This is a genomic window from Actinomadura kijaniata NBRC 14229 (assembly GCF_001552175.1).
GTDB lineage: Bacteria > Actinomycetota > Actinomycetes > Streptosporangiales > Streptosporangiaceae > Spirillospora > Spirillospora kijaniata.
This window is the reverse complement of record NZ_BCQR01000105.1, coordinates 1-42,967: the sequence shown is the minus strand read 5'-3', so window position 1 is coordinate 42,967 and position 42,967 is coordinate 1. Positions and strand designations below refer to the sequence as shown.

The 42,967-nt window shown below is 72.4% G+C and carries 48 protein-coding genes, 1 pseudogene and 1 CRISPR repeat array; of the genes and pseudogenes, 27 read left to right on the top strand and 22 right to left on the bottom strand.

From position 1 onward, the window contains the following. Nucleotides 1-16: 16 nt before the first annotated feature. Nucleotides 17-577, bottom strand: coding sequence for a GtrA family protein (locus tag AKI01S_RS29790; protein WP_067825193.1), 561 nt, complete (start codon nucleotides 575-577; stop codon nucleotides 17-19). A 274-nt stretch (nucleotides 578-851) separates the two neighbouring features. On the opposite strand from AKI01S_RS29790, the gene AKI01S_RS29785 reads away from it, so the two are divergent. Together AKI01S_RS29785 and purE are read left to right on the top strand one after the other, a co-directional pair. Continuing rightward, nucleotides 852-2,000 carry a 5-(carboxyamino)imidazole ribonucleotide synthase gene (locus AKI01S_RS29785; protein ID WP_067825191.1) on the top strand — a complete coding sequence of 383 codons (1,149 nt, stop codon included), beginning with the start codon at nucleotides 852-854 and terminating at the stop codon, nucleotides 1,998-2,000. Further along, nucleotides 1,997-2,488 (top strand): 5-(carboxyamino)imidazole ribonucleotide mutase, encoded by a 492-nt coding sequence (purE, locus tag AKI01S_RS29780; protein ID WP_281186157.1) that lies wholly within the window; start codon nucleotides 1,997-1,999, stop codon nucleotides 2,486-2,488. The genes AKI01S_RS29785 and purE overlap by 4 nt, the downstream gene beginning before the upstream one ends. A 75-nt stretch (nucleotides 2,489-2,563) precedes the next feature. Here purE and AKI01S_RS29775 read toward each other — a convergent pair whose 3' ends face one another. Then, nucleotides 2,564-2,977, bottom strand: a complete 414-nt coding sequence (locus AKI01S_RS29775) for a CoA-binding protein (protein ID WP_067825189.1) — start codon at nucleotides 2,975-2,977, stop codon at nucleotides 2,564-2,566. Nucleotides 2,978-3,038: 61 nt separating this feature from the next. Between AKI01S_RS29775 and AKI01S_RS29770 the strand changes: the two genes are divergently transcribed. Then, the gene (locus AKI01S_RS29770) at nucleotides 3,039-3,650 is read left to right on the top strand and encodes an NUDIX hydrolase (RefSeq protein WP_067825187.1); all 612 of its coding nucleotides are present in this window, start codon (nucleotides 3,039-3,041) and stop codon (nucleotides 3,648-3,650) included. Here the strand turns inward: AKI01S_RS29770 and AKI01S_RS29765 are convergent. Both AKI01S_RS29765 and AKI01S_RS29760 read right to left on the bottom strand, forming a co-directional pair. Next, nucleotides 3,614-4,372: an MBL fold metallo-hydrolase gene (locus AKI01S_RS29765; RefSeq protein WP_067825185.1), complete on the bottom strand. Its 759-nt coding sequence runs from the start codon at nucleotides 4,370-4,372 to the stop codon at nucleotides 3,614-3,616. The two genes, AKI01S_RS29770 and AKI01S_RS29765, sit on opposite strands and share 37 nt — an antisense overlap. A gap of 101 nt (nucleotides 4,373-4,473) precedes the next feature. Then, complete coding sequence (locus AKI01S_RS29760; protein WP_245681830.1) at nucleotides 4,474-5,748, bottom strand: UDP-glucose dehydrogenase family protein; 1,275 nt, start codon at nucleotides 5,746-5,748, stop codon at nucleotides 4,474-4,476. Nucleotides 5,749-5,911: 163 nt separating this feature from the next. Here AKI01S_RS29760 and AKI01S_RS29755 point away from each other — a divergent pair, with 163 nt between their 5' ends. After that, nucleotides 5,912-7,081: an acyl-CoA dehydrogenase gene (locus tag AKI01S_RS29755; protein WP_157420237.1), complete on the top strand. Its 1,170-nt coding sequence runs from the start codon at nucleotides 5,912-5,914 to the stop codon at nucleotides 7,079-7,081. A 151-nt stretch (nucleotides 7,082-7,232) separates the two neighbouring features. Next, nucleotides 7,233-7,583 (top strand): hypothetical protein, encoded by a 351-nt coding sequence (locus tag AKI01S_RS29750; RefSeq protein WP_067825180.1) that lies wholly within the window; start codon nucleotides 7,233-7,235, stop codon nucleotides 7,581-7,583. A 4-nt stretch (nucleotides 7,584-7,587) separates the two neighbouring features. Here AKI01S_RS29750 and AKI01S_RS50960 read toward each other — a convergent pair whose 3' ends face one another. The 4 genes from AKI01S_RS50960 to AKI01S_RS29735 all read right to left on the bottom strand — a co-directional run bounded on the left by AKI01S_RS50960 (nucleotide 7,588) and on the right by AKI01S_RS29735 (nucleotide 11,615). Then, complete coding sequence (locus AKI01S_RS50960; protein ID WP_157420236.1) at nucleotides 7,588-7,755, bottom strand: hypothetical protein; 168 nt, start codon at nucleotides 7,753-7,755, stop codon at nucleotides 7,588-7,590. 57 nt (nucleotides 7,756-7,812) lie between these two features. Next, nucleotides 7,813-8,292 carry a YcxB family protein gene (locus AKI01S_RS29745; protein ID WP_067825178.1) on the bottom strand — a complete coding sequence of 160 codons (480 nt, stop codon included), beginning with the start codon at nucleotides 8,290-8,292 and terminating at the stop codon, nucleotides 7,813-7,815. Between the two features lie 73 nt (nucleotides 8,293-8,365). After that, a complete protein-coding gene (locus AKI01S_RS29740; protein ID WP_067825176.1) occupies nucleotides 8,366-9,823 on the bottom strand; it encodes a serine/threonine-protein kinase in 1,458 nt (485 codons plus the stop codon). A 55-nt stretch (nucleotides 9,824-9,878) separates the two neighbouring features. Beyond that, nucleotides 9,879-11,615 (bottom strand): LCP family protein, encoded by a 1,737-nt coding sequence (locus AKI01S_RS29735; protein WP_245681829.1) that lies wholly within the window; start codon nucleotides 11,613-11,615, stop codon nucleotides 9,879-9,881. A gap of 214 nt (nucleotides 11,616-11,829) precedes the next feature. On the opposite strand from AKI01S_RS29735, the gene AKI01S_RS29730 reads away from it, so the two are divergent. Then, nucleotides 11,830-12,879, top strand: coding sequence for a glycosyltransferase family 2 protein (locus AKI01S_RS29730; RefSeq protein WP_084000378.1), 1,050 nt, complete (start codon nucleotides 11,830-11,832; stop codon nucleotides 12,877-12,879). Nucleotides 12,880-12,960: 81 nt separating this feature from the next. Next, nucleotides 12,961-13,632 carry a hypothetical protein gene (locus tag AKI01S_RS29725; protein ID WP_067825172.1) on the top strand — a complete coding sequence of 224 codons (672 nt, stop codon included), beginning with the start codon at nucleotides 12,961-12,963 and terminating at the stop codon, nucleotides 13,630-13,632. A 3-nt stretch (nucleotides 13,633-13,635) separates the two neighbouring features. Here the strand turns inward: AKI01S_RS29725 and AKI01S_RS29720 are convergent, their stop codons facing one another. Both AKI01S_RS29720 and ispD read right to left on the bottom strand, forming a co-directional pair. Next, nucleotides 13,636-14,388, bottom strand: a complete 753-nt coding sequence (locus AKI01S_RS29720; protein WP_067825170.1) for a glycerophosphodiester phosphodiesterase — start codon at nucleotides 14,386-14,388, stop codon at nucleotides 13,636-13,638. Beyond that, entirely contained in the window at nucleotides 14,385-15,089 is a 705-nt protein-coding gene (ispD, locus tag AKI01S_RS29715; RefSeq protein WP_067825168.1) for a 2-C-methyl-D-erythritol 4-phosphate cytidylyltransferase, read from the bottom strand. Before ispD ends, AKI01S_RS29720 begins: the two co-directional genes overlap by 4 nt. Before the next feature lie 126 nt (nucleotides 15,090-15,215). Between ispD and AKI01S_RS54385 the strand changes: the two genes are divergently transcribed. From AKI01S_RS54385 to AKI01S_RS29685, 6 genes are all read left to right on the top strand, one after another. Continuing rightward, nucleotides 15,216-17,186 (top strand): CDP-alcohol phosphatidyltransferase family protein, encoded by a 1,971-nt coding sequence (locus AKI01S_RS54385; RefSeq protein ID WP_067825166.1) that lies wholly within the window; start codon nucleotides 15,216-15,218, stop codon nucleotides 17,184-17,186. Next, a complete protein-coding gene (locus tag AKI01S_RS54380; RefSeq protein ID WP_067825163.1) occupies nucleotides 17,183-17,821 on the top strand; it encodes a DUF5941 domain-containing protein in 639 nt (212 codons plus the stop codon). Before AKI01S_RS54385 ends, AKI01S_RS54380 begins: the two co-directional genes overlap by 4 nt. Continuing rightward, the gene (locus AKI01S_RS29700; RefSeq protein ID WP_067825161.1) at nucleotides 17,818-18,552 is read left to right on the top strand and encodes a phosphocholine cytidylyltransferase family protein; all 735 of its coding nucleotides are present in this window, start codon (nucleotides 17,818-17,820) and stop codon (nucleotides 18,550-18,552) included. The genes AKI01S_RS54380 and AKI01S_RS29700 overlap by 4 nt, the downstream gene beginning before the upstream one ends. Nucleotides 18,553-18,667: 115 nt before the next feature. Beyond that, entirely contained in the window at nucleotides 18,668-19,723 is a 1,056-nt protein-coding gene (locus AKI01S_RS29695) for an iron-containing alcohol dehydrogenase family protein (RefSeq protein WP_067825201.1), read from the top strand. Continuing rightward, nucleotides 19,713-20,609 carry a CDP-alcohol phosphatidyltransferase family protein gene (locus AKI01S_RS29690; RefSeq protein WP_084000376.1) on the top strand — a complete coding sequence of 299 codons (897 nt, stop codon included), beginning with the start codon at nucleotides 19,713-19,715 and terminating at the stop codon, nucleotides 20,607-20,609. The genes AKI01S_RS29695 and AKI01S_RS29690 overlap by 11 nt, the downstream gene beginning before the upstream one ends. Before the next feature lie 95 nt (nucleotides 20,610-20,704). Continuing rightward, nucleotides 20,705-21,559 carry a glycosyltransferase family 2 protein gene (locus tag AKI01S_RS29685; protein WP_067825159.1) on the top strand — a complete coding sequence of 285 codons (855 nt, stop codon included), beginning with the start codon at nucleotides 20,705-20,707 and terminating at the stop codon, nucleotides 21,557-21,559. 64 nt (nucleotides 21,560-21,623) lie between these two features. On the opposite strand, the gene AKI01S_RS29680 is transcribed toward AKI01S_RS29685, so the two are convergent. Together AKI01S_RS29680 and AKI01S_RS29675 are read right to left on the bottom strand one after the other, a co-directional pair. Continuing rightward, nucleotides 21,624-22,259 carry a TetR/AcrR family transcriptional regulator gene (locus AKI01S_RS29680; protein ID WP_067825157.1) on the bottom strand — a complete coding sequence of 212 codons (636 nt, stop codon included), beginning with the start codon at nucleotides 22,257-22,259 and terminating at the stop codon, nucleotides 21,624-21,626. 65 nt (nucleotides 22,260-22,324) lie between these two features. Further along, on the bottom strand, nucleotides 22,325-23,143 hold the full coding sequence (locus AKI01S_RS29675; RefSeq protein WP_067825155.1) for an SDR family NAD(P)-dependent oxidoreductase: 819 nt from the start codon (nucleotides 23,141-23,143) through the stop codon (nucleotides 22,325-22,327). 165 nt (nucleotides 23,144-23,308) lie between these two features. Between AKI01S_RS29675 and AKI01S_RS29670 the strand changes: the two genes are divergently transcribed. From AKI01S_RS29670 to AKI01S_RS29660, 3 genes are all read left to right on the top strand, one after another. Next, the gene (locus AKI01S_RS29670) at nucleotides 23,309-23,887 is read left to right on the top strand and encodes a TetR/AcrR family transcriptional regulator (protein ID WP_067825153.1); all 579 of its coding nucleotides are present in this window, start codon (nucleotides 23,309-23,311) and stop codon (nucleotides 23,885-23,887) included. A gap of 302 nt (nucleotides 23,888-24,189) precedes the next feature. Next, complete coding sequence (locus tag AKI01S_RS29665) at nucleotides 24,190-25,743, top strand: hypothetical protein (RefSeq protein ID WP_067825151.1); 1,554 nt, start codon at nucleotides 24,190-24,192, stop codon at nucleotides 25,741-25,743. A 71-nt stretch (nucleotides 25,744-25,814) separates the two neighbouring features. Next, nucleotides 25,815-26,348 (top strand): hypothetical protein, encoded by a 534-nt coding sequence (locus AKI01S_RS29660; RefSeq protein ID WP_067825149.1) that lies wholly within the window; start codon nucleotides 25,815-25,817, stop codon nucleotides 26,346-26,348. 19 nt (nucleotides 26,349-26,367) lie between these two features. Here the strand turns inward: AKI01S_RS29660 and AKI01S_RS29655 are convergent. Next, a pseudogene (locus AKI01S_RS29655) lies at nucleotides 26,368-26,624 on the bottom strand (hypothetical protein); the annotation flags it as partial. Between the two features lie 413 nt (nucleotides 26,625-27,037). On the opposite strand from AKI01S_RS29655, the gene AKI01S_RS29650 reads away from it, so the two are divergent. Both AKI01S_RS29650 and AKI01S_RS29645 read left to right on the top strand, forming a co-directional pair. Continuing rightward, nucleotides 27,038-27,583, top strand: coding sequence for an RNA polymerase sigma factor (locus tag AKI01S_RS29650; protein ID WP_084000375.1), 546 nt, complete (start codon nucleotides 27,038-27,040; stop codon nucleotides 27,581-27,583). Further along, on the top strand, nucleotides 27,580-28,254 hold the full coding sequence (locus AKI01S_RS29645; RefSeq protein ID WP_157420235.1) for a hypothetical protein: 675 nt from the start codon (nucleotides 27,580-27,582) through the stop codon (nucleotides 28,252-28,254). Before AKI01S_RS29650 ends, AKI01S_RS29645 begins: the two co-directional genes overlap by 4 nt. Before the next feature lie 151 nt (nucleotides 28,255-28,405). Here the strand turns inward: AKI01S_RS29645 and AKI01S_RS50955 are convergent, their stop codons facing one another. From AKI01S_RS50955 to AKI01S_RS29635, 3 genes are all read right to left on the bottom strand, one after another. After that, nucleotides 28,406-28,576: a hypothetical protein gene (locus AKI01S_RS50955; RefSeq protein WP_245681828.1), complete on the bottom strand. Its 171-nt coding sequence runs from the start codon at nucleotides 28,574-28,576 to the stop codon at nucleotides 28,406-28,408. 298 nt (nucleotides 28,577-28,874) lie between these two features. Next, a complete protein-coding gene (locus AKI01S_RS29640; protein ID WP_067825143.1) occupies nucleotides 28,875-29,060 on the bottom strand; it encodes an MBL fold metallo-hydrolase in 186 nt (61 codons plus the stop codon). A gap of 56 nt (nucleotides 29,061-29,116) precedes the next feature. Beyond that, nucleotides 29,117-29,548: a MarR family winged helix-turn-helix transcriptional regulator gene (locus AKI01S_RS29635; RefSeq protein ID WP_067825141.1), complete on the bottom strand. Its 432-nt coding sequence runs from the start codon at nucleotides 29,546-29,548 to the stop codon at nucleotides 29,117-29,119. 89 nt (nucleotides 29,549-29,637) lie between these two features. Between AKI01S_RS29635 and AKI01S_RS29630 the strand changes: the two genes are divergently transcribed. After that, complete coding sequence (locus tag AKI01S_RS29630) at nucleotides 29,638-30,723, top strand: epoxide hydrolase family protein (RefSeq protein ID WP_218009864.1); 1,086 nt, start codon at nucleotides 29,638-29,640, stop codon at nucleotides 30,721-30,723. A gap of 327 nt (nucleotides 30,724-31,050) precedes the next feature. After that, a CRISPR array of direct repeats spans nucleotides 31,051-31,447; the repeat unit is 30 nt; unit sequence GTGCTCCCCGCGCACGCGGGGATGGTCCCG. Between the two features lie 11 nt (nucleotides 31,448-31,458). Here the strand turns inward: AKI01S_RS29630 and AKI01S_RS29625 are convergent. The 5 genes from AKI01S_RS29625 to AKI01S_RS29610 form a co-directional block, all read right to left on the bottom strand. Then, entirely contained in the window at nucleotides 31,459-32,025 is a 567-nt protein-coding gene (locus AKI01S_RS29625) for an SRPBCC domain-containing protein (protein WP_067825137.1), read from the bottom strand. Beyond that, nucleotides 32,022-32,654 (bottom strand): TetR/AcrR family transcriptional regulator, encoded by a 633-nt coding sequence (locus AKI01S_RS29620; protein WP_067825135.1) that lies wholly within the window; start codon nucleotides 32,652-32,654, stop codon nucleotides 32,022-32,024. Before AKI01S_RS29620 ends, AKI01S_RS29625 begins: the two co-directional genes overlap by 4 nt. Before the next feature lie 592 nt (nucleotides 32,655-33,246). Continuing rightward, entirely contained in the window at nucleotides 33,247-33,432 is a 186-nt protein-coding gene (locus tag AKI01S_RS29615; protein ID WP_067825133.1) for a DUF397 domain-containing protein, read from the bottom strand. Nucleotides 33,433-33,722: 290 nt separating this feature from the next. Further along, nucleotides 33,723-33,911 (bottom strand): DUF397 domain-containing protein, encoded by a 189-nt coding sequence (locus AKI01S_RS49550; RefSeq protein ID WP_084000373.1) that lies wholly within the window; start codon nucleotides 33,909-33,911, stop codon nucleotides 33,723-33,725. After that, complete coding sequence (locus AKI01S_RS29610; RefSeq protein ID WP_067825131.1) at nucleotides 33,902-34,687, bottom strand: helix-turn-helix domain-containing protein; 786 nt, start codon at nucleotides 34,685-34,687, stop codon at nucleotides 33,902-33,904. Before AKI01S_RS29610 ends, AKI01S_RS49550 begins: the two co-directional genes overlap by 10 nt. Before the next feature lie 120 nt (nucleotides 34,688-34,807). Here AKI01S_RS29610 and AKI01S_RS49545 point away from each other — a divergent pair, with 120 nt between their 5' ends. The 4 genes from AKI01S_RS49545 (at nucleotide 34,808) to AKI01S_RS29590 (ending at nucleotide 37,495) form a co-directional block, all read left to right on the top strand. After that, nucleotides 34,808-35,260: an ATP-binding protein gene (locus AKI01S_RS49545; protein WP_084000371.1), complete on the top strand. Its 453-nt coding sequence runs from the start codon at nucleotides 34,808-34,810 to the stop codon at nucleotides 35,258-35,260. Continuing rightward, entirely contained in the window at nucleotides 35,257-35,469 is a 213-nt protein-coding gene (locus AKI01S_RS29600) for a hypothetical protein (RefSeq protein WP_067825127.1), read from the top strand. Before AKI01S_RS49545 ends, AKI01S_RS29600 begins: the two co-directional genes overlap by 4 nt. Continuing rightward, nucleotides 35,466-35,768: a hypothetical protein gene (locus AKI01S_RS29595; RefSeq protein WP_067825124.1), complete on the top strand. Its 303-nt coding sequence runs from the start codon at nucleotides 35,466-35,468 to the stop codon at nucleotides 35,766-35,768. Before AKI01S_RS29600 ends, AKI01S_RS29595 begins: the two co-directional genes overlap by 4 nt. A gap of 101 nt (nucleotides 35,769-35,869) precedes the next feature. Then, the gene (locus tag AKI01S_RS29590) at nucleotides 35,870-37,495 is read left to right on the top strand and encodes a carboxylesterase/lipase family protein (protein ID WP_084000370.1); all 1,626 of its coding nucleotides are present in this window, start codon (nucleotides 35,870-35,872) and stop codon (nucleotides 37,493-37,495) included. Here the strand turns inward: AKI01S_RS29590 and AKI01S_RS29585 are convergent. Then, complete coding sequence (locus tag AKI01S_RS29585) at nucleotides 37,486-38,178, bottom strand: TetR/AcrR family transcriptional regulator (protein ID WP_067825117.1); 693 nt, start codon at nucleotides 38,176-38,178, stop codon at nucleotides 37,486-37,488. The two genes, AKI01S_RS29590 and AKI01S_RS29585, sit on opposite strands and share 10 nt — an antisense overlap. Before the next feature lie 125 nt (nucleotides 38,179-38,303). Here AKI01S_RS29585 and AKI01S_RS29580 point away from each other — a divergent pair, with 125 nt between their 5' ends. The 4 genes from AKI01S_RS29580 (at nucleotide 38,304) to AKI01S_RS29565 (ending at nucleotide 42,877) form a co-directional block, all read left to right on the top strand. Next, a complete protein-coding gene (locus tag AKI01S_RS29580) occupies nucleotides 38,304-39,728 on the top strand; it encodes an MFS transporter (RefSeq protein ID WP_067825115.1) in 1,425 nt (474 codons plus the stop codon). A 66-nt stretch (nucleotides 39,729-39,794) separates the two neighbouring features. After that, entirely contained in the window at nucleotides 39,795-41,039 is a 1,245-nt protein-coding gene (locus AKI01S_RS29575; protein WP_218009862.1) for a serine hydrolase domain-containing protein, read from the top strand. A gap of 103 nt (nucleotides 41,040-41,142) precedes the next feature. Further along, a complete protein-coding gene (locus AKI01S_RS29570) occupies nucleotides 41,143-41,700 on the top strand; it encodes an RNA polymerase sigma factor (protein WP_067825112.1) in 558 nt (185 codons plus the stop codon). Further along, nucleotides 41,693-42,877, top strand: coding sequence for a CU044_5270 family protein (locus AKI01S_RS29565; RefSeq protein ID WP_067825110.1), 1,185 nt, complete (start codon nucleotides 41,693-41,695; stop codon nucleotides 42,875-42,877). The genes AKI01S_RS29570 and AKI01S_RS29565 overlap by 8 nt, the downstream gene beginning before the upstream one ends. The last annotated feature ends 90 nt before the right edge of the window (nucleotides 42,878-42,967 follow it).

The window sequence follows — 42,967 nt, the reverse complement described above, 5'->3', positions numbered from 1 at the left end:
ACGGGCCGGCGGGGCGTCAGCGGGTGCTGGTGAACTCCGCGTAGCCCTCGGCCTGCGGGTGGGTGTCGATCCGGTGCCCCGGACGCGCCGGGGCGTGCCCGTCGGAGGCCTCCGGCAGGCCCGAGTGGGGGTCCACGGCCGGGGCGTCGGAGGGCAGGAACACCCACTTCTTGTAGGACCAGAAACGGAACAGCGTCGCCACGCCCGTCCCGAGGATCAGGGAGGCGTTGTAGGCGACCGGGCCCTGGAGCTCCAGCACGAACTTCACGAACCCCTGGAACAGCCAGGTGATCACCAGTCCGACGCCGTTCAGCGCGAAGAACAGCGCGTACTCGCGGCCCACCCCGGACTGGTCGCGGTGCCGGAAGGTCCAGTACCGGTTGGCGACGTACGCGAACGTGGTCGCCACGACGGTCGCGATGCCGGTGGAGGTCAGCTCGCCCAGCTTCAACCCGACGTGCAGCAGGTTCCCCGTGCCCAGCGTGATCACGAAGGCCAGCGCCCCCACGCTGCCGAACTTGGCGAGCTCGTGGACCAGATGCTGGAAACGGCGGTAGAGATTGGCGACCAGGCTCACGAAGGGGAACCGTCCTTCCGGACTCCGCCGTCACAGGGCGCGGCTGAGTGTCCAACGGGATGATGCGGAGGCACAACGAGGATAGACGCAAGTCCCCGTTGCGGAGTCGGAATGTGAACGTTGCAGATGACGAGCGTCATTCCCCCTGGCCCTCCGGTCCGCCGGCTCTCCTCGGTCAGACGTTCGGGAAGCCCCGGTCGTTCGCCGCCCGGGAGCGCCGTCCGGGTCCCCGAATCCGGCCGATACCCTTTTCCGCGTGAGAGATGCAGCTCAGATGCCGATCGTCGGCATGGCGGGCGGCGGTCAGCTCGCCCGGATGACCCAGCAGGCCGCCATCGCCCTCGGCGTGTCGCTGCGCGTCCTCGCCAGGAGCCCCGGCGACTCGGCCGCCAAGGTCGTGTCGGACGCGCGGATCGGCGACGACCGCGCGCTGGCGGACCTGACGGCGTTCGCCGAGGGGTGCGAGGTGGTGACGTTCGACCACGAACACGTGCCCGGCCCCCACATCGAGGCCGTCGCCGCCGCCGGCGTCCCGTGCCGCCCCGGCGCGGACGCGCTGCGGCACGCCCAGGACAAGCTGGTCATGCGGGAGCGCCTGTCCGCCCTCGGCGCGCCCTGCCCGGCGTTCCGGCACCTGCCCGCCGCGACCGCGACGGCGGACCTGGCGGCGTTCGCGGACGAGCACGGCTGGCCCGTCGTGCTGAAGGCCACGCGCGGCGGCTACGACGGCAAGGGCGTGTGGGTGCTGCGCGAGCCCGACGACGCCCTGGTGGCACGCATCCTGGCCGACGGCGTGGACCTGATGGTCGAGGCGCACGTGCCGTTCCGGCGGGAGCTGGCCGCCCTGGTCGCCCGCTCGCCGTACGGGCAGGGCGCGGCGTACCCGGTCGTGGAGACCGTCCAGGAGAACGGCGTGTGCGTCGAGGTGCTCGCCCCCGCGCCCGACCTGGACGCCGACCGCGCGGTCGCGGCCGAGCACCTCGCCCTGGAGATCGCCGACAAGCTCGGCGTCACGGGCCTGCTGGCGGTCGAGCTGTTCGAGACCGAGGACGGCCTGATCGTCAACGAGCTGGCCATGCGCCCCCACAACTCGGGCCACTGGACGATCGAGGGGGCCCGCACCTCCCAGTTCGAGCAGCACCTGCGGGCCGTGCTGGACCTGCCGCTCGGGTCCACCGAGCCGACCGCCCGCTGGACGGTCATGGCGAACGTGCTGGGCGGCGACGACCCGGCGCTGTACGAGCGGATGGGCCACGTCATGGCGCACGACCCGGCGGTGAAGATCCACCTCTACGGCAAGGACGTCCGTCCCGGCCGCAAGATCGGCCATGTGACCGCCCAGGGCGACGATCTGGCCGCGACCCGTTCCCGTGCCCGCAAGGCCGCCGACTACCTGCGGCGGGGCCGAAAGGAGAACCCGTGAACCCCCAGGTCGGCGTGGTGATGGGCAGCGACTCGGACTGGCCGGTCATGCGGGCCGCCGCCGAGGCGCTGGCCGAGTTCGACATCCCCTACGAGGCCGACGTGGTCTCGGCCCACCGGATGCCGCACGACATGATCGCCTACGGCGAGCGGGCCGCCTCCCGGGGCCTGCGCGTGATCATCGCGGGCGCCGGGGGCGCGGCCCACCTGCCGGGGATGCTGGCGTCGGTGACGCCGCTGCCGGTGATCGGCGTCCCGGTGCCGCTGAAGTACCTGGACGGCATGGACTCGCTGCTGTCGATCGTCCAGATGCCCGCCGGGGTGCCGGTGGCGACGGTCGCGGTGGGCGCGGCCCGCAACGCGGGCCTGCTGGCGGCCCGCATCCTCGGGGCGTCCGACGAGGCCCTGCGGAAGAGGATGGAGGACTTCCAGCGGGACCTGTACGCCCAGGCGAAGGCCAAGGGCGAACGCCTCCGCGAGGGCCTGTAGGCCCCGCCGGTCAGCCCAGCCGGTCAGCCCAGCCGGTCAGCCCAGCCGGTCAGCCCAGCCGGTCAGCCCAGCAGGTCAGCCCAGCAGGGACCACTCCACGGCGGGGCAGCGGTCCATCACCACGTCCAGGCCCGCCTCCCTGGCCCGGCGGGCGGCCGCCTCGTCGACCACGTCCAGGGGGAGCCAGACGGCCCGCGCGCCCGCCGCGATGGCCTCGTCCACCACGGCGCCCGCGTGCTCGGCCCGCCGGTACACGCCGACCACGTCGACCTTCTCCGGCAGGTCGGCCAGCGAGGCGTGGCCCGGCTCGCCCAGCACGGTGCGGGCCTCCGGGTGCACCGGGTAGATCTTCTTGCCGCGCTGCTGGAGGCGCCGGGCCTGGTCGTGGACGGTCCGCGCGGGGTTGTCCCCGAGCCCGACGAACGCCCAGGTGCGCGACTCCAGCAGGAGCTTGCGGATGACGGCCGTGTCGGCGAAATCCTCAGACATGTCCGTCACAACCGACGCGGCGCGGCGTTCGTTCCCGGGGGCCGGGGATAGCCTTCCCTCCATGAAGCTGGACGTCGAGGTGCCGGGCGACGGCCGCCGCCACCAGTACTGCTGGGGATGCCGCGCCGAGACCGTCTCCCCCGAGCGCGGCGCGCCCTCGTTCACCTGTTCGACCTGCGGGGAGAGCCACCCCCGCAGCCTGGTCGTCGATCCCGGCACGACCTGGTGGGTGGACGGTGCGGGGGAGTACTGGCACGCGACGGCCGGGATCTTCGTGCGGCGGGAGGACGGGCGGTTCCTGCTGTTCGAACGGTCCCTGTTCCCGCCGGGGTGGACGGTCCCCGCCGGTCACATCGACACCGGCGAGGACCCGCGCCACGCCGCCCGGCGCGAGCTGCGCGAGGAGGTGGGACTCGACGCGGCCCTGCCGGACCTCGTGGAGCTGGGCGTCGAGGACGTCGTGGGGGACCGCTGCTGGCGCGGCTCGGACGCGCACCGCTGGCACTCCTACCTGGTGACCGTGCCCGACGACACCGTCGTGGAGGTCCTGGAGGAGGGGCACCGGCCGAGGTGGCTGCTGCCGTCGGAGGCCCTGGAGCTGCCGCTGACGTTCCCGGTCCGCGCGCTGCTGCCGCGCTACGGCACCCGGAACACGGCACCCGGAACGGCGTAGGCGACCGGCCCCGCGTACCGGGCGGCGGCCCCCTTGATCGCCTCGTCCGGGGTCAGGAACCGGCCGACGTGCGTCAGGACCAGGCGGCCCGCCCCGGCCTTGGCGGCGGTCTGCCCGGCGTCCCGCGGCGTGTGGTGGGCCTGGCCGCCGTCCGGCCCGTCGGCCTCGCACAGCAGCACGTCGCACCCGGCGGCCAGCTCGTCCAGGCCCGCGCATGGCGCGCAGTCGCCCGAGTAGACCAGCGCAGCGCCCCCGGCCTCGACCCGCAGCGCGAACGCGGGCATCCCGTGCTCCACGGCCCGCGAGACCAGCTCCAGCCCCCCGATCCGCACCCGGTGCCCGTCGTGCAGCTCGCGCACCGCGAAGGCGGACTCGACGGGGCTGCGCGCGGGCCCGTTGGTGAGGAACCCGGCCAGCCGGTCGGCGATCCCCGGCGGCCCGTACAGCGGCACCGGCGCGGCGAGCTCGATGTCGGCGTACAGCAGCCCGTAGTACGCGGTCAGCAGGTCGGCGCTGTGGTCGGCGTGCAGGTGCGAGATCCAGATCGCGTCCAGCTCGTCCAGCCGCACGTGCCGCTGGAGCTCCCCGAGCGTCCCGGTCCCCGCGTCCACCCACACGTGGGTGTCCCCGTGGGACACCAGATACCCGGAGCAGGGGTTGTCCACGTCCGGGTAGGGCGTCGCACTGCCGAGCACGGTCAACTGCAGGGGGGTGTCGTCCACCCGGCCAGCTTAGGACCCGATCCCGGGAGGTCCGGGCGTCGGGCGGCGGCGCGGCGCCCGGGTGCGCTGCCGGTGAGCGGCGCGCCGCCGCCCGACGGGTCTCAGGGGCGGCCCAGCGCGCGGTAGTTCCAGCCCGCGGCGCGCCACACCTCCGGGTCGAGGGCGTTGCGGCCGTCCACGATGTTCTTCTCGGCGACGACCGACGCCAGCTCCGCCGGGTCCATCTCGCGGAACTCCTCCCACTCGGTCAGCAGCAGCACCACGTGGGCGCCGCGGGCGGCGTCCAGCGTCGAGGAGCCGAAGGTCAGGTCCGGGTGGACGCGGCGGGCGTTGTCCATGGCCTGCGGGTCGTAGACGGTGACCCGCGCGCCCTGCGCGCGGATCGTCGCGGCCACGTCCAGGGCGGGGGAGTCGCGCACGTCGTCGGAGTTCGGTTTGAACGCCGCGCCCAGCACCCCCACGGTCCGGCCGATGAACGAGCCGCCCAGCAGGTGCCGCGCCAGGTCCACCATCCGGATCCGGCGGCGGATGTTGATCTCGTCCACCTCGCGCAGGAACGTCAGCGCCTGGTCGGCGCCCAGCTCACCGGCCCGCGCCATGAACGCCCGGATGTCCTTGGGCAGGCACCCGCCGCCGAAGCCCAGGCCGGGACCGAGGAACTTGCCGCCGATCCGGTCGTCGTGCGACAGCGCCTCCGACAGCTTGGTGACGTCGGCGTGCGCGGCCTCGCAGACCTCGGCCATCGCGTTGATGAACGAGATCTTGGTGGCGAGGAACGCGTTGGCCGCCACCTTCACCAGCTCGGAGGTGGGGTAGTCGGCGGTGATGAACGGCGTCCCCGCCGTGGTCATCGAGTTGTAGAGCTCGCGCAGCACCTTCTCGGCGTGCTCGGCCGCGCCCTGCTCGGTGGGCAGCCCCACCACGATCCGGTCCGGGTGCAGGGTGTCCTGCACGGCGAAGCCCTCGCGCAGGAACTCGGGGTTCCAGGCCAGCACCGCGTCGCCCTCCGCCGGGGCCAGCCGGCCGATCCGCTCGGCCAGCCGCGCGGCGGTCCCCACCGGGACGGTCGACTTCCCGACGATCAGGCAGGGGCGGCGCAGCAGCGGCGCCAGCGAGTCGACGGCCGCGTCCACGTAGGCCAGGTCGGCGGCGTACTCCCCGGACTTCTGCGGGGTGCCCACGCAGACGAAGTGGACGTCCCCGAACTCGGCGACCTCCTCGTAGGAGGTGGTGAAGCGGAGCCGGCCGTTCGCCAGGTTGCGGCGCAGCACCGGCTCCAGGCCGGGTTCGTAGAACGGCAGGTCCCCGGCGGACAGGCAGTCGATCTTGTGTTGGTCGACGTCGAGACCGAGCACCTCGAAGCCCAGGTCCGCCATGCAGGCGGCGTGCGTGGCGCCGAGATAGCCGGTGCCGATCACCGTGAGGCGGTGCGCCAAGTCATCATTCCTCTCACTGTCCGCGGTCTCCGCGGAGACCTGTCCCGACGGACGGGACACCTGCCCAGCCCGGCGCAGTGTACTGACGGGTAGCATGCGCGCTATGAGTCCCGACTTTCCCACCTACGCGCCCTCGGAGGAGCACGAGATGCTCCGCCAGACGGTGCGTGAGCTCGCCGAAGCCAAGATCGCCCCGCATGCGGCGGCGGTCGACGAGGAGTCCCGTTTCCCGCAGGAGGCCCTGGACGCGCTGGTGCAGAACGACCTGCACGCGGTGCACGTTCCCGAGTCCTACGGCGGGGCCGGGGCCGACGCGCTGGCCACCGTGATCGTCATCGAGGAGGTCGCACGCGCGTGCGCCTCCTCGTCGCTGATCCCGGCGGTCAACAAGCTCGGTACCGTGCCGGTCCTGCTGTCGGGCTCCGAAGAGCTCAAGAAAAAGTATCTGACTCCGGTGGCCAAGGGCGAAGCGATGTTCTCCTACGCCCTGTCGGAGGCGGACGCGGGCTCGGACGCGGCGGGCATGAAGACCCGCGCGGTGCGCGACGGCGACCACTGGGTGCTCAACGGCGCCAAGATGTGGATCACCAACGCGGGTGTGTCGGAGTACTACACGGTGATGGCCGTGACCGACCCGGGCCAGGGCGCGCGCGGCATCTCGGCGTTCGTGGTGGAGAAGTCCGACGAGGGCGTGTCGTTCGGGCCCAAGGAGAAGAAGCTCGGCATCAAGGGCTCGCCGACCCGCCAGGTGATCCTGGAGAACGTGCGCATCCCCGCCGACCGGATCATCGGCGAGGAGGGCACCGGCTTCAAGACCGCCCTGGCCACCCTGGACCACACCCGCATCACCATCGCCGCCCAGGCGCTCGGCATCGCCCAGGGCGCGCTGGACTACGCGGTCGGCTACGTCAAGGAGCGCAAGCAGTTCGGCAAGGCCATCGCCGACTTCCAGGGCGTGCAGTTCATGCTGGCCGACATGGCGATGCGCCTGGAGGGCGCCCGCCAGCTCACCTACCACGCCGCGATCAAGTCCGAGCGCGCCATGCACGGCGAGAAGGTCGCGGACCTGACCTTCGTCTCCTCGGCCTGCAAGTGCCTGGCCTCGGACGTGGCGATGGACGTCACCACCGACGCGGTCCAGCTCCTGGGCGGCTACGGCTACACCCGCGAGTTCCCGGTCGAGCGCATGATGCGCGACGCCAAGATCACCCAGATCTACGAGGGCACCAACCAGATCCAGCGCATGGTCATGGCCCGCCAACTCCTGAAGTAGCACGTTGACCAGCGAAAACGCGCCCCTCCCGCCAGCCGGGACGGGGCGCGTTCGCGGTTGGCGGGGTTATCTCGGTGGTCGTCACCGATGTTCGGGGTGGGGTGGCCGCGAAGACTGGGGGCGTTCGGGTTCCCTCTCGGAAGGTTTCGCCATGTCCCGGTCCCTGGCCCGTACGGTGGTCGTCGGTCTTGTGGCCGCGCTGCCGCTTGGTGGGGCGCTCGCCCTGTCCGCGCAGGCGGCGTACGCCGACGACTGCTCGTTTGTGGAGAGCAGCATGGAGTTCACCGGCACTCACGTGGTGGCGGAGAAGTACCGCATCTGCACCAGCGGCCGCATCATCAGGCTCTCGGTCACCATCTCGCAGAAGGACCCGTCCAGCGGGGTGTGGAAGTCCGTCGCCACCGGCGTCGGTGTCGCGTCCTACGGATGTCAGGGAAGTTCGCCCTCCAAGCGCTACCGGATCGGCACCGGTAGCCAGGGCACCCTGCTGCCCTGCGCCTGACCGGTCAGGCGGACGGGAGCGCGGTGCGGTGGCGCATCGTTCGCGTCCAGTGGAGGAACAGGCGCACGACGAGCGCCTCCAGGGCCATCAGCAGGGCCTTGGCCAGGATCCCGGCCAGCAGTTCGGACATGGTCTCGCCCCCGGGGTCGTCGGGAAGGGCCGTGGCCTTCATGGTCCCCGCGGCGGTCGAGGTCCGGGTGTCGCCGACATGAGGATCGGGTGAATTCGGTCACCGGGCTCCGGCCGGCTTCCGGGCGGTGAGGAAGGCGTCGATCTCGTTCTGCCGCGCGCCGTCGAAGGCGGCCTTGGGGAGGAAAGCCGCGGGCTGCCCGTTCACGAACAGCAGCCAGAACTCCGGGGTGGCCGTGACGCCGGAGAACATCGACCACCGCATCGTCATGGTGGACTTGTCGGTGCGGCACTCGTAGCCGTCGTCGGTCACCCGCACCGTCGTGGGGACGCACAGGAACGCGAGCTGCTGCCGGGCGCGTCGGCGGAACCACCAGTGCCCCGCCAGGGGCGCCAGGACGGACGCGGTGAGCAGGGCGACGCCCATCGACATGTCGCCGGTGGCGAACAGGACCGCCGCTCCCGCGAGCAGAACGCCCACCAGGACCGCGTACATGGTGACGAGCTGCCGCCTGAGCCCCTGGGAGAACGCCCGGAGCACCTCGTCCGAGGTGGGCTCGTACCTGACCGTGATGTCCACTTCGCCGCCTTCGTGAGAACGTGGCGCTCATCCTTCACGGGTGCTCCCGTCCGGGCAACTCCCGCCCATCCGGTCAGTCGGCGGGGACGGGGGTGAGGCCGATGGCCGTGATGCCCTGATGGACGGTGCCCCCGCTGACCTCGAAGTTGCCCTGGAACGTCAGCCCGCCGTGCACCCAGCTCATGCCGTTCCAGGGGGACCCGGTCCCGCCGATGGCCACCTGGTAGCCGGTGCATTTCTCGTGCGTCGGCCGTTCGCCCGGGGACAGCTTCTCGAAGCACTCCGTCCAGATCGTGAACGTCGCCGAGGTGTGGCCCCGGCTGCCCGCGGTGATCGGGCGGCCCCGGTCGTCCCTGGGCCGCACGTCCCCGGCGAGGCGCGCGGCGATGGCCACCTTGCGGTTGATGTTGTCCGTCAGGAAGGTCCCGAACTTCCTGCCGCCCTCCAGCTGGCCGATCTCCCCGCCGAACGTGGGCCTGGCCGGAGCGGAGACCGTCACCGTCGGTCTCGTGCCGTTCGGGCGCTGGTCGGGGGAGTCGAGGAAACGGACGCCCAGCGCCGCCCCCAGCACGACGACCGCGACGGCGGCGCCGGCCACGACGACGGGCGTGCGGCTCCGGGACCCGGGGCCGGACGGGACCAGGCCCTGCTTCACCGCCGTGGGGACGTCCGGCGGCACCGGCAGGGTCAGCGCGGAGGTGGCGTCCCGGTAGGCGGGGTCGTCGGTGAACGCGCCCCGCGCCTCGCACCTCTCGGCCAGGCGGGCGGGCGCGGGGCGGGCCGACGGGTCCTTGGCCAGCGCCTCCGTCAGGAGGGCGGCGAGGCGGCCGTCCACGCCGGACAGGTCCGGGTCCCCGTTCAGGGTGCGCAGCAGCACCGCCTCCAGCGGGCCCGTGCCGAACGGCGGCCGGCCCGTCGCCGCGTACGCGACCGTCACCGCCAGCGAGAACACGTCGGCGGCCGGGCCGAACGCCTGCTCCCGCACCACCTCGGGGGCGACGTAGCCGGGGGTGCCGTTCCAGCCGCCCGTCCGGGTGATCTGGGTCTGGTCCTCGCCGCGCGCGATCCCGAAGTCGATCAGCCGGGGGCCGTCGGGGGCGAGCACCACGTTGGCGGGTTTGACGTCGCGGTGCTGCACGCCCTGCCCGTGCACGTCGGCCAGGCCGGAGGCGAGCGCCGCCAGCAGCCGCAGGCACGTGCCGGCGGGCAGCGGCCCGTGCCGCTCCACCGCCTGCCGCAGCGTCGGGCCGGGCACGTACTCGGTGGCCAGCCAGAACGGCGGCGCGTCCAGCCCGGCGGCCACCATCGCCGCCGCGTGCCGGGAGCGGACGCGGGCCACGGTCCGCGCCTCGCGGCGGAACCGGGCCGCCGTCTGCGGGTCGTCGAGGCCGTCCCGCACCACCTTCAGGGCGATGTGCCGCCCGCCGTCGGCCAGCGCCAGGTACACCAGGCCCATGCCGCCCTCGCCGAGGCGGCCCAGCAGCGGGTAGCCGCCGACGGCGGCCGGGTCACCGGGCCGTAGCGGCAGCATGTCGAACCTCCGAGGGGATCACGGCCGGAATGATCTCAGTCCGGCCGCGGTCCCGTCACTTGCAGAGCTTGCCGGTGGCGGTCTCGGCCTCCACCTCGGGGGCGGGCGACGCGGGCTGGTCCCGCTTCCTGGCGACCTTGACCTTCTTCGCGCCGTCCCAGTCCTGGCCCACCAGCACCTGGACGCGGGTCCCCAGGGAGTCGACCTGCTTGAGCCTGGCGCCCGGGATCGCGGCGGCCAGGGTCTTGGCCGACTCGGCGCGGTCCGGGCCGTACTGGATCAGCGTGGTGGCCTGGCCCCGGCGGGCGACGCCCGGCACGACCGTCGTGCGGAAGCCCACGTCGCCCAGCTCGGCGGCGGCGCGGCGGGCCAGGCCCCGGGTGCCGACGGCGTTGAGGACGCGGACCTGGACGTCCTCGGGCGCGACCGTCGGGGCGTCGGGGTCCTCGGTGGCCGTCGGCGACGGCTTGGGCGCGGCGGGCGGCTTGGTCACCGGCTGGTCCCGGGAGATCTTGCCGAACAGCTCGCCCGCGCGCCGCTGGTCCCACAGCACGGTGGACTGGGGCTGGGCGGAGTTCCACAGGGTGACGTTGTAGCCGGGGTTGGCCAGCGGGACCTTGGCGAAGGTGACGCTGTCGGTCGACAGGTCCTTCATCTGGTTCACCAGGCCCGGCAGGTTCTTCTTCAGCTTCTCGTCCACGCGCAGCGACTTCACGGCCGCGTCCAGGAACCGCGCCGACTTCACCGGGTCGCTGAGCGTCCGGGAGGACAGCGCCTGCTTCATCATCGACGCCATGAACTGCTGCTGCCGGTCGATCCGCCCCAGGTCGCTGCCGCCGGTCAGCGTGTAGCGGGCGCGCGCGAAGCTGAGCGCCTTCAACCCGTCCAGATGGGACTTGCCCGCCGGGATCTTCAGCCCGCTCTTGGGGTCGTCGATCGCCTGCTCGGTGCACACGTCCACGCCGCCGAGCGCGTCGACCATGCTGACGAAGCCGTAGAAGTTGACCTCGACGTAGTGGTCGATCGCCACGCCCGTCGCCCGCTTGACCGTGTCGACCGTCAGCGTCGGCCCGCCGAACTGGTACGCCCAGGTCAGCTTGCCCGGACGGGCCGAGACCGGCTGCCCCTTCGGCCCCTCCGAGCCGTTCGACCGGTGGGCCGGGATCGTCACGTGGGAGTCGCGCGGCAGGTTCACGACGGTGATCCGGTCGTGGTCGCGGGAGACGTGGACCAGCAGCATCGTGTCGGAGCGCTCGCCCGGCTCGCGGCCCAGCCGCGCCGCCTTCTGCTGCTCGCGGGTGAGGCCCTCGCGCCGGTCCACCCCGGCGACCAGGATCGTCATCGCGCCCTTGGGGTCGTCCCCGCCCCGGCCGAGACCGCCCACCGACACGCTCTTCAGCGCGTCGGACACGTAGTTCTGGAACGCCCACGCCCCGCCCGAGGTCAGCAGCACGAACGCCGACATCCCGCCGGTCACCATCAGGAACCGGCGCTGCCGCCGGGCGTTCATCACCGCGCGCGGGCTGAGCCCCGGCTCCGGCCGCCGCGGGCCGCGCCGTGTCTCCACCGGCACCCGCGGCGCGGGAACGCCGTCGACGGTCACGCCCTCGACCGGCCCGTCACCGTCGGACGCACCGCCCTCGGCGGCGGCGTCACCGCTTCCCGGACGCGGCCTGAAGTACCGCTCCAGCGGGTCGCCGTCGTGCCCGTCTGCCATCGTCGCCGTCGCCTCCCGCAGCTCGCCCCCGGCGTCGTCCGACGCGAGTCGTCCCCACTCTAAAGTGACGGACACCGGGACGTTCGTTACCCGGTGTCCGTGTCGCCGCATTGGCGGGGAGCCCCCAGCGGGAACCGAGGGGAGAGCGCGCGGGATGCTGGTAACGTGGCGCCGTTGTGACCTTCATCCCGGTGTCCCCCGTACCCGGGTCCTGTCACAGGCGAGCGAGCAAGGAAGGAACGTGGCCTTCTCCCGGCACGCCCGGCCGGGACCGGCCCGAGGGACCTGAATGAATCCGTCTCCCCACGCGCACGGCGCCCCCACCGGCGCCCCGCAGGCCGCCGTCGGCGCCCGCACCTGGCCCGCCGTTTCGGTGATCATGCCGGTGCTGAACGAGCAACGCCATCTGGCCGACGCCGTCCGCCGCATCCTCGACCAGGACTATCCCGGCGAGCTGGAACTGGTGCTGGCGATCGGCCCGTCGCGGGACCGCACCGAGGAGATCGCCCGCAAGCTCGCGGCCGAGGACCAGCGGATCAAGGTGGTGGCCAACCCCACCGGCCGCACCCCGAACGGCCTCAACATCGCGATCAAGGCGTCGCTGTACTCGATCATCGTCCGGGTGGACGGGCACTCGCTGCTGCCCGACGACTACGTGCGCGCCGCCGTCGAGACGATGGAGGAGACCGGCGCGGACAACGTCGGCGGGATCATGGCCGCCGAGGGCACCACCTCGTTCGAGAAGGCCGTGGCCCGCGCCATGACCTCCCCGCTGGGGCTGGGCGGCGCGCGGTTCCACACCGGCGGCGAGGCGGGCGAGGTCGAGACGGTCTACCTCGGCACGTTCCGGCGCAGCGCCCTGGAGCGCGTCGGCGGCTACGACGAGACGTTCACCCGCGCCCAGGACTGGGAGATGAACCACCGCATCCGCCAGACCGGCGGCAAGGTGTACTTCACCCCCCGGATGCGGGTCGCCTACCGGCCCCGCCCCAACCTGAAGGCGCTGGCCAAGCAGCAGTTCCACACCGGACGCTGGCGGCGCGTGGTCGGCCGCGAGCACCAGGGCACGCTGAACCTGCGCTACCTGGCCCCGCCGATGGCGGTGGTGGCGATGGCGGCCGGCACGGTCGCGGGCGCGTTCGGTTTCTGGCCCGGCTGGATCCTGCCCGGCGGGTACGCCGCCGCGATCGTCCTCGGCGCGGCCGTGGAGGGCCGGGGCCTGCCGCCGGGCGCGTGGGTGCGGCTGCCGCTGGTGTTCGCCACGATCCACCTGTCGTGGGGCGTGGGCTTCCTGACCAGCCCGCCCGGGCTCGGCCAGCAGAAGCCCGAGAAGCGGTGAGCTGATCCGAACCAGGACGCGCCGCCTCACGTCTCAGAGAGGGGCCGACGGCTCCCACCGTCGCTCCCTCAGGAGGTGGGCATGTCCAACGGTGCGCGACACGGGCTGGGCGCCGTCGTCGGTCTGATCGCGACGCCGGTGCTGGCGGGCACGCTGATGCTCGGCCTGGAGCGGGCCGCCCGGTACGCCCGGACGCTCGAGCTGATGAGCCTCGAACGCACCGCCGGGCTGGCGCTGCTGGTCGCGGCGGCGGCGCTGGTGGGGCTGCTGGCGGGGTCGCGGCTGTCGCCGCTGGCCTCGCTGATCCCGGGGGCGGCGTTCAGCCTGCACGGGCTGGCGTGGCTTCTGTCGCCCACCATCATGCTCGACATCCTCGACCTGCTCCCCAAGCCCCTGAACCGGGGCTACCTGCTGCTCGAACCCCAGGGCGTCGGGACGCTGGTCGGGGTGGCGCTGCTGGTCGCCTCGTTCCCGCCGTCGCGGTGGCGGAGCGGCCGGACGGGCCCACCGCCCGCCGCGCCCCCGCACGCCGCCATGGCCCCGCAGGGCGCGGTTCCGCCGCTTGCCGACCCCGGCAGCCCGGACCGGCCCGAGCGCCCGGCCATGCCGTTCGGCCCGCCGCCCGCCGGGCCACCGCGGTCCGAACCCGGGCAGGGCACGCCGCCGTACCCGCCGCGCCCGCCGGGCCGCCGCGACGGTGACGATGACGACGACGGGCCCGGCGAGTGGACGCGGATCTACGGCGGCCGTTGACGGTCAGCCCGTCAGCGCCGCCGCCGTGCCGGGAACGTCGTTGACGACCAGCGCGTCCACGCCCGCCTTGGCGTAGTCCACGGCGGCCTCCGGCTTCGGGCACCAGACCAGGACCTCCAGGTCCGCCTTGTGCGCCACGTCCACCACGTGGTCCAGCGGGCGCAGCCGCGTGTCGGGCTGCTCGAAGCCGCACGAGGCCGTGTGCACGCCGACCGCCTGGAACCCCAGCCCCGCCGCCGCGGGCACGCCGTGCCACAGCGGGAACCGCAGCCACGTCAGCAGCCCCACCGGGACCTCGGGGACCTCCTCGCGCAGGAACGTCAGCAGCGACGGGTCGAACGACGTCACCAGCAGCGGCCGCCGCGCCGCCTCCCGCCGCAGCACCGGGGCCAGCAGCGCCCCGGTCCGCCGCGCCGGGGCGTCCACCGCGTCCTCCAGCACCGTCTTGACGTCCACGTCCACCGGGACGCCCGGCGGCAGCGCGTCGAACACCTCCACCAGCCGGGGCAGCCCGCTGGCGGCGGCGGTCGCCTCGACCAGGAAGCCGCCGTCGGCGCCGGTCGGGTCGTGCCGCAGCACCAGGTCGTCGTCGGCGGTGCGGGTCACGTCGATCTCGACCCAGTCCGCGCCCGCCTCCAGCGCGGCGAAGATCGACGGGAGCGTGTTCTCGGCGACGGTCGCGCCGTCGGGGGTCGTGACGTCTCCGGAGCCGGAGCCACGGTGGCCGACGACGGCGGGCGGGGCGTTGAAGATCACTGGGCCTCCGGGGGGTTCTCGGTGGCGAGGTGTTCGGCGATCACGATGTCCAGCGGGTGGGTGACCTTGAGGTTGCGCTCGCTGCCCGCCACCACCCGGACGGGCACGTCCGGAAGATAGCGGTGCACGATGCCGCAGTCGTCGGTGGCGCGCAGGTCGGGGTCGGCGAGGGCCAGCTCGTAGGCCTTGCGGACGGTGTCCAGGCGGAAGCCCTGGGGGGTCTGGAAGCGCAGCAGCGTCTCGCGCGGCGGCATCGCGGCGACCACGCCGCCGGCGACCTCCACGATCGTGTCGGAGGACGGCACCCCGACGGCCACGGCCGCCTCGGTCTCCAGCGCCGCCAGCACCCGGTCGATGGTCGCGCGGTCCACGAACGGCCGCGCCGCGTCGTGGAACAGCACCCGCGTGTCCCCGGGATGGTCGGCCAGTGCCCGCAGCGCGGCGGCCGTGGAGGCGGTGCGGGTGTCGCCGCCCTCGATCACCCGGGACGCCTTGCCGAACGGCTCGGCGATTGCGGCGGCGGTCCGCAGGTGCCCGGCCGCCATCACCACCAGCACCTCGTCCACGTCCGGATGCCGGTCGAACGCCTCGATCGACAGCGCCAGGATGGGCCGGCCGCCGACCTCGATGAGCTGCTTGGGCGTGGCCGCGCCCATCCGCTGCCCGACGCCGCCCGCCAGCACCACCGCAACCGTCCGCATCTGTTTCCCACTTCCCTCGTCCCCGGGGCTCCATGCCCGGAGATCCGTCACATCGAATGCGTCGAGTCATCGAACCGCTACGCTGTGCAATCGCCCGTTCCCAGTCCCGACCCGGCGGAGGCGCCGATGACCGTAGCGGTAATCATCGCGACCGGACGGGCCGCGGGGCCCGGGGATCCCCGGCCCGCGGCCGCGCTGCCCTGGGGGAGCGGCCCGGAGGCCCCCACCCTGCTGGCCCGGCTGCGGAAGCAGCTCGCCGGGCTCAACGTACCGGACCCGCAGGTCCTCACCCGGCCGGAGTTCGCGCCGCTGCTGCGCAAGGACGGCCACGACGTGACCGAGTGCGCCGACCCCGCCGCCGACCTCACCGAGATCGCCCGCCTGGCCCGGCGCGGCGCCGGCGCGCCCCTGCTCCTGCTCCCGGGCGACCTGGCGATCAGCACCGAACTGCTGACCCGGCTGATCCGCGACGCGAAGGGCCCGGCGGCCGCCCTCGCCGTCCCCCTGGCGCCACCCGACCCGCCGACCGGCGCACCCACCACGGGCCCGCCGAACGACCGCCCGCCGGTCCGCGTCATCCCGTCCCCCACTCCCACCGAACCCACCACGCCCGAGCCCACCGAGCCCCGCACGTCTGCCCCTGAGCCCGCCGCGCCCACGCCCGAGCCCACCACGCCCACTACCGGCCCCGGCACGCCCGGACCTGGCACGCCCGGACCTGGCACGCTTGCTTCCGCGCCCAGCACGGCCAGCCCCGCGTCCGCCGTGCCTGGTCCCGCGTCCGCCGTGCCTGGTCCCGCGTCCGCCGTGCCCGGTCCCGCGTCCGCCGTGCCCGGTCCCGCGTCCGGTCCCGCGACCGCCGCGTCCGGGGCTGAGGCTGCTTCGCCCGCTTCCGCGTCCGCCGCGCCCGGTCCCGCGCCCATCGCGTCCGGTCCCGAGGTCGTCGCGTCCGGGGCGGTGCGGCCGGGCGGTCACGGCACCGCGGTCGTGCGGGTCGAGCGGGGGCGGATCGTCTCGGCCGGGTCGCCCCGGCATCGGGTCAGCGGTCCCAACGCCGCCTCCCCCGGTGTGCTGCGCGTCGGCCGCACCCGGCTGGAGGAGCTGGCGGAGATCGCCGAGAGGCTGGCGATCCTGCTGGAGGTCCCCGGTGCGATGCCCCTCCTGCCGGACGCCGCGCGCGAGGCCGAGGCCGTCGAGTTGCTGCTCGTCGGGCTGGTCCGCTCCGGCGTCCCGGTCGCCGACCACTCCGACCCGCGGCTGGCGTGCGTGCGCGCCGACGACCAGCACGCCGCCCACGCCGCGCACGCGGCCGTCACCGCCGTGGACGAGGACCGGGTGCGGCTGCGCGCGGCGGTCAAGGACGACGACGGGTTCTTCGCGACCTACGCGGTCAGCGGCTACTCGCCGTTCCTGGTGCGCCTGGCCGCCCGGCGGGGGCTCACCCCCAACACCGTCACCTGCATGTCCATGGGCCTGGCGGTGCTGGCGGCGGTGTGGTTCGCCGACGGGACCCGCGCCGGGATGGTCATCGGGGCCGCCCTGTTCCACCTGTCGTTCGTGCTGGACTGCGTGGACGGCCAGCTCGCCCGCTACACGCGGCGGTTCAGCCCGCTCGGCGCGTGGCTGGACGCGGTCTTCGACCGGGCCAAGGAGTACGCCGTGTACGCCGGGCTGGCGGTCGGCGCGGGCGTCGCGGCCGTCGGCGACCCGGTCCACGCGGGCGACGTGTGGCCGCTGGCGGTGGCCGCGATGGCGCTCCAGACCGTCCGCCACATGATCGACTTCTCGTTCGGGGCGCGCGCCGAGAGCCCGCCGGACCCGCCGCGGGTGATCCCGCTCACCGTCCGCGACGACGCGCGCGACCCCGGCCCGGAGCCGGGCGGCGTGGCCCGGCTGTCGGCGCGGACCTCCCGGGTCCGGGCGCTGCACTGGGCCAAGAAGACGGTCACCCTGCCGATCGGGGAGCGGTTCGCGCTGGTCGCGGTGACCGCCGCCGTCGGCAACGCCCGGTGGACGTTCACGGCCCTGCTGCTGTGGGGCGGGCTCGCCGCCGCCTACACCCTGACCGGACGAGTGCTGAGGACGATCTCCCGATGACCGCGCCCGCCCTTCCCGCCCCCGTGGACCCCGCCCCGCCCGCCCCGCTGCGCCGCCACCGCGACGACGGGCCGCTCTGCCTGGTCCTGGGCGGCCTCGCACGGGGCCAGCTCCCGCCGCTGCCCGGCATGCTCGTCGCGCTGGCCGTCACCGCGTTGCTGCTGGTCACCGGGGTGGGGGAGCAGCAGACGCCCGCGCTGTTCGCGCCGGTGGCGGCGCTGCTGCTGACCGGGCCCGCCGCGACCCACCCGCACCGCGGCCGGCTGGACTGGCTCGTCCCGCCCGGAATCCGCGCGATCGAGTATGGTTACCTCGCTGTATTGGGGTTCGCGCAGAACGTGTCGGCGCCGCTGGTCTTCGTGCTGCTCGCCGTTCTGGCGTTCCACCATTACGACACGGTGTACCGCACCCGCCAGGGGCTCCGCGCGCCGGAGTGGCTCTTCCGCGCCGGACTCGGCTGGGAGGGCCGGATGCTCCTAGTAGCCTTTCTCGGGCTCTCCGGACTCCTCCCGTTCGCGTACGCTTCACTTGCCGCTTACCTTGGCGTGTTGTTCGCGGGTGAGAGCGCCGTGTCATGGGCGCGTACCGGTCGCGGCAGCGGCGTGATGGTCGATCTGGAGGAAGAGAACACATGATCGGGATGGTGCTCGCGGCGGGAGCCGGGCGGCGACTGCGCCCCTACACCGACACACTGCCCAAGGCCCTGGTACCGGTCGATGGGGACACGACCATCCTGGACATCGCGCTGGGCAACCTCGCCGAGGTCGGCCTGACCGACGTGGTCATCGTCGTCGGGTACTGCGCGGGCGCGGTCGAGGAGCGCAAGGCCGCCCTGGAGGAGAGGTACGGCGTCTCCATCACCCTCGTGCACAACGACAAGGCCGAGGAGTGGAACAACGCCTACTCCATGTGGCTGGCCCGCGAGCACTTCGCCAAGGGCGTGCTGATGGTGAACGGCGACACCGTGCACCCCGTGAGCGTCGAGAAGACCCTGCTCGCCGGCCGCGGCAAGTCCGACATCCTGCTGGCGGTCGACGACGTGAAGAAGCTGGCCGACGAGGAGATGAAGGTCATCCTCGACGACCAGGGCCACCTGTCGAAGATCACCAAGCTGATGGACCCGGCCGACGCCGCCGGCGAGTACATCGGCGCCACGCTGCTGGAGCCCGCCGCCGCCGAGGCCCTCGCCGACGCCCTGAAGGCGACCTGGGAGGCCGACCCCGACCAGTACTACGAGGACGGCTACCAGGAGCTCGTCAACCGCGGCTTCGCGATCTCCGTCGCGCCGATCGGCGAGGTGGCCTGGGTCGAGGTGGACAACCACGACGACCTGAACAAGGCCCGCGAGATCGCCAAGAGCTACTAGCGGACGTTCGCGGCCGTCGCATGGAGCATCCCCCGGGCCTCCGTGCGGCGGCCCGTCCGTCTGCTCCGCCGACCATCGACCCGACCGAGGAAGGCACATGCCCCTGCTGTCGCGGATGCTGAACGCACCGCTGTCCATCGACGTCCGCCGCGGCGCCATCGCGGGCCTGGGCGACCTTCTCGCCGACCGGCGCATCGCCACCGAGGGGCGGGTGGCCATCGCCGTCGGACCCGGCCAGGGCGACCAGATCGCCGAGCACGTCCGGCCGTCGCTGAGCCAGTGCGAGGTGTTCCACGTCGACGGCGGCACCGTGGACGCGGCCGTGAGCCTGGGCACCAGGCTGCGCGCCGGCTCCTACGAGGCGGTCGTCGGCATCGGCGGCGGCCGCACCATCGACGCCACCAAGTACGCCGCCACCCTGTCGGGCATCCCGATGGTGTCGGTCGCCACCAACCTCTCCCACGACGGCATCTGCTCGCCGGTCGCGTCCCTGACCCACGAGAAGGGCAAGGGGTCGTTCGGCGTGGTCATGCCGCTGGCGATGGTGGTGGACCTGGACTACGTGCGGGCCGCCCCCGACCGCCTGGTGCGCGCCGGGATCGGCGACGTGGTCAGCAACTTCTCCGCCGTCGACGACTGGCTGCTGGCGGCCGAGGAGTGCGGCGAGCGCGTCGACCGCATGGCGCTGACCGTCGCGCGCACCGCCGCCGAGGCGCTGCTGCACCAGCCCGAGTCGATCGAGTCCGACCGGTTCCTGACCGTGCTGGCCGAGGGGCTGGTGCTGTCGGGCATGGCGATGTCGTTCGCGGGGGACTCGCGGCCGGCGTCCGGCGGCGACCACGAGATCCTGCACGCGATCGACCAGATGTTCCCCGGGACCGCCAACCACGGGGAACTCGCGGGCATCGGCGCGGCGTTCTGCTATCACCTGCGCTCCACGCACCTGGGGTCCGGCGCCGAACGGCTCACCGAGATCCTGACCTGCCTGGAGCGTCACGGACTGCCGCGTTTCCCCGCCGACGTGGGGTTGAGCGTGGAACAGTTCACCGAGGCGGTCCTGTACGCGCCGAACACCCGGCCGGGCCGCTATACGATCTTGGAGCATCTCGGGCTCGACAAGGACGCGACCCGCGAGGCGGTGGAGGAGTATGTCCGGGCCTATGGAGACTGAGCGGACCGCATCGGAGGCCGTCCCCCCGGCCGACGGGCCTCCCCCCGGCGGCGGCATCCGCGCGGGCGACGACCTGCGGCCCTCGCGCAAGCACGCGAAGGTCGCCGACGTGCGCCGGTACGGGCAGCCGCCCGGTCTGAAGGAGCGGCGCAACGAGGAGCACTGGGCGGGCCGCCTGTACATGCGCGACCTGTCGCCGTTCTTCTCCTGGGTGGCGCTGCGGATGGGCTTCAGCCCCAACCAGCTCACCTACCTGATGATGATCAGCGGGGTGCTGGCGGGCGTGGTGGTGTCGCTGCCGTCCGGGCCCGGCACGGGCGGGCTGTGGACGGCGCTGGGCGGCGCGCTGCTCATCCAGGTGTACCTGCTGCTGGACTGCGTGGACGGCGAGGTCGCCCGCTACCTGCGGCAGACGTCGGTGGCCGGGGTGTTCCTGGACCGCATCGGCCACTACCTGTCGGAGATCGCGCTGCTGATCGGCCTGGGCTTCGCCGCGCAGGGCGCCTGGACCAGCGGCGGCTACGTCGAGCTCGGCATGGTCGCCGCGATCGGCGCGGCGCTGATCAAGGCCGAGACCGACAACGTGGTCGTGGCCCGCGCCAAGTCGGGCCTGCCCGCCGACCCGGCCGGCGGCGACCGCGCGCTGCGCCCGCGCTCCACCCGGATCGCGCTGGCCCGCCAGGCGGCCTCCATGCTGCGCTTCCACCGCATCATCGGCGCGGTCGAGCTGTCGCTGCTGATCGCGGCGGCGGCGGCGGTCGACCTGCTGATCGACGCCCGGACCCCCGTGGCGCTGCGGGTGCTGACCGTCGCCGTCGCGGCCGTCGCGGTCCTCCAGACCCTGCTGCACCTGATCAGCATTCTCGCCTCCCGGAGACTTAAGTGAGCTCTACCCTGGACGAAGGCGCTGCGCAGCCGCACAGCGAGCCTTTTCGTCCCCGCGAAGGCGGGGGTGTTTCGCTTTCCGTCATCGTCCTGACGATGGGGAACCGGCCCGAGGAACTGGCCCGCGCGGTGCGCAGCGCCCTGGACCAGGAGCATGTGGACGTCGAGGTCGTCCTGGTCGGCAACGGCGTCGACCCGGCGGGCGACCAGGCGGAGAAGGACCCGTTCGACGACCCGCGCGTCCGGACGGTCGCGCTGCCGAAGAACGTCGGCATCCCGGCCGGCCGCAACCGGGGCGTGGAGGCGTCGTCGGGCGATGTGATCCTGTTCCTGGACGACGACGGCTGGTACCGCTCGACGCGGCTCGGCGCGCATGTCCGGGACCGGTTCACGGCCGAGCCGGACCTCGGGATCATCTCGTTCCGCGTCCGTGACCCCGAGGGCGGCCGGGGCGAGCGCCGGCACGTGCCGCGCCTGCGCGCGGGGGACCCGGAGCGGTCCTCGGAGGTGACGACGTTCCTGGGCGGGGCGTGCGCGGTGCGGCGCGCCGCCTGGGACGCGGGCGGCGGCCTGCCCGAGGACTTCTTCTACGCGCACGAGGAGACGGACCTCGCCTGGCAGGTCCTCAACGCGGGCTACCGGATCGTGTACGACGCCGCGGCGGTGATGTTCCACCCGGCGGTGCTGCCGACGCGGCACGAGATGTTCTACCGCTACAACGCCCGCAACCGCGTGTGGCTGGCCCGCCGCAACCTGCCGTGGCCGCTGGCGTTCGCGTACCTGGCGGTGTGGGTCGCGATGACCCTGCTGCGGGAACGCGGGATGAGCGCGCTGCGGCCGTGGTTCAAGGGGTTCGCCGAGGGGTGGCGCAAGCCCGCCGGACGGCGCCGCCCGATCTCGTGGAAGACCGCCTGGCGCATGACGCTGACGGGCCGCCCGCCCATCATCTGACCCGGCACGACCGACGCCCGCCGCGAACGCCCGCGGCGGGCGTTCGCGTTCCGCGGCGTTCGCGTCAGCGGGTGACGGAGGACAGGATCAGGTGGGTCAGCTCGGCGGTGATCGCGTCCAGGGGGATGTCCTGGCCGCGCGCCGACCAGTGGTGGACGAGGTTGTTCACCGCGCCGATCAGGGCGATGGCCGTCAGCCGGTAGTCGCGGTCGGGCGCCTCGTCGCGGGCCACGGCCTGGTCGATCAGGGAGAGGATGGTCCGCGCCCAGCGTTCGCGCAGCTCCAGCCGGCGCCGTTCCAGGTCGGGGCTGACCCCGATGACCTCCACGAACCCGAGCCGGGCCCAGCGGGGGTCGCCCGCGTGGGTGGTCACGAACGCGCGCACGGCACGTTCCACGCGTTCGGGGAGGGCGGCGCCGGACGCGGCGGCGTACGCCTCGGCGACGGCGGCGAGGGAGCGTTCGTTGAGCCGCCGGAACAGGGCCAGCAGCAGTTCCTCGCGGCCGCCGAACTCCTCGTAGAAGTTGCGGGTGGAGACCCCGGCGGTGGTGCAGAGGCGTTCGATGGAGGTGGCGGCGTACCCGCGGGTGCCGAACAGCTCCAGGCCGGCCCGCATGAGGCGTTCGCGCCGTTCGGCCCGCCGCTCCTCGGCGGAGCGGCCGCCGTAGCCGCGTTTGGGGGCGGGGTTCCGGCCGCTCATGGACCTCCTTCGGGCGTGCTGCGCCCAGCGTAACCAGGGGAGGGGCGTGGCCGGGACGGGGGCGTTCACCCGGCCTGCTCCGCGGTCCTCGGGGGGCTCGCCGGGGTGTCGAGGACCTTGCGGGTGACGCGTTCGGCGATGGCGGCGACCAGGGTGCGGGGGCGGCGCGGCGTCAGGTGCGCGCCCAGGGCGTTGCCGAGGCCGGGGGTGACGTAGGCGCGGTCGCGGTCGAGGGCGCGCAGCGCGGCGCTCACCACCGGGCGCGGGGCCGTCATGGAGCCGGTGACCGCGGCCTTGCGGGTGCCGATGGTGTCGAAGAACCCGGTCTCGACGGGGCCGGGGCACAGGGTCAGCACCCGGATGCCGCGCCTGCGGTACTCCTGGCGCAGCGCGAGGCCGAAGTTGAGCACGAAGGTCTTGGTGGACGCGTAGACGGCGAAGTACGGGGAGGGCTGGAAGGCGGCGGTGGAGGCGACGTTGACGATCGAGCCGCCGCCGCGCCGGAGCATGCCGGGCAGCAGTTCGTGGGTGAGGTCGACGAGCGCGACAACGTTGACCATGAGCTGGTCGTGGTCCCGCTCCCCGGGGATGTCCTCGAAGCGGCCGCAGGTGCCGAAGCCGGCGTTGTTGACCAGCAGGTCGACGTGCAGGCCGCGGCGGGCCAGCTCCGCGCCGACCCGGCGTCCCGCGTCGGGTTCGGAGAGGTCCTGGACCAGGACGTGGGCGCGGACGCCGTGCTCGGCCGAGAGGCGTTCGGCGAGGGCGACCAGCTTGTCGCCGGACCGCGCGAGCAGGACGAGGTCGTTCCCGCGGGCCGCGAGCTGGGCGGCGAACTCCTCGCCGAGCCCGGAGGAGGCGCCGGTCACAAGGGCGGTGGTCTGCATGGTGGTGCTCCTTCGTCTCGCTGGCAACTGATTCGAGACAGTACACGTTTCTGAGCTAACTGCAACAGTTGTGATGCAGATAAGTGGATTGCTGGCACCTTGGTGTATCGTCTGGCCGGGTCGCTCACGTGGGGGCTGCCGTGGAACGGACAGGGGAACGGAACGTTGAGAGCTGACGCGGAGCGCAGCGTGCGCGCCATCCTGGAGGCGGCCGAGGCCCTGCTCGCCGAGGACCCCAACGCCTCCATGGAGCAGATCGCGGCGGCCGCCGGAGTGGCCCGCACCACCATCCACCGGCGCTTCGCCAGCCGGCAGGCGCTGGTCGAGGAGCTGGCGGCCTCCGCGGCCCGGCGGCTCGCCCGGGCGGTGGAGGACGGACGGCCCGACACCGCCCCGCCGCTGGTCGCCCTGCACCGGATCACGGCCAACGTGTTGCAGGTCAAGAGCGCCTGGGGCTTCGCCCTGGGACTCCCGGCGGCTCCCGGCGGCCCGGCCGACGTCCTCCACCGGGACATCGCCGACCGCTGCCTGGCGCTGTTCGCCCGCGCTCAGCGGGACGGGCTCATCGACGCGGCGGCCGACCTCGACTGGGTGCGCCGGGTCTACTACGCCCTGATCGGGGAGGCCCTGCACGGCGACACCGGCGGCACCGACCCGGACACCCTCGCCGTCCGCGTCGTCGACAGCCTCCTGTACGGCGCCGCGCCGCGCTCCCGAACGTCGGCCTCCGCGCACGCGTCGTGATCGGGTGATGCGAATTCCCGTCACTCCGTATTTTGTGACACCCCATTCTCGGAGACCGGCGCCACGAAATTGATTCATCTCGTCGCCGCAGCTCAGAACTGAGCTTGCAAAAAGGCGGAGGAGAGTGGTGTAGACCTACTGTGGCCAGCGGCGATCGGGGGTCTTGGCATTCCTTCCCGGCGCGGACATGATCTCGTTCACCGGGCGAGAATTTCGGCATTCACGGGCCCGAACGCTCCCGCGCCCGCCGTTTCTCGCATGCTCTCGACCCGTCCCCCGACACGGGGATCCAAGGGGAAAGCGTGAACGAGCCGACACGACGAACACCCGCCGAACGCCGCCGACCGGCGATCCTGGTCGCGGCCTCAGCGCTCATCCTCACCGGCGGCCTGACCGCCGTCGTCCCGGCGGCCGGCGCGGCGACCGCGGCCCCGGCGGCGACCGCCGACGCCCCCAAGCCGCCGCCGCCGACCCGGGCGGCCGGCCAGCGCGTCACCGACACCGCCGACTGCGCGCCGTCCTCGCTGGACGCCAGGTCCGCGAAGGCCAAGCCGGTCACCGACCCGCGCGCGCCCCGGGAGCTCCGGGGCAAGAAGGTCATCTCCTGCGTGCAGACGAACGTCCCCAACGCCTCCAAGGAGAGCACCGACGCGCGCGCCGCCGCCCTGGCCGCGCAGCGCGGGCAGGCGGGCGCGCCCGACGAGGAGACGCTGCGCACCCGGCTGAAGGCCGCCCAGGCCGCCCGCAAGGGTGACAAGGACGCCAGGGCGAAGCTCGCCGACAACCTCCCGCTCCCGGACTGGTGCCACGACCACGCCTTCGACGGCTGGTGGGTGCTCCGCACCGCCGAATGCCAGATCGCCGACATCACCGTCCTGTACTTCGCGGAGACCAACGGCCGCCGCGTCCACGTCGGCACCGCCAAGGCGCTGGAGTTCTCCTACAACTACACGAGCTCCGACATCGACACCTTCGCCTCGCAGATCCGCGTGGTGAAGTACTGGGGCGAGCGCGCCGGGAGCACCGACTTCTTCTCGAACATCTACGGCTGGTCGACCTGCTCCGGTGACTGCAAGCAGAACTCCGACAGCGGCCTGAGGCCCGGCCGGTTCGCCCGCGACGTCAACAACGACGGCCAGGCGTTCTACGACAACACCCGCACCGAGACCGGCGGGATCGGATACGCCACCCCGAACTGGCACTGGTTCGTGCACCTGGTCTTCTTCCTACCTTCCACCACCCGGAACCAGCCAGACCCCCCGCGCATCCGCTGCGACAACGCCTTCTCCACCGACGGCAACGACCTCGGCGACCCGGCGTCGTCCCGGTCCGCCGGCGTGATCGGCAACGGCTGCGTGGTGCCGTCCTACGTCCCCACGTGGATCGTGCTGAAGAACGGCCTGTACCCGACGGTCGCCTACCACGTGGAGGCCGCGCAGAAGTCCGGGCTGCCGGGCGCCTACCCCAACGGTCCGGTGCTGCACCGGTTGCAGGACCCGGCCAAGAAGCGCCAGAACGGCGACACCGCCTGCCCACCGGCGCCGACGTGGGTGCGGCCCGCGGGCAAGTCGTGCGACGAGTACCCGATGCGCTCCACCTACGAGGGCGCCAGCACCGCGCCCACCCCGGGCACCGCCAGGTCGTTCGCGCCTCCGACGCAGAACGTGCCGGGGGTCGGCGAATGGTGCGAGATGGACGCCGCGTGGAACGTCCCCACCGGCGTGACCGGCCCGACCGGCTGGTCGTCGTGCATGCTGCCCGCCCGCGACAACTCCGGCGCGGGAGCGCTGCTGGGCGGCTTCTACAAGTCCAACCGGGTGCTGGACAACGACCCGTTCCTCGTCTGGCCGCAGTGACCGGATGAAACGGCCCGCGCCGTCACCCCGCCGGGGTGACGGCGCGGGCCCGTCCGGCGGAGCATGGATCCATGGCATCGAGCGCAGCGCCCGCCGTCCGCGTCACCGGAACCGTGACGGTGGAGTACAACCGGTTCACCGTGGCCGCGCCCGGCGCGTCCCCCGGATGCCTCGACCTGCCCCGCAACGGCCTGGTCGGGGCGCCGCTGGAGGCCCGCCCGTTCGAGGCGGGCACCGTCGCGGTGATCGCGACCGGCGTCGCCTACGACGAGGTGGCGGTGACCGCCGAGGTGTGGACCGGCGAACCGCCCGCGCTGGACACCACCGGCTGGCAGGACGCGGCCGTCATCACCGTCGACTGGCCCGGCGGCCAGGTCCGGCTGCTCGGCGAGGACACCGTCCCGCCGTCGGAACTGCCGCTGGGCGGCCTGCCCGCCGGGCGGTACCGGCTGCTGGTCGCGGGCCGCCACCGCGACGAGGGCGAGGCGCGCAGCGGCGCGATGCCCGTCGAGGAGTACCTGATCCGGCTCTGGCCCGCGTCCTCCACGGGCGAGCGGGTGCTCAAGGCGACCAGCGCGACCGGCGCGATGTGGCGGGGCGGCTAGGTGGTGTTCTGGGTTTGGGTCATGTGGGGGCTGGCAGGCTGCGGAGCCAGATGAGGGCCCCGCACAGGTGGGGCCCGGCCTGGTGGCTTTCGGGGTCCTCGTCATAGCGGGTGGCCGGCCCGCGCCATTGCTCGGACTTGTTGATGTATCGCTTGACGGTGTCGCGCTGCTTGTAGGGCGCGGCCCCCTTGCGTTTGCGGTTGGCGGCCTGGTGGGCCTTTTCGGGGATCACCGCTTTGACGCGCGGCGACGCAGGTAGGCGCGGTTGGCCTCGGTCTGCTTTTGGTGGCCGAGTAGGCGGCCCACGGCGGCGTGAAGACGTATGAGCAGCTCACTGTTCAGGAGGCTGCGCAGGCTTTTGGCGGGCTGAGAGTCCATGGTTCTCCTCATGTAGGCCCGCTCGGCGTGGGCCGGGCGGACGAGGGCCGATCGGATCCGGGCGCAGGCGCGAACGGCTAGTTCGGCTGACGAGCTCTGCCGCTACGGCGGGTACGGGTCGAGCACGGGCTGCTGCGCGCCGCTGAGCAGCGCGGCCGTGCGTGCCGGCTCGTGTTCCGGTGCCTGGCTGCGCCTGGCCCTGTCGCCGCTGAAGGTCTCGATCTGAGGTGTCGTCGAATAGGGGCCGAAACGCTTCTCGCCGCCCGATCCAAGTAGAGGTGTAAGGGCGAACGACGAAGGGAGCGAGGCCAGTGCGCCTCAACGACGACCCCGCGGCCTTTGAGGCCTTCTATCGCCGCCACGTCGATGCCGTCATGAGATTCGTGGTCCGGCGGGTGAGCGACCCTCACCTCGCCGCCGACCTGACGGCGGACATCTTCCTGGCGGCCCTTGACTCGGCGCACACCTACGTGCCCGGCCGGGGTAGCGAGCTCGCTTGGCTCTACGGCATCGCACGCAACGTCGTATCCGCCCAGCACCGCAAGGCGGCCATCGAGGCGCGGGCGACCAGCCGCGTCGCCGGCCGCCGACTGATGGACGACGACGATCTCACCAGGATGGAGGAGCGGATCGACGCCGAGCGCCGGATGCGCAACGCCTTGGAGGCCATGCAGGGCCTTCCCGAAGGCGAACGCGCCGTGCTGGAGCTCGTCGCGATCGATCAGCTCACCGTCACCGAGGCCGCCAAGGCTCTGGGCATCAGGCACGTGACCGCACGCGTCAGACTGCACCGCGCCCGGCGCGCCCTCGAGAACGTCGCCTCGCCATCGGCCGTGTACCAGGAAGGACGGATATGACCAACTTCGAAGATCGCCTTCTCAGTGCACTCAAGGACGAGATCACGACGAGGAAGGCAGAAGATCAAATGACAACTGTGACACCCGTGCGACGCACCCGGCGCATCGTGGGACTGTCCGCCGCGGTGGCGGGGGTCGCGGCGGCCGCCACCGCCGTGGTGGCGCTGACCGGCGTGACCGGCAGCACGGCGTACGCGGTCTCCAAGGGCTCGGACGGCACTGTCGACGTGCAGATCAACTCGTTCGTCGACCCCGACGGCTTGGAGTCCGAGCTGGCCGAGGCCGGGATCAAGTCGGTGGTGGACTACCTCCCCGCGGGCCAGACCTGCAAGCAGCCCCGCGGCGAGAACGGGGCCGCGGACGGGAAGTTCGCCGCGGGTGTCAGCAAGGCGGGTGGCGGGATCGCCTTCAAGATCAAGAAGGGGCACGTCCCCGCGGGGTCCACACTGGTGCTGGCCATCACGAAGAGCGAGGACGGCGAATCCGCGGCGCCGTCCACGACCTCCCTGCAGATCGTCAAGGGGACGGTCACCCCCTGCCAGCCCACTTCCGCGCCCGCGATCCCGCCCGCTGACAACGGGACCGGCGGAACCACGGACAAGCAGGACAACGGTCCCACCGTCGACAACGGCACGGAGGAGGGAAAGGGCGTCACCGACAAGAACGACTGACCGCCCCATCCGAACGGCTCCTCACCGGTAGACCGCTGGTCCGGCGACTTCCCGCCGGAAGAAAGCGGCCCGCCCGGCGGCCCCCTCCCGAGCAGCGGGGGGCCGCCGGGCCCTCCGTCGTCACGGTAAGTCATGATCCTGTTACGGTCGTTTAAGGCCGCCCGGAGAAGACCTGGACGGACGCAGTGAATCCGTACGCCTGGTTGCGCCCGGCCACCGGCCCCACCTCGCCGGCCGCGAAGGACCCCGCCACCCCGATGGGCCCCAGCGTGTCCCGCAGCGTGACCGCGTCGTGGTCGGCGGTGCCGAACTCCGCGGCCAACGCCTCGACACCGACTTCCTGCCGATCGATGACGCACGACGCGCGGTCGATCTGAGCTCCTGGAAGTCGCCGGTGGATCACGACCGGTCTCTCCGCCCCCTCGCCGCGCTCGGCTACGGCATCTTGATCGCTAGGAACGATCAACCGTAGTAAGCCGGTGGCGGCCGTAGACGGCCGGACGCGACGAGAGAGGCCCGTCACCGCGTTTCCGCTGGTGACGGGCCTCTTCCTGCTGGTGTGGCAGGTGCAGGGTTCGAACTTGCGTAGGCGGAGCCGACGTGGTCCTCGTGGAAGTGGGTCAGCACATCCGCCGCAGCTCGACCGGGTCGCGGCCCAGCGCGCGGATCGCGTCGCCGACCAGCGGAGCGGAGCCGGGGAGGCCGGTGTCGACCAGGGTGAGGCCGTCGGGGGACTCCCACAGGTAGGCGTGGCCGACGGGGAAGCGGAGATGGCGCAGCCGCGGGGCGAGCGTGATCGCGTCCATGGGGTGACCGTAGGCCGTCGCCCGGCCGGAGCCCAGGGCGCGCTGCTCACGGCGGATCAGTGGTGCTCCAGGAGCTTGGTCAGCAGCCGGACGAACAGGCGGCGTTCGTCGGGGTCGAGTCCCCGCATGAGGGAGTCCTGGACGTTGGCCAGGACCGCGTCGAGCTCGGTCAGGCGGCGTCGCCCGGCCGGGGTGATGGTGACGATGTTGCGGCGGCGGTCGCCAGGGTCGGGGGAGCGGTCCACCAGGCCCTGGTCGGCCAGGGCGTTGAGGGCGGCGACGACGTCGCTGCGGTCGATGGCGGTGCGGCGGCCGAGCTCCGCCTGGCTGGCCGGGCCGAACTCCGCGAGCGCCGCCAGCAGCCGGTAGTGGTAGCCGGGCGTGTTCGCCTTGCCGAACTCCTCGGCGATCAGCCGCCGGGAGTGCAGCGAGAGCTGGTTGACCAGCCAGCTCGGGGACGTGCGCAGGCGTTCGGGGACCGGGTCCATGGGCTCCATTCTAGGGGTTGACGTTGGGGCGACCAACGTTCAAACTGATGGCTCCACCAACATTGGCATAACCAACGACTGGAATGATCATGACCCCCTTCACGATGCGCTACCCGCGGGCCGACCTGGACGACCTGGCCCGCCGCCTGGACCGCGTGCGCTGGCCCGACGAGGTGGCGGGCGAGGACGGCGCGCGGGGCGTTCCCGGCGACCGGATGCGGAAGCTGGTCGAGTACTGGCGGGACGGGTTCGACTGGCGGGCGGCCGAGGCGAGGTTCAACGCGTTCCCGCAGTTCACCACCGAGATCGACGGGGCGACGATGTACTTCCTGCACGTCCGCTCCCCGCGCCCGGACGCCCTCCCGCTGATCATCACGCACGGCTGGCCGTCCTCACCGGCGGACTTCCTCGACGTCATCGAGCCCCTCCGGGAGGACTTCCACCTGGTGATCCCGGCGATCCCCGGCTTCGGCCCGTCCGACCCCACCCGCGACGGCGGCTGGGACGTCCACCGCGTGGCGCGGGCCTGGGCGACGTTGATGGAACACCTCGGCTACGACCGCTACGGCGCGCAGGGCGGCGACTGGGGCTCCCCGATCTCCCGCCTCCTCGCGGCCGAGGCCCCGGACCGCGTGGTGGGCGTCCACACCAACTACCTGGGCGTCCCCGCCCCCGCCGACCTGGACGCCCTGACCCCCGACGACCGGGAGCGCGCCGACCAGATCAACCGTTACCTGGCCGAGCCCGCCGGTTACTGGCGGATGCAGGAACACCGCCCCCAGACCCTGGCCTACGCCCTGGCCGACTCCCCGGTGGGCCAGCTCGCCTGGATCACCGACCGCATCGAGGCGTGGGCCGACCCGGACATCGGCGTCCCCGACGACCACATCCTGACCACCGCGACCCTGTACTGGCTGAGCGGCACGGCGGGCTCCTCCTCCCGCCTGCACTACGAGTCGGGCAGCGGCCGCCGAGGAGCCCCGATCCCCTGCCCGGCCCCGCTGGGCGTGGCGGTGTTCGCCAACGACCTGATCCGCCCCATCCGCGAGGTGGCGGAACGCGCCTACGACATCGTCCACTGGAGCGAGTTCGAAAGAGGAGGCCACTTCCCGTCCCTGGAGACCCCCGACCTGCTGGTGAAGGACATCAAGACGTTCTTCAACTCCCTGCCCTAACGGACCCCACTCGGGAAAGCGGCGACCAGAAGCAAGCTGCAACGCCTCATAAGCAACCGGCCAAAGAATCACCGACAACCACTGCCACGCTTCTCGTCCCGATCGGATAAGGGACTCTCGCCGCGCCACTGTGACCACCGAAGCAACCACATCCGTCACGACCTCTGATGGACGGCTGTTTTCGCAGCTAAACTGTGGCTGGACTCGCTGCGTGACTGCCGCGCTCCCACAAGGACCGCACAACCTGGCGCCACGTCCGATATGACCGAATCCAATAAAGTGCTCGAAAACCACCGCTCGCCCGCACAAACCCGCAGGTCATTCAGCGTGCTCCCCGCGCACGCGGGGATGGTCCCGGCAGGCCGACTCGTGCGAGGGACAGCGGTGAGTGCTCCCCGCGCACGCGGGGATGGTCCCGTCGCCGTTGCGGAGTCCGTGTGGACGTTCATGTGCTCCCCGCGCACGCGGGGATGGTCCCGGCCAGCGCCGCCGCGCGTTCGGCCGACCGCTGTGCTCCCCGCGCACGCGGGGATGGTCCCGGCTTCCACGACTACAGCGACAAGTTCCATCGGTGCTCCCCGCGCACGCGGGGATGGTCCCCAGTGGTGGAACCAACAAACGAACCAGGAGATGTGCTCCCCGCGCACGCGGGGATGGTCCCCGGAACCGAGACGCCCATCTTCGCCAGGCCATCGTGCTCCCCGCGCACGCGGGGATGGGCCGCCGTTGGGGGCGTCAGGGGTTGGTGGTGGCCACTCGTTGGGCGAGGGCGCGGTTCATCGCGTGGAACTGCGGGAGGGTCTTGTCGTTCAGCTTGTCCGCGAAGAACGGCACCAGGACGCCGGTGAACTTCTCGCTCTGGGTGAGCCGGACGCGACCGGAGCCGATCGGTTCGATGACGAAGCGGTGCTCACCGGTGAAGACTCCGCCGGGGGCGACCTTGCCGACCCAGCGGAACTCGCGGCCGGGGGTGGCCTCCAGCACGGTGGGCGTGAAGGTGGTCTCCCCGTCGGCGTCGCGCATGACGTTGCGGAGGGTGGCCCCCTCCTGGACCCGGCCGCTGGAGGAGATGATGAACGGATTCCACTGCGCGTAGGCGGGCAGGTCGGTCAGGACCTTCCATACCTGGTCGGGGGTGGCCTCCATCTCGATCGAGGCGCTCAGGTTCAGGGGGCGTAGGTTGGTCCAGGTCGCATAGCCCGCCAGCAGCGCGGCGACGGTGCCGAGCACGATCAGCGAGCGGCGGCGGCGAACGCGCGACGACGGCGGGGCGGCGGCGGTCGGCGTGGACGTTGCGGTCACGTCGGATTCTCCTTGGGGGGCAGGACGCCGGTGAGGGCGGCGTCGACCAGGCGTTCGGCGTAGGCGCGGTCGATGGGGCGGCCGGTGATCAGGAGTCGGTAGTACAGGGCCCCGGCGAGCTGGTCGAACAGCAGGCCCGGGTCGGCGTCCGGACGCAGGTCGCCGCGCCGGCGGGCCCGGTCGATCAGGTCGAGGACCAGTGCGTTGCGTTGCTCGAAGACGGCGCGGACCAGCTCCCCGATGTCGGGGTGGCGGGCGGCCGCGCCGACCAACTCGCCCACCAGGCCCGCGGAGGGGTCGTCCGGACGGTCGCGCGGTCCGGCCTGCCGGGTGCGGTTCAGGCCATTGGTGATCTCTTCCAGGTAGTCGACGAGGTCGGCGCGCAGGTCTCCGGTGTCGGGCACGGGGACCTGCTGCTGCCAGCGGGTGACCACGGTGATGGCCAGGTGGTCCTTGGTGGGCCACCGCCGGTACAGCGTGGTCTTGGCCACGCCCGCGGCCTCGGCGACCTTGTCCACCGTGAACGCGGCGTACCCGTCGGCCAGCAGATGCTCCTTGGCCGCCAGCAGGATCCGCTCGTCGGCGGCGGCGTCGCGCGGTCGACCCCGCCTCGCCCCTGCAGGGGACATGCCACCTCCATTTCGATACTCGTGTTGCGTAAATCGACGATAGACCGCCGAGGAGAATTTCGCAACGGTCGTATCGAAATCGGTCGGGTGAGGACCGCGGAGGCGCGCTGGGGCCGGGGACGCTGCCAGGGGCCCTCTCGCAGGTGCGGGGACAGCCCGCAGCGGAAGCGGTGGGCCCCGATGACGGACGCGTGCCGCGTGGCGGTCAGCGCGAACGCGGTGAGGAGCCGCAGGAGCGCCGGGCATGCCGGAGGGCGGCTGCCTTAGGTGGGTGGCAGTGCACATGCTCCGGAGATGACATGCGTACGAAAGGTCGCGTTGCGGTTCGTACGGCGCGTCGACGGGGTTCGCCGACCGTTGCGAGCTGTCCGGCTTGGTACCGGCGTGGCAACTGAGGCGGTGAATGCGGTCATGCGGGACCAGTGGTCGAGCGGGTGAACCTGATCGGGACGTGGCGCTCTCCGCGCATGCGGGGATGCTTCCCCTGGCTGATCTCGCGGCGCTTCGCGGTGAATTCCCGTGCCTGGCGACGTGCTCTAGAGAAGGGCGCCCCTCGCTCTGCTACGCGCGGGACGAGGGGCGTTTTCTGCGTTCAGGCGTTCTTGATGTGCTGTGACAATGCGCGGGCTTCCTCGCGGCTGATGAGCAGCAGGCCACCGTCGGGGTTCTTGCTGTCGCGCACGCCCACGGCGTCGCCGAGACCACTGACCTCCACGCAGTCGCCGCCTTGCGTGTTGCTGTGCGCCGCCTTGAGCCATGTCGTCTTGCTGAGATCCATCGCTCTTTGGGTACCTCTCGTATTAGCTCACGCGAAGCCTTCGCGCTTGCATCCTCGTTTTGCAGGGCGGCAAAGAACAAACTTCGAGCGGCCGGTCTGGAGCACGGTTGCAAACGGTTCCCGACCCCATCGCAGACGCCGGTTAGGTGTGCTCTGAGGGGGCTGCGCTCGCGGGAATGGTCCTCTGGCTGGTCTTTCGGCGCTCCACGAGGGCTTGTCTGCGGCTGGCAACGTGCTCTGGACGGGGACACCCCTCGCTCTGCCATCGCGAAGCGGGGGCGTTTCCTGTGTTACGGGGTGTTCTTGATTGCGGCAGTGATGTGGTGGAAGTTGTTACGTTCTACGACCAGTCGGGGGCCATCCGGGTCCTTGCTGTCACGAATTGCGACCACCCCGGGAACGGCGGCGACTTCTACGCACTGGTCACCCTGCGCGGAGCTGCGGGAGGATTTCCGCCAAGAGGCTTCACTCAAGTCCATCGTTCTTCGAGCACCTTCCTCATCAGGGAGCGTGTGTCTCTCACGTTCAGCGCTTCGCCCTGGAGTCTAGCGAACGACTTAGAGAGCCCCGCTAGCTGGTTCTCGTCGGTCGTCGTCTCGCCCCCCATCGCGTTCACGATGTAAGCGGCTTCGCTGCGGTCTTCTTGCGTGGCTATGCCGAAAGGCGCACGGGCTTCTTCGACATAGACGTCCATCGGGATGACCTGGAGGCAGATCTCATCCTTGTGTGAGAGTTCAAGCAAGTGCTCTAGTTGCTCATGCATGACTTCCTGGCCGCCGACCGGACGATAGAATACGCCTTCTTCTAGAACGACAAATATTTGAGGGCATGGAACGGACATTACTTTCTGCTGTCTGCCCATTCTCACGGCGACGCCTTCTGGTCTCTTGATGAGAGCGGTCGCGTAGGCTTCGGTCTGGAACAGACCGTAGACGATGTGGCTCTCGTAAGCGCGGAGAACCGCTGCGGTGGCTTCCACCTTCGGGAACTTGACGAAGTGCTTCGGATATTTGGTTCCCCGGATCAGTTCATCCCATGTCGCTTGTAGCTGGGTGCCGGTTCCCAGCTTCTCATCGAGGCGTTCTGCGAAATCCCTGCGGCATCGGGTGACTCCGCGTTCCACCTGCCCGATGTAGCTACGTGTGACGTTGACCAGTGCGGCTAGTTGCTCCTGGTTGAGTCCGGCTGCCGTCCGCAGCGTCTTGATCTCTCCGCCGAATCCGAGCAGTTCCGGGCTGATCTTCTTCGCGGCCATCGTGCGCTCCTGGTCGGTACCGATGCCGGTAGCTATTGGTACAGCATTGCTGCTGACTTCTTGTTGCCCTAGTACCGTACTCGGCTCGTGCGGGATTGTGGGGTGCGTCACACAACATGCATGGAAAGCGACGATCCGAAGGCGGCAGCCATGATCACTGCACCTCCGCCAGCCGCGAGGACCGATCTGTCCATTCTGGTGCTTACTTCCACGCCCGAAGCGATCAAGACCGCGCGAGATTTCGCTCGACGTTGGCTCGAATGCAAGGGGGTTGATCATGCTGCGGTGCAGGTCGGGCTTCTCGTGATCAATGAGCTCGTCACTAACGCCCATAAGCACGGCAGTGGGCCCGGGGAGGTGATCTCGGTTCGGCTGTATCTGTCGGACGTTGGGCCGGTCGCTGAGGTGCGGGACGGTAGTGACGCCGAGCCTCGCGCGCTACCGCTCACGCTCGACTCGTTCTCGGGGCGTGGGCTGGCGATCGTTTCGGAGCTGGCGAAGGCATGGGGGTTCCGGCGTCTGGCGTCCGGGGGCAAGGCCGTGTACGCGGTGTTGAGGGAGGCGACGGCATGACGCCTGTCGACGTTCTCCTGTCGATCCTGCGGGAGCTGTTTCCGCGATGGGACATCTGGCATGAGCGGGGCGTGTGGCGTGCGGACGGGTTCGTGCTCGTCAGTGCCTCGTCCGTTGACGGGCTGGTCGAGCATCTGGCGGGCGCGGATCCCGACGCGTTCGGAGAGGCCGCTCGCAGGCTCGCGAAGGGCATGCGGGGTGCGGCATGAGTGCCGATGCGTTCTGCGCGTGGGAAGACGAGGAGGCCGAGACCCTTCGCTTGGTGGCTCTCGCGGGGGCGCTCAAGCGGGTTGGGGCGCCGGTGTACGCCTCCCTGTTCACTCCGATGTGCGTCGCTCCGTATCTGGACGTGGCGTACGTGAGTGCTCGTGTCCACAACGCCGCGACGGTGTGCGTGTTCGGTGACTGGTTCGTCTGCTTGTTCGGCCTGGTGTCCGCGACCGATGTGGAGCGGGCCGCGCGGACGTTGGTCGAGGTGCTGTCGGTGGTGTCTCCGCCTCGATCGTGAGTAGAGGGAAGTCCACCCCCGACCTGGTGGAAGGTCCAGTGAGCCCGGGATGGCGCGCCGGAATCGTTGGTGGCGAGCGACTCCGACGAAAAGAGGGCGTTATGGGCAACAGCAGGAACGGGCGGCGGGTGCTGGGGGCGATGCTTGCCGGGGGCGGGCTGGTCGTGGCCGGGCTGGGCGGGACGGCGTCGGCGGCGGACGGCCTGGTCGTCGCGACCGACAAGGGGGCCGTACGGGGCAGGGTGGTCGAGGGCGTTCGGGAGTTCCAGGGGATCCCGTACGCGGCGCCGCCGGTGGGTGAGTACCGGTGGGGGTCGCCGCGTCCGGCACGCGCGTGGGGCGGTGTGCGCGACGCGACCAGGCCCGGTGCCTCGTGTGCGCAGAACGAGGGGCTCCTCGGCGAGAAGCGCAGCGTCAGCGAGGACTGCCTGTTCCTCAACGTCACCAGCCCTCGGCGGGCCGGGCGGCTGCCGGTCATGGTGTGGATCCACGGCAGCGGGTTCCGCAACGGGTCGGGCGCGCTCTACCGGCCTTATGAGCTGGCCAGGCGTGGCGACGTGGTCGTGGTGACGATCAACTACCGGCTCGGGATCTTCGGGTTCCTCGACCATCCGGCGCTCGACGGGGGGACGGCGCGCCACCGGGCGGGCAACTTCGGGCTGGAGGACCAGCAGGCCGCGCTCCGGTGGGTCCGGCGCAACGCCGCCGCGTTCGGCGGGGACCCGGGGAACGTCACCGTCTTCGGCGAGTCGGCGGGCGGCGTCAGCTCCTGCTCGCAGCTCACCTCGCCGGCCGCCGCCGGGCTCTTCCAGCGGGCGATCGTGCAGAGCGGGCCGTGCACCGTCATGAACTGGCCCGACTGGGACGGCACGCTCATCCCGACCGGGAGCTGGCTGCCGCGCCCGCGCGCGACGGCGGAGAGGCAGGGGCTGTCGGTCGCCGCCGACCTCGGCTGCGCCGACCCGGCCACGGCGGCGAAGTGCCTGCGCGGCCTGCCGCCCGAGAGGCTCCTGCCGAAGTCGGAGTTCGGGTTCGCGCCGGTGTACGGGGGTGGCGGCGTCCTGCCGCTGTCGCCCGCGGAGGCCATGGCCACCGGGCGGTTCAACAAGGTCCCGGTGATGCACGGCATGACGCGCCACGAGTACCGGACGTTCGAGGGCGTGCAGCAGGGCTACGGGGTGCCCCCGATCAGGGACGAGGCCGAGTACGCCAAGCGGATCGTCGCCTACGTCGGCAAGGACCGGGCGCCGAAGGTGCTGGCCCGGTATCCGGCCGCGCGCTACGGCTCGTTCAGCGAGGCCTGGTCCGCCGTGGTCACCGACGCCAACTTCGCGCGTTCGGTGGGCGACGTCAGCCGCGCGCTCTCCGGGCAGGTGCCCACGTACGCCTACGAGTTCGCCGACGACAGGGCACCCTGGGTGTCCACCGCCCCGCAGCCGGGTTTCCCGGTCGGCGCGTTCCACGCGGCCGAGTTGCAGTACCAGTTCGACACCGACTACTTCGCGGGACGGCGGCTCGCCCCCGCGCAGCGGCGGCTCGCCGACCAGATGACCCGCTACTGGACGCGGTTCGCCCGCACGGGTGACCCGAACGGCCCCGGCTCGCCCCGCTGGCGCCCGACCGACGGCGACACCGCCCAGAGTCTGGCCCCCGGGAAGGGCGGCGTGCGGCCCATGGACTTCACGGGCGACCACGCCTACGGGTTCTGGCGGTCCCTCTACCGCTGAGTCGGGGTGGCCTGGGCGAGCAGCCCGTCGACGAAGGCCCCGAGGGCCTGGGCGTAGGTGTCCTGGGCGGCGAGCTCCGGCCACTGGTCGCCCAGGGCGGCCAGGTAGGGGAGCCGGGAGGCGTCGATGCCGGTCTCGAAGAAGGTGTCGCGCCCGGCGGCCGGGGACCGGTCGCCGTGCCGGTGGACGGTGTGGGCGCGGACGAGGATCTCGCCGACGGTGTAGTACCAGAGGCTCCGGAACAGGTGGACGGCCTGCGCGGGGGAGCAGCCGTGCTCGATCGCCGCGGCCACGATGGTCTCGACCACCCGCAGGGCCGGTTCGCCGAGGCGGGCGAGGAAGCCGTCGGTGGTGAGGATCTCGGCGGCCCAGGGCCAGGTGGCCAGCGAGTCGTGCATGGCGACGGCGGCGGCGACGATGCGGTCGCGCGGCTCGCCGGGCGGGTCGAGCCGGAGGGTCTGCTCGGTGTGCTCGTTGAGCAGCTGGACGAGCAGGTCCTCCCGGTCCCGGACGTGGTGGTACAGCGTCGTGGTCCCGATGCCGAGCTCGGCGGCCAGCCGCCGGACGGTCAGCTTCTCCCAGCCGTCCCGCTCGATGATCCGGCGGGCGGCCACCAGGATCTCCGCGCGTGAGGTCGCCGGTGGGCGGCCGGTGCGGCCGCGGGGTCGGTGGGGTCGGGGCACCGCCCCATCATGCCGTTCCCCCGTCCCGCCTGCGAAACCGGCGCCCGTGTCGACAGCGGCCGATCTCCGCAGTACTTTAGGAACATGTTCGGGAACATGTTCCTAAAGTCATCGCGGGGACGCCGATGACGGTGCGGGAGGCGGCGGACGTCCGCACCGGCCCGGTCCTGGCCGTGGTGGCCGTCGTGCAGTTCATGGTGTCGCTGGACCTGTCGGTGGTGAACGTGGGGCTTCCCCGGATCGCCGCCGGGCTCGGCTTCGGCGAGGTGGGCCTGACCTGGGTGATCCACGCCTACGCCCTCACCTTCGGCGGGCTGCTCCTGCTGGGGGGCAAGGCCGCCGACCGGTACGGCCGCCGGCCGGTCCTGCTGCTCGGGCTCGGCCTGTTCGCCGTCTCCTCCCTGCTGGGCGGCTTCGCGCGGGAGCCCGCCGAGCTGGTCGCCGCCCGCGCCGCGCAGGGCGTCGGGGCCGCCGCGCTGGCCCCGGCCGCGCTGGCGCTGCTGACCGCGACCTTCCCCGCGGGCCGGGCGCGCGTGCGGGCCTTCGGCGTGTGGAGCGCGACGAACGCCGCCGGGGGCGCCCTCGGCGTCCTGATCGGCGGCCTGCTCACCCAGTACGCCGGCTGGCGCTGGGTGATGTTCGTCAACGTGCCGATGGCCGCCGGTGCGCTGGCCCTGGCCTGGTGGGGCGTGGCCCCCGGCCCGCCCCCGGCCCGCGGCGGCCGCCCGGACGTCGCCGGGGCCGTCCTGGCCACGGCGGGCATGACCCTGCTGGTGTTCGGCGTCGTCCGCACCGACCGGCACCCGTGGACCTCGCCGGTCACGCTGGCGACCCTGGCGGTCGCCGCCGCGCTGCTGGCCGCCTTCGTCGGCGTCGAGCGGACCACCGCCCGCGAGCCGCTCGTCCGGCTCGGCCTGTTCGCCAACCGCTCGGTCGCCGGCGCCAACGCCTACAACCTCCTGGTCGGCGCGGCCATGGCCTCGACCTTCTACTTCGTCTCCCTCTACCTGCAACGCGTGCTCGGGAACGGCCCGGCGCTGACCGGGGTCGAGTTCCTGCCGTTCGCGCTCGGCGTGGTCGCCGGTTCGGTGCTGGCCATCAGGCTCGGCTACCGGCTGGCGCCGCGCACGCTCCTGGCGGGCGGCGGGGCGCTCACCGCGGCGGGGTTCGCCTGGTTCGGCCTGATCAGCCCGGACGGCGCGTTCCTCACCGACGTGCTGGGGCCCTCGATCGTCGCCAGCGTCGGCTTCGGGCTCTGCCTCGGGCCGGTCGTGTCCACCGCCACCGCCGGGGTCGCGCCGCACGAGAGCGGCACCGCCTCCGGCCTGCTCAACAGCTCGCGCCAGATCGGCGCCTCCCTCGGCCTGGCCGCCCTCGGCACCGCGGCGCACGAGCGCACCGGGCGGGCCGCCACCCCCGCGGCCCTCACCGACGGCTACGCGCTCGGCCTGACCCTCGGCGCCGTCCTGCTGGCCGCCGCCGTCGTGATCGCCCTCGTCGTCCTGCCCCGGACCGGCGCGCCGCCGCGGAGCGACGCCGCCCGGAACTGACCGACCTCTCCCACCTGCGCGGGGACCCTCCCCGTCGCACATGACGACCATGAAAGGACAGGTGTCGTGAAGACCCGACTAGTGGCATTGGCCGGTGCGGCCGCGCTGGGCATCGGCGCGGTCACGGCCGCGGTGGCCCCCGGGCCGCACCGGAGCGGGACCGCGCTGGCCGGCGGCACGAGCCCGTCGGCCGGCCTCGACCCCGCGAAGCTGAAATCCGGCCTGGACGCCGTCCACCGCGCCGGGACGCCGGGCGTGTTCGCCGAGGTGCGCGACGGCGCCCGGGTGTGGCGCGACGCCTCGGGGGTCGCCGACCTCAGGACCGGCCGCCCCGTCACCCCCGGCATGCGGCAGCGCGTCGGCAGCATCACCAAGACCTTCACCGCCGCCGCGATCATGCAGCAGGTCGAGCGGGGACGCATCCGGCTCGACGCGCCGATCGGCGACTACCTGCCGACGCTGGTGCCGGGCGAACGCGGCCGGAAGATCACGGTCCGGATGCTGCTCAACCACACCAGCGGCCTGCCCGAGTACCTGCCCTACGCCTTCCCGTCCCTGCGCGACTTCCCCGCGCCGAGCGCGTCGGGCAGGAGCCTGGACGACAACCGGTTCCGGCGGTTCAGCCCGGCCGAGCTGATCGGCATGGGGCTCGACGCGCCGGCCGCGAGCCGCCCCGGAAGCGTCCCGGGCGTGTACTCCAACACCAACTACCTGCTCCTCGGCCGCCTCCTGGAGCGGGTGACCGGCACCAGGGCCGAGACCTACATCACCCGGAACGTCATCCGGCGCGCCGGGCTCAGGCACACCGCGTTCCCGACCGGGACGCGCGTCAGGGGCCCGCACCCGCGGATGTACGAGGCGTTCTACGGCATGATCGACCCGCCGCGCGACTACAGCGTCTACGACATGTCCTGGGTGTGGATGGGCGCCGACCTGATCTCGACCACCGCGGACCTCGACCGCTTCTACCGCCGCCTGTTCACCGGCGGGATCGTCAGCCGGTCCTCGCTGGCGCAGATGCGGCGCACCGTCCCGGTCATCGGCCAGGACGGACAGAGCCGGTTCGACTACGGCCTCGGCCTGCGCCCGTTCCAGATTCCCGGCTGCGGCACCCTGTGGGGCCACGACGGCACGGTCTGGGGAGCCCAGACCATGTCCCTGACCAGCGCCGACGGCAGGCGGCAGATGTCGCTGGCGATGAACCTCGTCCGGTGGAACAGGTTCGACGCGTCGGGGAAGCCGCAACCCCACCCCATCGACGGCGCGCTGGCGTCGTTCTACCGGCAGGCGATGTGCGGGAACGCCCCCTGACCCCCGCCGGCCGTCTCCCGGAGTAGGAAGGGCGTAGGGAAAGCGGGAGGCGGGTGCGGGTGATACCTGTGTGACCGCCATCCGCGCCATGGAAAGGCATCACATGACAGGGGATCCCCCGCCCCGCCCGGCCGAGCGTTTCGACGAGGTCTTCGACCGCCACTTCGCCGAGATCCACCGGTACGCGGCCAAGCGGCTCGGTCCGGACGCCGCCGCCGACGTCGCGGCGCAGACGTTCCTGGAGGCGTTCCGGCAGCGCCGGCGTTACGACCCGGAGCGCGCCAACGTGCGCACCTGGCTGTACGGCATCGCGACCAAGGTGATCGGCAAGCACCAGCGGACCGAGACGCGGGCGCTGCGGCTGCGCGCCCGCCTCGGCCCGAGCCGCAGCGCCGAGGACCACGCCGAACGCGTCGAGTCGCGGGTCAGCGCCCAGGGGCTGCGGCCCGACCTCGCCGGGGCCATCGCGGCGCTGCCGCGCGGGCAACGCGACGTGCTGCTGCTGGTGGCCCTGGCCGACCTCAGCCACGAGGAGGTCGCGGCGGCGCTGGGGATCTCCTATGGCACGGTCGGCTCCCGGCTGAGCCGTGCCCGAACCAGACTGCGCAAGGCGCTGGGCGGGACCAATCCGATACTCACGTTGGAGGAACAGCATGGATGAGGTGCGGATGGTCCGGGACGCCTACCCCGAGCCCGCCCCGCCCACCGCCCGGGAGATCGCCCGGGCGAGGGCGCTGCTGGACGACCCGCCGCGCCGCTCGCTGCCCCGGCTTCGCTGGCGGCTGGCCTGCGGCGTGCTGGCGACCGGCACCGCGGCGGCCGTGGCGGTCACGTTCGCCGGGGGCAACGCGCCCGCGCCGACCGGCCCGATCACCCTGGACGACCGGGCGGCGGTCCTCGCGGCGGCCGAGAAGGCGGAGCGGCAGCCGGTCGGCAGCTACTGGCACAGCGACGTGGTCTCGGGCCAGTCCTACGTCGTGCGGTCCGGGACCGGGACCTACGCGGTCATCGGCGCGCACAACGAGTCGTTCTCCTGGCACGGCGCCAGGCGCGGCATGGGCGAGAGGTACTACGGCCGCGACCTCCCGGTCCGTCCCTGGACCGCGCGGGACGAGGCCGTGTGGCGCGGATCCGGGGCGCCGTCCGGCATCCGCGTCTGGTCGGGCGACAAGTACCTCACCCTCACCGCCAAGACGACGAAGTGGAGTTCGAGCGGACCGGAACGCGGCACGAACCCCGGCGGCGGCGGGGACTTCCTGGGCAAGTCAGCCGAGGAGCTGCGGAACCTGCCGACCGACCCGGCCAAGCTCACCGAGCTGTTCCTGAAGGGCGGTGGCGGCGGGCTGAACCCGGACGGCACCTCCCCGAGGGACCCCTCCGGGAGGAAGCCGCCCGGGAAGGACCCCTCCGGCGAGAAGAGGGCCGGGGGCGACCAGATCAACAGGGTGTCCAGCCTCCTGCTGAACTCCCCGATGCCGCCGAAGGTCCGGGCGGGCCTGATGCGGGCGCTGGCCGCCCAGCCGGGGATCCACGCGATCGGCCGCACCGCCGACCCGCTGGGCCGCCGGGGGATCGCGCTGGCCGACGACGAACGCGCCACGACGGTCACCGGGGAGTGGGGCGGCCCGAAGGCCGACCGGGGGACCTACCGGTCCCGCGAGGTCGTCGTCTTCGACGAGCGCACCGGCGCGCTGCTGTCCCGGCAGAACGTGCTGACCCGGCCCGGCGGGCCGTACGCGCAGATGAAGCCCGGCTTCATCATCGAGTTCCAGGCCGTCCGCTCGGAAGGGTGGAGCGACACCAAGCCAACGCCGCGGCCCGAGCTGCCCTACAAGTGACCTCCGGCCGATGAGTCCGGCGCCCCGCGAAGGCGGCGGGGCGCCGGACTCACCACGGGTGGGCTGAGAGCGGGCTGGAGGTCGGTTCGG

Bases quoted from the DNA above. Each gene is read 5' to 3' on its own strand.
- AKI01S_RS29635 (WP_067825141.1), bottom strand. From the start codon at position 29,548: ATGGACCCGGTCCCCGAACGCCTGCGCACGTCCCCGAGCTGGCTGGTC.
- AKI01S_RS49545 (WP_084000371.1), top strand. From the start codon at position 34,808: ATGGAAAGCGACGATCCGAAGGCGGCAGCCATGATCACTGCACCTCCG.
- AKI01S_RS29695 (WP_067825201.1), top strand. From the start codon at position 18,668: ATGCTGAACGCACCGCTGTCCATCGACGTCCGCCGCGGCGCCATCGCG.
- AKI01S_RS29770 (WP_067825187.1), top strand. From the start codon at position 3,039: ATGAAGCTGGACGTCGAGGTGCCGGGCGACGGCCGCCGCCACCAGTAC.
- AKI01S_RS29760 (WP_245681830.1), bottom strand. From the start codon at position 5,748: ATGGCGGACCTGGGCTTCGAGGTGCTCGGTCTCGACGTCGACCAACAC.
- AKI01S_RS29775 (WP_067825189.1), bottom strand. From the start codon at position 2,977: ATGTCTGAGGATTTCGCCGACACGGCCGTCATCCGCAAGCTCCTGCTG.
- AKI01S_RS29570 (WP_067825112.1), top strand. From the start codon at position 41,143: ATGACAGGGGATCCCCCGCCCCGCCCGGCCGAGCGTTTCGACGAGGTC.
- ispD (WP_067825168.1), bottom strand. From the start codon at position 15,089: ATGCGGACGGTTGCGGTGGTGCTGGCGGGCGGCGTCGGGCAGCGGATG.
- AKI01S_RS29700 (WP_067825161.1), top strand. From the start codon at position 17,818: ATGATCGGGATGGTGCTCGCGGCGGGAGCCGGGCGGCGACTGCGCCCC.
- AKI01S_RS29615 (WP_067825133.1), bottom strand. From the start codon at position 33,432: ATGGATCTCAGCAAGACGACATGGCTCAAGGCGGCGCACAGCAACACG.
- AKI01S_RS29620 (WP_067825135.1), bottom strand. From the start codon at position 32,654: ATGTCCCCTGCAGGGGCGAGGCGGGGTCGACCGCGCGACGCCGCCGCC.
- AKI01S_RS29690 (WP_084000376.1), top strand. From the start codon at position 19,713: ATGGAGACTGAGCGGACCGCATCGGAGGCCGTCCCCCCGGCCGACGGG.
- AKI01S_RS29645 (WP_157420235.1), top strand. From the start codon at position 27,580: ATGACCAACTTCGAAGATCGCCTTCTCAGTGCACTCAAGGACGAGATC.
- AKI01S_RS29590 (WP_084000370.1), top strand. From the start codon at position 35,870: ATGGGCAACAGCAGGAACGGGCGGCGGGTGCTGGGGGCGATGCTTGCC.
- AKI01S_RS54380 (WP_067825163.1), top strand. From the start codon at position 17,183: ATGACCGCGCCCGCCCTTCCCGCCCCCGTGGACCCCGCCCCGCCCGCC.
- AKI01S_RS29610 (WP_067825131.1), bottom strand. From the start codon at position 34,687: ATGGCCGCGAAGAAGATCAGCCCGGAACTGCTCGGATTCGGCGGAGAG.
- AKI01S_RS29755 (WP_157420237.1), top strand. From the start codon at position 5,912: ATGAGTCCCGACTTTCCCACCTACGCGCCCTCGGAGGAGCACGAGATG.
- AKI01S_RS29660 (WP_067825149.1), top strand. From the start codon at position 25,815: ATGGCATCGAGCGCAGCGCCCGCCGTCCGCGTCACCGGAACCGTGACG.
- AKI01S_RS54385 (WP_067825166.1), top strand. From the start codon at position 15,216: ATGACCGTAGCGGTAATCATCGCGACCGGACGGGCCGCGGGGCCCGGG.
- AKI01S_RS29595 (WP_067825124.1), top strand. From the start codon at position 35,466: ATGAGTGCCGATGCGTTCTGCGCGTGGGAAGACGAGGAGGCCGAGACC.
- AKI01S_RS50960 (WP_157420236.1), bottom strand. From the start codon at position 7,755: ATGAAGGCCACGGCCCTTCCCGACGACCCCGGGGGCGAGACCATGTCC.
- AKI01S_RS29675 (WP_067825155.1), bottom strand. From the start codon at position 23,143: ATGCAGACCACCGCCCTTGTGACCGGCGCCTCCTCCGGGCTCGGCGAG.
- AKI01S_RS29640 (WP_067825143.1), bottom strand. From the start codon at position 29,060: ATGGACGCGATCACGCTCGCCCCGCGGCTGCGCCATCTCCGCTTCCCC.
- AKI01S_RS29750 (WP_067825180.1), top strand. From the start codon at position 7,233: ATGTCCCGGTCCCTGGCCCGTACGGTGGTCGTCGGTCTTGTGGCCGCG.
- AKI01S_RS29565 (WP_067825110.1), top strand. From the start codon at position 41,693: ATGGATGAGGTGCGGATGGTCCGGGACGCCTACCCCGAGCCCGCCCCG.
- AKI01S_RS29580 (WP_067825115.1), top strand. From the start codon at position 38,304: ATGACGGTGCGGGAGGCGGCGGACGTCCGCACCGGCCCGGTCCTGGCC.
- AKI01S_RS29740 (WP_067825176.1), bottom strand. From the start codon at position 9,823: ATGCTGCCGCTACGGCCCGGTGACCCGGCCGCCGTCGGCGGCTACCCG.
- AKI01S_RS49550 (WP_084000373.1), bottom strand. From the start codon at position 33,911: ATGGACTTGAGTGAAGCCTCTTGGCGGAAATCCTCCCGCAGCTCCGCG.
- AKI01S_RS29680 (WP_067825157.1), bottom strand. From the start codon at position 22,259: ATGAGCGGCCGGAACCCCGCCCCCAAACGCGGCTACGGCGGCCGCTCC.
- AKI01S_RS29725 (WP_067825172.1), top strand. From the start codon at position 12,961: ATGTCCAACGGTGCGCGACACGGGCTGGGCGCCGTCGTCGGTCTGATC.
- AKI01S_RS29630 (WP_218009864.1), top strand. From the start codon at position 29,638: ATGACCCCCTTCACGATGCGCTACCCGCGGGCCGACCTGGACGACCTG.
- AKI01S_RS29600 (WP_067825127.1), top strand. From the start codon at position 35,257: ATGACGCCTGTCGACGTTCTCCTGTCGATCCTGCGGGAGCTGTTTCCG.
- AKI01S_RS29685 (WP_067825159.1), top strand. From the start codon at position 20,705: ATGGGGAACCGGCCCGAGGAACTGGCCCGCGCGGTGCGCAGCGCCCTG.
- AKI01S_RS29730 (WP_084000378.1), top strand. From the start codon at position 11,830: ATGAATCCGTCTCCCCACGCGCACGGCGCCCCCACCGGCGCCCCGCAG.
- AKI01S_RS29785 (WP_067825191.1), top strand. From the start codon at position 852: ATGCCGATCGTCGGCATGGCGGGCGGCGGTCAGCTCGCCCGGATGACC.